The following is a 50,981-nucleotide window of genomic DNA, read 5'->3' on the forward strand; positions in this document are numbered from 1 at the left end:
CCTGTCGCCCGCAGTGCCGGCCACAGGGCGATCGTCATCGCGGCGACACCGGCCGTCGTCCCGATGGCCAGCACGTACTTCTGGGCGGTCGTCGCGAGCTCGGGGGATCCCAACGGCGGGTCGTCCATCGCGGCGAACGCGAGGAACGTCGCGATCACCACCAGGTTGTTGAGGATCGGCGCGAACATCGGCACCGCGAACCGGCGATGCGCCTGAAGCAGGCCGATCGCGATCGCCCCGATCCCGTAGAAGACGACCTGGGGCATGAACCAGCGAAGGAAGAACGTCGAGTATTCGCGGACGATCGCTTGGTCCGTCGACGGCACGCCGATCGTGTACAGGTCGACGATCCACGGTGCGAGCGCGATCGCCACGAGCGCCACTCCCGATAGCACGAGGAACGCGATCGTCAGGAGCCTCCGGACGACGTCCCACGCCTCGTCCCGTCCGCGTTCCTGCAACCACTCGACGACGACGGGGACGACGACGGACGTGAGGATTCCGCCGAGCACGAGCTCGTACACGATGTTCGGGGTGATGTTCGCGACGTTGTACGCGTCGGGGAGACGCGACTCGGCGATCCCGATGGCGAACGCCATCGCCGCGAGACGAAGGAACCCTGTCAAGCGCGAGAGCGCCGTTCCGAGCGACATGACCGCGGTGTTGCGAACGAACGCGGTCCCCGATTCCTCCGCCGGCGGGTCCGTCTCCGGCGGCTGTGGGTTCACGACGTCCGGCGTGGGATGAACCTCCTCGCCCACAACCCCAGCAGCACGAGACCGGCGGCGATCGTGATCAACAACGCGATCCGGTTGTACACCGTCGACCGGATGGTGAGCTGTCGTGTGGCGATGATGCGCCCGGCTGGCGCCAGAACGTTGAGCTCGGCTCGGAAACGTCCTGTGGATCGCGCGTTCACGCGGAATGTGACCGTTCGAGATTCACGCGGCCGGAGCTCGAGATCCTGCTCCGGGGGAGTTCCGAGCAGGAAGTCCGACGTGAGCTGCAGGCGCACACGGAGCGCTGAATCCGCGCCGTTCCGCACGGTGACCGGGATCCCGCTCCCCGTGCTCGACGTCAGCGTGATGTTGTCCACCGTGTCGATCGTCACCGAGCGGAACACGGCGGAAACCGAGTCGTGAACGCCTGCGATGAACGCCAGACCGCCCCCGGGATCCGAGAGGAACTGACGGGACTCCGCCAGCAGGAGCGTGCCCTCCAGCCGATCGGGCTCGTCGCTTTCGCCCACGATGATGTCCCGGAACGTCGAGATGCGACGCCGGGCCTGCCGCAGCTCATTCACGTACGTGAAATCGAACAGGCTCGGCGACGTCGGCGCGAGCACCGACGGTTCCGCCGGAACGAACGTCGTCGTCAACTCCTCGACGTGCATCGGCGTGAGCCATGGTGCACTGGCGATCGCTCGGGTGAAGGGAACGTAGAAGCGGCCGGGAAGGGTCGCGTCCTCAGGCACGACGAGCGCGAGGCCCCGGACCAATCCGGGTTGCTCCTGCCAGATCGACGCGAGCGCGCCGACGACGATCTGCGCGTCGCGAACAGGATCGCCCGTCGCGCCAGAGGATTCGAGCAACCCCGCGACGGCCGGATCGGGGACGACCGCGTGGATCTCGCCGTCGTCGCCCAGCGTCGCCGCGGGCGGGCCCGCGAAGCCTTGCGGATGCGGCTCTGCTTCGACGGTCTCGGGCCCAACGATGACGGTTGAGATGCCGGCCGCCGCGAGCTCGCGGATCGTCGCGTCGTCGATGGCGCTGTCGGGCGGACGAAGGACGCCTGACACGGGTGTCGTCTCGAGAAGTGTCGACACGACGTCTCGTCCGCGCTCCAGTTGCTCGGGCAGGTCCTGACCGAGTCCTCCCGCGAGGAGTGACGGGAGCTCGGGAGCCGAGAACGGCATGGCGCTCACGCGCACGTTCGGCGCGGCGGCGATCTCTTGGAGGTCGGCGAGGGCATCAGCGGCGTCGCGTGCGCCGTCATCGCCCGCATCCACGCGTCGAATCTCGCCCGCGACGATGACCTTGTACCCGTCGCGCATCATCGCCAGCTGACGGAGCAGCATCGGCGACACGGCGACGTCCACGACGGGTTGCGGAGGCCTCGTTGCCAGCGCCCGGAGTGCGCGGATCTGTGACGAGAGCGCTCCGCGGGGAGCGAGTCTTTGCTCGAGCGAAGTCGACGTGAACACGCCGTCCGGTCCGAACTCGATCGGATTATCCAGAACGAACGTCCACGACAGCCCCAGCGGTGTCTCGGGTCGGCGAACCAGGAACACGACCGGCGTCCGGATCGCACCGAGCGACGTCGTCCCGCTGCGCAGCTCGATCTTCAACGGGTAGACGCCGGAATCGTCCGGATTGATGCCACCCGAGTCGAGCGGGAAGGTGAGCTCGAAGTCTCGCGAATCGTTCGAGCCGATGGCGTCCTCGCGCGGGTACGTTTCTGCGGCGAGCGGGAACTGTGGATCGGAGATCAGCGCCTCCTCCAACGCAGTCCTCGATATCAGCCGACCGTAGAGCGTCACGAGGATGGAAAGCTCATCGAGCGGCTCGGCGCCGAAGTTCTCGGCGCGGAACCGGATGAGGAGCTCACGCCCGTCCTCTTCGTACGAGGAGTTCCACGGCGTTTGTGACAGGAGCGTCAGCCGGATCGACGTCGTCTGTTGCGCGGCAACGACCGGCATGTCCAAGACGACGCCGAGCGACAGAAGAGACAGGAGCAGCACGAGCTTGCGCATCGCCGGCCGCATCATCCTATCCACCGTCTCCCACGAGGGAGACGATCTGCTCGATGCCGTAGACGACGGCGATGGCGACGAGGAACGCACCGACGGCGAACCGCAGCGTGCGTTCCCGTGCCCCGAGCGCGATCCGTGATCCAAGCCACGCGCCGGGGATCACGCCCACCACCAGCACGAGGAAGATCGTCCAGTCGATGTGACCGAGCGCGGCGTGGACGAGCGTCCCGGGGACGACGAGCGCGGCGATGAGCACGAGCGATGTCCCGAGCGCGCGTTTGAGCGGCATGCCGATCAACAACGTGAGCGCCGGGACGATGATGATTCCGCCTCCCACGCCGAGCAGGCCCGACGCGAATCCCGCCCCGAACGCGATCGCCCCGTACTTCCACACGGGGGTCTTCCCCTTCTCCCACGGCGTCGTCGGCGTACGCCCCCGGATGACCTGCGTGCCTGAGAGGCCGATCAGCGCCGACGCCACGAGGAGCAGCACGTGCGGGTTCACGAACGTCGTGAGGTAGGCGCCGATCGTCGCGCCGACGACGCCCGGTCCGGCTCCCCACCGCGCGGCGCGATAGCTCACCTCTCCCGCGCGAGCGTATGCGTACGCTGCCATGACCGACGTGGGAAAGATCACGGGCAGCGGCGTCGCCACGGCCTGGATGGGCGAACCACCGAGGAGCGCGTACACCGCCGGTTGCGTGATCACGCCGCCGCCCACACCGAATAGTCCCGACAGCGTCCCGGCCACGAGTCCGACGACCACGCCGAGCGCGATCTGCAGCGAGTTCACGAAAGCATCTCGACCGCACGTTCGACGAGCTCGCGTTCACCGCGGAAGCTCGTGCGCTTGACCGCTCGCTGTGCGGGAAACCAGCGCACGTCCTCCATCTCGTCGTCGTGGTTGGAGACGTCGCCACCGGTGGCGCGCATCAGATAGAACCGAACCTGCTTGCGAACGCGCACGCCCTCCCAAACGTAGAAGTACCGGACGGTCCCCAGATCCTGTTCGATCTCGGCCTGAAGCCCCGTTTCCTCGGCGACCTCTCGAAGCGCGGCTTCCTCGGGCGCCTCTTCGAGTTCGATAAGCCCCTTCGGAAGGCCCCACGCAAGGTCGCCGCGTCGGGTCCGTCGGGCGGCGAGACAGATCTCGACTTCGTCGTGGACGCGCCGATACACGACGCCGCCGGCGGACATCTCGGTGCGCGTCTTCATGTGCGACGGTCGGCGGAATGCCCCTCCCTATACTTGCCGACCGTGCTCGAACGGGTCATCGACTTCCTCCGCCCGTACCTCGACGCGCCGTGGGGATACGTCGTCGTTGGGCTCGCGACGTTTCTGGAGAACTCGATCGGCGCTGGCGTGATCGTCCCCGGCGAGACGCTGGTCCTCCTCGGCGGAGTGTACGCGGCGATCGGCGATCTCTGGCTGCCGCTCGTCATCGTCATCGTCGTCGTCGGCGCGGTGCTCGGCGACAACCTCGGGTACTTGATCGGCCGCCGGTACGGGCGCGGGTTCCTGGAGCGGTACGGCCGCCGACTGTTCGTAACCCCTGAGCGGATTGCCGCCGCCGAACGCTACTACGCGACGCACGGTGGGAAGACGATCTTCTTCGCGCGGTTCATTCCGGTCGTTCGGAGCGTGGGGTTCATCGTCGCGGGCGTCGCTCATATGGAGTGGAAGCGCTTCTTCCTCTATGACGTCGCGGGCTCGCTGGTGTGGGGCATTACGCACTCCTTCATCGGTTACGCGTTGGGGGCCAGCTACGAGCGGTGGGCCAGGTACTCGACCCCCGCCGGTATCGCCATCCTGGCGGTGCTCGTCCTCCTCATCATGGGCTCGAAGTTCCTGGGTGCCCGGCGAACGATCGACCGGGAGCTCGATCGAGCGGACGACGAGCTTCTCGAACACGACTCCGATCGAGTGGAGTGACGTCGTGGACATTGCGGAGCCTTCACTTGCCGGGCTGATTCTCGCCGGCCGCGCGGCGGGCGGCGCGTTCCATCGGATGTCGCCGGTAACCGAACGGGATCGCCAGCGCCAGGTACACCGGAACGAACAGCGGTCCCCATAGCATCGACTGCCGGACGTGGTGTCGCTCGTGCGCGAGCAGACGTCCCTCAACCGGTGCGGCCGAAACGATCACGAACCCGAGCGTCATCGCGGTGCGGTTCATCGCTCGCAGCAGCCGCGTCACGCCGCGAGGCCCACGGTCGAACACGATCGCGCCGCCGTGGATCCGAGGCGTCTGGAACGTGAGCGCGCCGACCACGAGACCGAGCAACGTGTTCGGCATCGCCCACACGAACCCCAGCCCCTCGAGCAGCACGCGCGCACGCTATCCGACGACGGAATCGGGACGGTGAGCAGGGGTATCCTGGCCGCCATGGCCGACCCGTCGCGACCGGGCGGCGCCGTCGTGCAGGTCCCAGCCCTGGCCAAGGAGATGGGCGAGCGCTTTCGGCTCGCCGGGCACGAGCTGTATCTGGTCGGCGGCATCGTCCGGGACCTGTTGCTCGATCGCGTGCGCGAGGACGCGGACCTGGACTTCGCCACCGATGCCTTGCCGCGTGAGACCACTCGACTCCTCCGCGACTGGGCCGAGCGAAACGTTCGCCTCGTCGGCGTCAAGTACGGGACGGTCGCGGCTCGTCGCGGCGATCGCCTCGTCGAGGTGACGACCTTCCGCCAGGAGGTCTACGCGCAGGAACACCGCAAGCCCTCGGTCACGTTCGGCAAGGACATCGAAACGGACCTGTCGCGCCGTGACTTCACCGTGAACGCGATGGCCGTTCGGCTTCCCGACGGCGAGTTCGTCGACCCGTTCGGTGGCGTGAAGGATCTCGCCGCGCACCGGCTCGATACGCCGCTCGACCCCGACATCTCCTTCAGCGACGACCCGCTACGGATGCTTCGGGCGGCGCGGTTCGCCTCGCAGCTCGAGTTCGTCCCGGCGCCGCGCGTGGTCGATTCGGTCTCCCGGCTGCGAACACGGTTGGGGATCGTGTCGGCCGAGCGGATCTCCGACGAACTGTCGAAGCTGTTGCTCGGCGCGAAGCCCTCGAAGGGGCTCGAGCTGATCGTCGACACGGGTCTCGCCGACGAGTTCGTTCCGGAGCTTCCGGCGCTCCGGCTCGAACAAGACCCGGTCCAACGCCACAAGGACGTGCTGCATCACACGTACGCCGTCGTCGAACGCGTCGAGCCGGACCTGACGCTCCGCCTCGCCGCGCTGCTGCACGACGTCGGAAAGCCGAAGACGCGACAGATCACACCCGAAGGCGTCTCGTTCCACCACCACGAGGTGGTCGGCGCTCGCATGGCGCGAGACCGACTTACCACGCTTCGATATCCGACGCACGTCGTCGACGACGTGTCGCGGCTGGTCGAGATGCACCTGCGGTTCCACGGCTACAGCGAATGGACCGACAGCGCGGTTCGCCGATACGTGCGCGACGCAGGTCCGCTCCTCGATCGGCTGAACCAGCTGACACGCGCCGACTGCACGACGCAGAACCGGTTCAAGGCGAAGAAGCTCGAGGCACTGCAGGACGACCTCGAAGACCGCATCGCGCGCCTGGCCGAAGAGGAGAACCTCGAGTCGATGCGCTCACCGCTGAACGGCGACCAGGTCATGAACCATCTCGGCATCGGGCCGGGACCCGCCGTCGGACACGCGCTGGACTTCCTGATGGAGCTGCGGCTCGAACGCGGACCGGTCGACGAGGACGAGGCATACCGGCTTCTCGACGATTGGTGGAGCGAGCAGGGGGACGGCTCGGCTAGCGGGTAACGACGAGACGCCGCAGACATGCGGTGGCCCGCGTTCAGAGCGGGTGCACGTCGACCTCCACGGCCTTGAACGACGCCCACGTCTCGACGCCGTCGCGGAGTCCAAGGCGCTCAACCGATCCTGCGGTGATCTCCGCGGTCAGCTCGGGCGACGTCGCCAACCGCACGCGTGCCCGTTGGCCGTCGATGACGACCGAACGAACCACGCCGCGAAGCACGTTTCGCGCCGAGCCCGTGGGACGCTCGATCGAAAGGGTGACGTCGGGAGGTCGGAGCACGCCGATCACGTCACCGCGCTCGTACCACTCGGGCCAGGGAACGATGATCCGGCCGCCGTCGGTGACGATCGCGCCTGACCCGTCCTCGAGCCTCTCGAGCCCACCCCGGAAGGCGTTGACGCCGACGAGGTCCGCCGCGTACCGGGTTCGCGGCCTGGTCCGGATCGCGTCCGGCGTCCCCACGTCCGTGATCCGTCCGTCTTCGAGGAGGACGAGCCGGTCGGCGAGGATCGTCGCCTCCATGGGGTCGTGCGTCACGATGATCCGGATCCCCGGGAAGCGACGGAGCTCCTCGCGGAGGAGGTCGCGGATCCGTGTTCGCGCCCCGACGTCGAGCGCCGAGAGCGGCTCGTCGAGCAGCAGGAGCTTCGGTTCCGCGACCAGCGCGCGGGCCAGCGCGACGCGCTGCGCTTCGCCGCCGGATAGCTCGGATGGACGTGCGTGCGCACGCTGGTCCACGTCGAGGCGCTCGAGGAGTCCGTGCGCGCGCCGGTGTGCTTCGGAGCGAGCGACCGCTCGGGCGCGAAGGGGGAACGCGACGTTCTCCAGCGCCGACAGGTGCGGGAACAGCAGCAGCTCCTGGAAGACGACGCCGACGGGTCGTCGTTCAGAAGGGACGTGAGTCCCCGATCCCGCGTCGTCGAGCACGCTGCCCTCGAGCTCGATCCGGCCGCGGACCGGCGGCAGGAGGCCGGCGATGGTCGCGACCAGCGTCGACTTGCCGGAACCGTTCGGCCCGAGCAGCGCGACGGTCTCGCCCGCAGCCGCCTCGAACGCAGCCTCGACGTCGAACGAGTCTCGTCGAGCGACCACGTCGACCGCGATGGTCACAGGCCCGCCACGAGGTTCATCGCAGGAACCGTCCGCGTAGCCCGAAGATGACGACGAACGCGACGGTGATGAGCAGGAGTGAGAGTCCGAACGCGGCATCGGGGTCGGTCTGGAGCCGTTCGAATACCGCGAGTGGAAGCGTCTGCGTTCGCCCGCGGAGGTTCCCGGCGAAGGTGATCGTGGCGCCGAACTCGCCGAGCGCCCGCGCCCACGACAACACGGCCGCCGCCGCGATCTGTGGCGCGAGGAGCGGAAGCGTGATGCGGCGAAGCACATATCCGCGCGACGCTCCGAGCGTCGACGCGGCGTCCTCGAGCCGATCGTCCAGGCCGCGCAGCCCGGCTTCGAGCGCGAGCACCGCTAGTGGGAACGAGACGAACCAGGCCGCGAGGACCGCCGCCCCCGACGTGAACGTCAGCTGAAGTTCGAACCACTCGTCGAGGAGCGACCCAACGACACCGCGCCGGCCGAACGCGGCCAGCAGCCCGACGCCGGCGACGACGGGCGGCATGACCAGGGGCATCACGACGAGCGCGCGAACCAGCGTCTTCCCGGCGAACGGCCGGCGGGCGAGCAACCACGCCAGGGGGAACCCGGTGACGAGCGAAAGCATCGAAGCAGTCGTGGCGACGACGAGCGACAGCCGCAGCGCCGTGAGGGCTGCGTCGTCGCCAAGCACCTCGCCAATGCGCGACCACGGTGCTCGGAGCAGCAGGCCGATCATCGGAAGCGCGACGAGGGCGATCCCGATCGCGGTAAGCGGGATCCACGCCGCGGGCGCGCGGCTACTCGGCCGGGAGGAAGCCATGGTCGGCAAGCGCACGTTGCCCCGGCCCCAGCACGAACTCGACGAACTCGCGCGCGACGTCCGGTCGATTGGAGTCGGCGATGACGGCGATCGGATACGTCGCGATCACGTTCACGTCGTCGGGGATCTCGACGACGGAGATCCGGCCGGCAACCTCGGCCGTCACGTCGGTGACGTATGCGATCCCGGCATCGGCCTCGCCGGTCAGCACCTTGGTGACGACGCCCGCGACGTCCTCCTCGTTCGAAACGATGTTCGCCAGCGCCGCATCGGCGATGCTCGCATTTGCCAGGATCTCGCGCGCGTAGTTGCCGGCGGGAACGCCTTCGGCAGCGAGCACGAGCTGCACTCCGTCGGTAGCGAGGTCGTCGATTTCATGGATGTTCGCCGGGTTATCGGCCGGGACGATGACGGCAAGGCGGTTCCGCGCGAAGTTCGTTCGTCTCCTCACCCCGGGGCCGCGTTCGCCGATCGCGTCCATCCACGCCGGGCTCGCCGACGCGAACACGTCGACGGGAGCGCCTTCGACGATCTGGGTGGCGAGTCCGTCGGACGGACCGAACGTGAACGCCACCGCGACGCCGGTCTCTTCCTGGAATTCGGCGCCGATCTGGGTGAACGCCGCGGTGAGCGACGCCGCGGCGGCGACGGTCAGCTCGCGATCGTCGTCGCTCGAGGCGCTTCCTTCGCAGGCCGCGGCGACGAGCGCGGCGGCGAGCGCGATGACCAGCACGCGGCGACTCACTCGTCGATCTCGACCATGACGTTGGTCGCCTTCACCGTCGCCACCGCGCGCATGCCCGGTTCGAGGCCCATCTCGTCGACGGCCTCGCGCGTCACGAACGCGAGGACCCGATGCGGGCCCGCCAGGATCTCCACGGTTGCGGCCAGGCCGTCGCGCTTGACCTCTGTCACGACGCCGGGGAACCGGTTGCGAACGCTCGCCGAGGTGACACGAGGACGTTCCCGCCGGTCCGAAAGGAGTCGGGCAACCTCGCCCGCCGGCACGAGGCGCTGCCCGCCGGCCGAGCGCGCGGTGGTCAGCTTTCCCTCGCGCTCCCACCGCCGCAGCGTCTCGACCCGAACGCCGAGCATGGCCGCCGCCTCGCCGATCCGGTACCCCTCCGCCATGGATCGCCCGACGATAGCACTGTTTACCTTGACACAGTGAGCGGAAAATCTTGCTATGGAGTCTAGACGGCGAAGCGGACGTGGAGGACGTCGCCCTCGCGGACTACGTACTCCTTGCCCTCCACGCGGACGAGGCCCCTCGCTTTCGCGGCGTCCATCGACCCGGCCGCGACCAGGTCGTCGTAGCCGATCACATCGGCGCGGATGAATCCGCGTTCCAGGTCCGTGTGGATCACGCCGGCGGCCTCGGGCGCCTTAGCGCCGCGGCGGACCTCCCAGGCCCGCGTCTCGTCCTCTCCCGTCGTGAGGAACGTGATGAGGTCGAGAGCGCCGTATCCCGCGCGGATGACCTTGTCGAGACCCGGCTCGTGCACACCGAACTCGTCGAGCAGTACTCGCGCCTCATCGGGATCCATCTCCGCCGTCTCGGCCTCGATCGACGCGTACACGCCCACAGCGCCGTCCGGCAGATCGGGCGGGACGTCCGTTCCCTCTTCGAGGTTCGCCACGACCACCTCGGGCTTCAACGTCAGCGGAGCGAGGGCCCTGAGGAGATGAACCTCGTCGGTCGCCAGGCCGCCGGCGCGCAACGGCGTCTCGGCCGCGAGCGCAGCGTTCGCTTTCTCCAACGCGTCGACCTCGGTCGCCTGACGGCGCGCGCTTTTCCTCGCTCGCTCGAGCGCCGATTCGACGACGACTTGGTCGGCGAGCAACAGATCGGCCCGGACCTCCTCGAGCTCAGCCGCGGGCGACGTGTCCGGTCCGAACGAACGGACGACGATGGCGAGCGCGTCCGCTTCACGCAGCTTCGCGATCCCCTGTGCGCTCGACGTTCCACCCGGCACGTCGACGAACGCGACCTGCGCGTGAACGGTCTTTCGCGACCGTTCGATCTCGGTGAGCACGTCGAGACGCGAATCGGGTACCGGAACCACGGCCCGGTTCGCCTGCCCACCGTGTCCGCCTGTTCGAGTGAGCGCGGTGAACAGCGTCGATTTGCCGCTGAACGCCACGCCGACGAGGCCGATGTCCTTCACGAGACGAGGCTAATGACGCACCGGCGCGTTCGTACGCGGCGCTACGAGGTGATGCCCGAGTCGGACTCCGCGGAACGAGCTACGACTTGGTTTCCCAGAAGATCTTGCCGAGCTCGTCGATCGCGTCGAGCAGCTTCTGTCCCTGCGTCGGGTCCTGCGACTTCTTCGACAGACCCGCTTCTTTGGTGGCCTTCCAGAACTTGTCGTGCAGGTCCGGATACTTCTCGATGTGCTCGGGCTTGAAATAGTCGGTCCACAGCACCCACAGGTGATGCTTCACCAGGTCGGCGCGTTCTTCCTTGACGATGAGGCACCGCGACTTGTAGTCCTCCGCTGTCTCGCTCGCCATCTTGAACTTCTCCGCGTCCTGATACCGCGTCTGGATCGCCTTTACCGACTCGGCTTCGATGCGCGCCTGCGCCGGATCGTAGACGCCGCACGGGACGTCGCAATGCGCGTGGACGACGCGGGACGGTCTGAGCAAAGCTTCGAGCATGGACGTTCCCCCTCCTCGAGACGGAGATCCTTCCGACCGAACCTATCATCGGCGTCGCGATCGACGGAAGGCGGCGCGCTCGGCGCAACGGTCAGGTCGACGATCGCTCGGCGTCGCGGTCGCGTTCACCGCGGTGGCGGCGTACACGTTCGCGCGCTGGCGACCGTACCGAGTGGAGATCAGCGGCGGGTCGATGCGACCTGCGCTCGAGCCGGGAGAGTGGGCGCTCGCCACGCCGGCCTCGAGGTTCCGTCGCGGCGACGTGGTGGTCGTCGAGCACCCCGAGCGTGAGTCGTTCGAGATGGTGAAGCGCGTCATCGGTGTTCCCGGCGACCGAGCGCCGAACGGCGGCGTGCTCGGTGAAGGGGAGTTCTGGGTCCAGGGCGACTCGCCGAACGAGTCGACGGACAGCCGTTCGTTCGGATCCGTCCGGCACGAGAACCTGAAGGCCAGAGTGCGGCTCGTGTACTGGCCGCTCGAGCGCCGCCGCCTCGTTCGAAGCGGTTAGGACGGATCCCTACTCCTCCAGGCGCCGACCGGGGGGGCGATTTTCGGTCTGGCCGTGACCCGTCAACGGCGGTAGGATTTGCACCTGCAAATGATCAGGACACGCTGCCGTGGCCTCGTGGGGGCGATGATCCCCGACCGGCGTTGCTGTCCTGCACCGCGCCGCGACGGCCGATAGGCCTCGCGAACCCATCCGGTTCCACCTCTCGAACCCCTCCGGAGGCACCCGATGAAGACCATTTCCATCACCGTCGACGCTCGAGGGCAGTCGTGCCCGGGGCCGCTGGTCACGCTCCACAAGGCGCTGAAGGGCGCGCAGCGTGGCGACCTGCTCGAGCTCCTGGCGACCGATCCCGGAGCGCGATCCGACGTGCCGAGCTGGGCGAAGCTGTCGGGCAACGAGCTCGTCGAGTCGACCGAGTCCGACGGGCTGTTGCGATTCGTGATCAGGAAGGCGTGAGTCCGATGAGTGAAACGACGACGAACGGCACGGACACAGCGAACGGGCTCGACCAGGCCGCGCTCCGGGAGCTGATCGACCGAGCGCTCGACGAGCGCGCCGCGGACGACGGCTACAACAAGAAGAACAAGATCACGATCATCGCGTGGGACGGCCACCTCGATCGGATCTGGCCGACGCTGATCCTGTCGTCGACCGCGGCGGCGTCCGGCATGGAGGTGAGCGTCTTCTTCACGTTCTGGGGCCTGTTCCCGCTCGTGAAGCCGGAGCGCCGACGGAAGACCGGCAAGGATTGGATGACGAAGGCGCTCGGGACGATGAATCCCGGCTCGACCCAGAAGGCGAAGCTCTCCCGGTACAACTTCGCGGGGATGGGGCCGTGGATGCTCGGCAAGGTCGCCGAGAACTACAAGACCCCACACCCCACCGAGCTGCTCGAGCTCAGCCGGGAGATGGGCGTTCGCTTGATCCCCTGCCAGATGACGATGGACCTCATGGGCGTGAAGAAGGAAGACCTGATCGACGGGCTCGAGGAGCCGATCGGCGCGGCAACCGCGCTCCTCGAGATGAAGGAGAGCGCGATCCAACTGTTCATCTGATCGCGTTCGAGTTCCGTCGGCCGAGGGTCAACGGCCGAGCAGCGAGAAGTGCATGTAGTCCTTGCCGCTGCTCCATCGCCCGCCCCACTCCCATCCGATCGCCGCGAACGAACGCACGACGACGTCGCCGTCGTGGATCATGCCGATCAGGTCGCGTGAACGGTCCACGTACGGGCGCGCGAACCGGTTGCGGACCCATCCGTGGGAGCTGACGTACGGGTTCTGAACCGGGTTGACGTCGACGGCCAGGCCGTACGAGTGCTGCGAGAACGTCGTTCCCGCACCGGCGGGCGTAACCACGACCCGACAGTTGAACGACGCGGTGACGCTGCGGCGAGTGTGGGGATCCGTCTCCAGACGAGACTCCTTGAACTCACGCGCCAGGCCGACGCGCTTGAGGGGGAACTCGGCTTCGAAGAGTCGTTCGAACACGCCGAGCACGTCCTCGGCGACGTTGGCGTTGATGACCATCGGTCCCCGCTTGATCTGGCCGTCGAAGCCGACGTAGTTGAAGCGAAGAAGGCGGAGTCCCGACATGGGTACGGGACACCCGGGATGCCACGTCGTTCCGCGCATCTCGCTCGCGAGCGATGGGGGGATTGGCGAGATACGCCCGGCGAAGCGAGCCCGCTCGGCTTCGGCCGGGGAGGCGGACGGGCTCGGGGACGGTGTCTCGTCGACTTCTTCGGCGCCGGCGCTCGGCGTCGCCGTTGGCGAAGGCGGCGACGCTTCGGTCCCAGGCGCGATTCCCGTCGATCCGGTTCGGGTCTCCGGGCCGCGTGAGCACGCCACGGCGACCACGGCGACGAGGAGCAGCGCGAGAACTCGAGCGGAGTGCCTCGGGGCCATCGCCCAGAGTGTGCCATCCACGCTCGGGAGACCCTCACGATCCGGGGCCGGTTCCGAGCGCGGTCCGTGGAAGGAGCCCTCCGGCGGTTCCTACGCGACGCTAATTAGCGTTGCGTAGTATCATGTCACCGTGCCTACCACGACCGACCTCGACATCCCGGCCCTGGCAGCTCGGCTTCGCTTGGGCGTCACCCGCCTCGCCCGACGCCTGCGACAGGAGGCGGGAGCCGGCATCACCCCCTCGATGCTCTCCGCGCTCTCCACGCTGGACCGGCGAGGACCGCTCACCATGCGCGATCTCTGCGCCGCAGAGAAAGTTCAGCCACCGACGATGACGCGGATCGTGGCCGCGCTCGTCGAGGCAGGCCTCGCGGCCCGAAATCCGGATCCGAGTGACGGGCGTGTGGCGTGGGTTCGCCTCACGCCGGCGGGGCGGAAGCTGATCGACCGCGTCCGCCGCCGCAAGGACGAGTACCTCGCGAGGGCGATGCGAGACCTCGAGCCCGACGAGCTTGCGGCGCTGGAGGACGCGGCGGCGATCCTCGAGCGGATCACGGGGGGTCAGGTTTGACCCGAGTCGGCCTGACCGTCCACCGCACGTTCCACTCGATGCGGCACCGGAACTTCCGCATGTTCTTCATCGGGCAGGCGATCTCGGTCACCGGAACGTGGATGCAGATGGTGGCGACCGCGTGGCTCGTGCTGCAACTCACCGGAAGCGGGGTCGCCCTCGGCGTCGAGACGGCACTGGCCTTCGGGCCCATCCTGTTTCTCGGCGCGTGGGGCGGCATGGTCGCCGACCGACACGACAAGCGAAGGATCCTCGTCGTCACGCAGACGGCGTTCGGCCTGCTGGCGCTCACTCTCTTCGTGCTGGTCGCGACCGACGTCGTCGAGCTGTGGCTGGTGTTCGCGGTTGCGCTCGGCCAGGGCATCATCACGTCGATCGACATGCCGACGCGACAGAGCTTTGTCGCCGAGATGGTCGAGCAGCGCGACCTGACGAACGCCGTCAGCCTGAACAGCGCGGTCTTCACCGGCACACGAATCGTGGGACCGGCCCTCGCCGGCGTGCTGATCGCCGGCGTGGGGATGGAGTGGTGCTTCCTGCTGAACGGCGTGTCGTATCTCGGCGCGATCGGCGCGCTCTCGCTGATGCGCCGCGAGGAGCTGCGCCCTCAGCGCGCGCCGCGTGCCGCGCGCGCCATTCGCGACGGACTGCGCTACGTGTGGGGGACGCGCGAGCTGCGACGGCCGCTCGTCCTCATGTCGGTCCTCTATCTCTTCTCGTTCAACTTCTCGGTCCTGTTCCCGCTGTTCGCTGAGCGCTCTCTCGGGGGCGACGCCGGAACGCTCGGCACGCTGTTCTCGTTGATGGGCGTCGGATCGTTCGTGGCCGCGCTCGTGCTCGCCGGACGCGCGAACGCGAACGAGCGCAGGTTGGCCGTCGCCGCGTCGGCCGTCGGTCTGGTCACCCTCGTCGTCGCGTTCGCGCCCACCGCGCAGTCGGCGTTCGTGGCGATGGTCGCCCTCGGCGCAGCAGCGATCGCGTTCCTGATCACGGCGAACTCGACGCTCCAGCTCACCGCGCCACCAGAGATGCGCGGGCGCGTGATGGCCCTCTACGGCATCGTCTTCCTCGGCTCCACGCCGATCGGCGGTCCCATCGCCGGGTGGGTCGGTGAGCATCTCGGGCCGCGCGTTGGTCTCGCCGGCGGCGGCCTCATCGCGGTCGTCACGGGCGTACTCGGGTTGTGGCTCCTCTTTCGGCGCGAGCGCACCTCGCGGCTAGCGGAGGAGATCGATCAGCCGAGCTCGCGGTCGATCCGCCAGCCGGCGTCCTTCGCTCCGCGCGAGACCTCGACGACAGTGCCGTCGGCGAGCGCCAGTCGGTAGCGCATCCGCCGCTCGCCGGCTCGCTCGTCGAGCCACCGGCGTTCGACCGTGACCGGCTCCTCGGCGCCACCCCACTCGACGGCGCGCGGCTCCTCTTCTGCGCGGCCGCCCTCGTAAAAGCGGATCCTGAGCTCGGGGACGCGTCCGATCCACAGCGGCAGCACGGGTGACCACAGGATGAACAGGATGCCGACGATGGCCACCGTCCACGCCTCGCCGAGCGCCGGTAGCAGCGGGATCGCCAGGAACGCGGCGACGACGCGCGATGCGTTGTATGCGACGTCGTACACGGCGAACACGCGCCCGCGGTAGCCGTCTGGGAGCGCCTCCTGCACGAGCGTGTCCACGGGGATCTTCTTCCACGCGAACGTCACGCCAACCGCTGCGCTTGCCAGCAGCACGCTCCACTCGTTGATCGACGTCGAGACGGGGAGGAGCGACACGCCGCCGAGGAGGAACGCGAAGGCGACGATGCGCTCCTTCGTGAAGCGCTCCTCGAGCTTCCCGACCGTGGCGATGCCGATCAGCACGCCGACGCCTCCAGCGCCGACGAGGTTCGAGAACGACGCCACTCCCTGTTCGAACCGGTCGCGGAAGACGAACAGCGACAGCACCAGCACCACTCCTTGGCCCATCTGGTCGAGCGTGATCGACGTGATCGGCCCGAGCGCCCTCGGCGTGTGCGCCAGCCGCCCGATGCCGTCCCTGAACTCCCGCACGACTCGGCGGAGCTCGTCCGGCACCGCCGCCTCCGGCAGCACGTGGGGGCGGAGCGGGGTCGAGATCCGAGTGGCGATCACCGATGCGACAACCCATTCCGCCCCGGCGAGCCCGATCACGACGCCCTGGCCGATGGCGCCTTCGCCGAGGAGGTCGACGACCCAACCGCCGGCGAACACTCCCGCCAGGAGTGCGACGGTTCCCCCGACGATCGAGATCGAGTTCGCGATGAGCAGATCCTCCGTCGGCACGACCCGAGGAATGACTGCCACAGCGGTCGCCAGGTAGAAGCGGTTCACCGAAAGCACCCACAAGACGCCGAGATAGAACGGGAGCGCAGCCGTCTCCGGGTTGAACATCGCGAGCCATACGAGCGCGGTTCGCAGGAGCGGCGCCACGACGAGAATGCGCCGTCTCGACCACCGATCGATGAACACACCGGTGAACGGCCCCACCACGGAGAAAGGCAGCAAGATGACGAGCGTCGCGACGGCGAACCCGACGGTGGTGCTCTGCTCCTCCGGCGAGAAGACGACCGATGCGATGAGCGCGGCCTGAAACAGGCCGTCGGCCGACTGCGAAACCAGACGGATCGCGAAGAGCCGCCGGAAGTCGGCGCTCTGGAGCGCGTCGCGGGCACGCGCGATCGTGCCCATCATGGGAGTACCGACTGAGGCGCTACGCTTCGACGCTCTCGCTGTCGAAGAAGGCCGTCCAGTCGGCCGACGCGCTCTGGCCGTTCCCCAGGATGAACTCCTCGACCATCTCCCGCGCCGCGTCGTCGCTGAACTGGACCGGCGGCGACTTCATGAAGTACGCGCTGGGCCCGATCAGCGGACCGGCGACGCCACGATCGAGCGCGAGCTTCGCGCATCGGACGGCGTCGATCACGATGCCGGCGGAGTTGGGACTGTCCCACACCTCGAGTTTGAGCTCGACGTTCAGCGGCACGTCCCCGAACGCCTGGCCCTCCAGACGGATCTGCGCCCACTTTCTGTCCTCGAGCCACGGCACATGGTCCGACGGGCCGATGTGGATGTCGTGCTTGTCGAGCTGCTTGCGCATCTGCGACTGCACCGACTGCGTCTTCGACAGCTTCTTCGAAACCAGCCGTTCGCGCTCGAGCATGTTCATGAAGTCCATGTTGCCGCCGAAGTTGAGCTGGTAGGTCCGGTTCAGCTTCACGCCGCGGTCCTCGAACAGCTTCGTCAGGACGCGGTGGACGATCGTCGCGCCGACCTGGCTCTTGATGTCGTCGCCGACGATGGGAACGCCTGCGGTCACGAACCGCTGCGCCCATGTCCGGTCGGATGCGATGAACACGGGAAGGCAGTTCACGAAGGCGACGCCTGCGTCGAGCGCGGCCTGCGCGTAGTGCTTCGCCGCCTCCTCGGAGCCGACCGGCAGATAGCACACGACGACGTCGGCCTCGGCGCGGCGGAGCGCGTTCGCGATGTCGACCGGGGTGGCGTCGGACTCCTCGATCGTCTCGCGGTAGTAGTGGCCGAGGCCGTCGAGCGTCGGCCCCCGCTGAACGGTCACGCCCGTGGGCGGAACGTCGGCGAAGCGGATCGTGTTGTTCGGTTCGGAGTAGATCGCCTCGGAGACGTCGCGGCCGACCTTCTTCGCGTCCACGTCGAACGCCGCCACGACCTCCACGCCACCGACGTGGTATCCGCCGAGATCCACGTGCATCAGGCCGGGGACCGCGGAGTCGGGCTCGGCGTCCTTGTAATAGTGGATCCCCTGGACGAGCGACGAGGCGCAGTTGCCCACGCCGACGATGGCCAGCCTGACCGTGCTCATGTCGTGCGCTCCTTCCGTCGAGCTGTGCGGGTGGAACGGCGCTTCGTTCGCCCCGTGGTCGTTTCGGTCGTTCGGCGTTCGGCCGCGATGAGACCGTTCAGCCAGGCGATGTCCTGTTCGGTCGTCTCGCGCCCGTGCTGCACGAGCGAAAGCGTGTACGTGTCCCGCTGCGTCGGGAGCGACGCCGTGATCGCGTCGAGGCGCTCCTCGAGGAACGCGCGGCGCCGTTCGAGCAGCCGGATGCGGGAGTCCGGAGCGAGGTACTTGAAGAACGCGAGGCGTACCCGGAACCGGTTGTCCTCCCCGGTCGCGTCCGAGCCGGCCTCCTCGAGGAGCCGGCGGAACATCGTCTCGCCGAGTTGGGTGATGCGGTAGACGTTCTTCCGGCGCCCGACCTCCTGCACGTCGAAGACCTGCTCGACGGCGCCCTGGCGCTCGAGGCGCTTGAGCGAGGGGTACAGCGAGCCGTACGAGACACGCCAGAATCCCCCGAGCGTGTCGGTGAGGCGTTTCGAGAGCTGGTAGCCGTGCATCGACCGCTCCTTGAGGAGTCCTAGGATCGCCAGCTCCAGCACGTCGGATGACCTCCCTGTCGACGGTGGGCCGTCGACGTTGCGCTTCGATATATCGGTTCTCTATATCGAACCGATACATCTACCCTTGATCCTCAGGTTCGTCAACTCGCTAGGCGACCGGCACGCCGGTCGTTCCCCGTGTGACCGGGGCGGGATGACGGCCGGCGGCGATGGAGAACGCGGCGGCCGAAATCCCGAGCGCACCGCACGCTGCCCACAGGATCGCCTCGTTCACCGAGTAGGCGTACGTGCCGAGCACCGGCCCGACGATCCACGCGAGACCGAACATCGAGCCGAACGCGGATTGATACCGGCCCCGTGCATGTATGGGCGCGCGGTCGGCGACGATGGCCGATGCGACCGGTGACTCGATCATCTCGCCCACGGTCCACACCACGACCATGGCGACGAGCAGCGGCAGCGTGTCCGCGAACAGGAGCGTGGCGAATGCCACGCCGATCAGCAGCTCGCCGAGGGCCACGACCCGGAACCGATCGTGCCGTTGTGTCCACGAGATGACCGGTAGCTCGAACAGGACGATGATGACCCCGTTCAGCGACTGCAACAGCCCGTAGGTCGACGGCGAGAACCCGGCCGCGCGGATGTGGAGCGGCAGCGTCGACACGTTCTGCGAGTACACGGCCGCGGTGACGAGCACGGCAGCGAGGAACAGCAGGAACCCTCGGTCCGCGAGGATCGATGCGCGAGCACTCGTCAGGTGCGTCTCCTCGTGCCGTTTCGTTCGAATTCCGTGCGGCAGCAGGGCGAGCGAGATCGCGCCGAAGGCGATCGACGTCGCCGCGTCGCCGATGAACACGAGGTCGAACGAACGCTCCGCGAGAAGACCGCCCAGGGCGAGCCCGCCGGCCCAGCCGACGTTGATCGCCAGCCGAAAGAAGGTGAACGCCGTCACGCGCTGTTCGCTCGGCACGAGATCGGCGATCAGCGCACCGGCCGCGGGGCGATGCAGTTCGCCCATCGTGCCGATGGCGCCCATCAACACGACGATCAGCGCGAGCGACTCCGCCTGCCACAGCGCGAGCGTCAGCGCCCCCGTCGAGAACATCGACAGCGCGATGGCGTTCCGACGACCGATCCGATCGGCGAGCAGACCGCCGACGATCTGCGAGATGAGCCCGCCGAACCCGTACGCGCCGATCGCAAGACCGGCCTGTGGCGCGGAGAACCCGTTCTCCGTCAGGTACAGCGTGATGAACGGAAGGACGAACGTCCCGAGCCGGTTGACGAGCGTCCCGGCGAACAGCACCCACGCCGAGCGCGGCAACGCCCGGATGTTTCGACGCAGGCTCGGGCGCGGCGCTTCGGGGTCGATCACTCAGCCGAGCGGAGGCTGACCGGCCCCGCCGTCGCGCTGCTGCAGGAACCGCTCGATCTCACTCACCAGCTCGTCACCGGTCGGCAGCTCCTCGTTGTCGACGACGCTCTCGAGCCGAGCGACGTACGTCGTGGAGTCCTCGTCGGCCGCGACGGCCTGGTCGAGACGCTGTCGCTGCGCGAGCGCCTCGTCGGTGAGGCCGCCGAGCGGAACGGCCACCCCGAGGTGACGCTGGGCGTACTCCAGGATCGCGATCGTTGCAGCTGGATAGGCTCCGCCAACGTAGTGGGGGACCTGCGCGTAGAACCCGACTGCCGGGATTCCCCCGCCGGTCACCGCCATCTCGATCGTCGACAGCGCCGCTGACGGGACGCGAAGGAGGCCGTCGGGGCCCTGCCGTTCGTTGTCACGCAGAAGTCCGGGCTTGGACGCCGTAGCCAGGATGGGGACGGGACGGGTGTGCGGAACCGCCGCTGGGATCGCGCCGATGCTCACCCACTCCACGACACCGAGCGTCGTTGCGACTTCGAGGATGTCCGCACCGAGCTCGCGCCACCGGAAATCGGGCTCGGGTCCGGTGAGGATCAACACGTCGCGCTCGTCGACATGCACGCGCTTCATCGTCAGGTCCGGCCAGGTGAGCTCGGTGAGCGTCCCGTCCACGATGTCGAGGACGGGCCGTCGGGAGCGGTAGTCGTAGAGAAGATCGGACGAGAACGTCACGATCGGTTCGTTCTTTCCCGCGATGTGGTCCGCCGCCGCCGTCGATGCGCCGCCGGCGTCGATCCAGCCGTCGAACGCCGCCACGATCACCGGAGATTCGAGGGGCTCATCGACGTCGCGGAGCCGGTACAGGGGCATGGGGGCGAGGATAGCGAACGGCCCCTCGCTACCTGCTCGCCGGCCTGGTACTCCGACGATCGAGGCGGCGAAGGGCCGCTCGGTTATCGATCAGGATCGCTACGGGGTCGAGGCGCTCGTCTCGGTCGCGGTCGGGTACGTGGTCGTTCCGCTCCACTCGCCGGTGCTGCTGCCGGTCGCGCGCATGCGCATCCACGCGTATGCGCCGCCGCCGAGGGTGACGAGGAACAAGAACCACCGGCCCTTGTGCGACTTCTTCTTCTTTTCGACCTCGACGTCTTCGAGCACGTCGAGCCTCCGATCGAGCAGGTCGAACATCTTCTTGTGCTCGGTCCGGGACTCCGCGACCTCGTCGCGAAGCATGTCGTTCTCGCGGCGGAGTCGCTCGGCTTCTTCGTGCGAGCGCTCCAGCCGCTTCTCGAGCGCGCGATCCTTCAGCTGATGACCAACGACCTCTGCTCGATCGCGGGCGCTCCTGCCTACCCACTTCACAGTTGTGCCCACACTCATGATCGGGCCTCCTCTCCTGAACAACGACCGCTAGAGAGCCTACCCGTCGGGTCCGCGTCCGAACCGGCGTGCGCACGGAGCGCACTGACAGTGGTCTACGGCGTGGGCTTGGTGACCATCAGGAAGACGATGACGACCACGTCCACGGCGATCGCGACCCCGACGGCGGTCCCGCGAGCGGACAGCCGCTGCAGCTCCGCCGCATCCCCGGTTTGGATCGCCTGGATCTGTCGCCTCAGCGTCGGGGTATACACGAACAAACCGAGCACGACGGCCACTACGTAGAGCGTCAGACCGCCCGCGAGCCAGAACTGCGTCAGCTCGAGATCGCCCACCCATACCATCACCAACCCGGTCACGAGCAGGAGCGCATACGCGGGGTTTTGCGAACCGGTCGTCGAGCACCTTGATCCCGCGCAGGACGTGCAGCTGATGCTCCGGTTCTCCCGCGGCGCGCGCGAGCCAGATCCCGTAGGTCGCGTTGAACCCGACGGCGACGATCGCCATGAGCACGTGCAGGAACTTGAAGAACGTGTAGGTCGTGAGTGCGAGCAACCGCCCCTCCCTCGTCGGCGCGACGGGGCCATGCTATGGGCATTCGCTTCAGGAGGTGTTCCATGACCGGTGCCGGAACCACTTCGATCCCAGCAGTGGCCGCGGCCACGGCTCGACCGTTCGAACCGCGGGACATCGCAACGCTGAACGACTCGGTCGTTCGACTCGCAGTCATCGACGGGGAGACGCCGTGGCACCATCACCGGGACGACGAGCTGTTCCTGTGCTGGGAGGGAAGGTTCCGCATCGAGATCGAAGGTGGCCAAGTTGTCGAAATGCGCGCTGGTGACCTGTTCGTCGTGCTCCGCGGAGCGGAACACAAAGTGGCGGCGGACGAACGCGCCGTGACGATCCTCGTCGAGGCGCCGGAGACGAAACGGTTCGGCGACGACTGACGCTATGGACGAACGCGAAGGCCGGCGAGCCCGCGGATGATGTAGTTCGGCTTCCACGCCGGTTCCTCGACGAGTTCGAGGTCGGGGAACCGATCCATCAGCGTGGCGAACGAGACCTGAAGCTCCAGCCGCCCGAGCGGCGCTCCGAGGCAGAAGTGGATGCCGTTGCCGAACGTGACGTGCGGGTTCGGCTCGCGCGCCAGGTCGAGCTCGTCGGGCTGGCCGAACACGCTCGGATCCCGGTTCGCCGACCCGAACAGCAGGCCGAGCTCCGCACCGCGGGGGATCTCGTAGCCGTGGAGCTCGAACGGTTCGAGCACCCACCGCTCGAACATCTGCAGCGGCGTGTCGAACCGTAGGAGCTCCTCGACCGCGGTGGGGAGCAACGAGCGGTCCTCGCGGAGCTCCTTCAACCGTTCGGGATGACGGAACAGCGTCCACCAGCCGATCAACGTCGAGTTGACGGTGGCCTCGTGCCCGGCGTTGAGGATGAGGACGCACGTCCCGATCAGCTCGTCCTCGGTGAGCTTCTCGCCCTCGTCGACGACCTGCGTCAACGCGGAGATGAGATCGTCGCGCGGTTCGCGCCGTCGGACACGTGACAGGTCGCGGAGGTAGTCGGAGAACTCCGTGCTCGCCCGCACCGCATCGCGTTGTGACTCGAGCGGCGGATTGAGCTCGTACATCTTGCAGATGTCCGCCGACCACGGGCGAAGGTGGTGCCGATCCGCCTCGGGCACGCCGAGCATCTCCGCGATGACCGTCACCGGCAGCGGCTCGGCGACGGTCGGCAGCATGTCGAACTCGTCCATGCCGTCGACGCCGTCGACGAGCGCGTCCATCACGCGTTGCACCATCGGACGGAGCCCCTCGACGTAGCGAGGCGTGAACGCTTTGGCGACCAGGCGCCGAACCCGTGTGTGGTCGGGCGGCTCCATGTCGAGGATGCCCGCGCGGATCAGGTTCCAGAACGGCCCGTGCCATTCGGGTTCGTCGGGACGCCCCATCTCGGTATGCGTGGCGATGTGGTGGTAGGTGCGGCCGAATCGCCGGTCGCGGAGAAGCGAGTTGACGTCCTCGTACCGCGAGACGAGCCAGTGGTCGGTCGCCTCGTCGTACAGGACCGGCGCGGTGTCTCGGAGCTCGGCGTACGCGGGGTACGGATCGGCGATGAACGCGAGGTCGTTCGGAGCGAACGTCACGGCTCAAGCGTAACGAGGACGTCTCCGAGCGGCGTTGCCGTCTAGGTTCGCGAGAGGGGAGGGCGCATGGAGGGCTGCGTGTGAAGCCAGCACGAGGTGGCGGTGTTGTACACCGACAGGATCGTCGTGCACCCCTCGTGGGCGCACGCACGCCCCCGTCCGCCTTGGGCGGGAGAGTCCCTGGTTCCGGTCGGCGGTCCAAAGCTCGTGCGGGACGATTGCCTCACCATGATGCCGTGCTGCCGCGACTCGTCATGCGTCCCCTTTTTCAGTCGTCGAGAGCGAGAACAGAGTGAAGGGTCCGGCGCTTCGCGCCGGACCCTTCATGTATTCATCGGTGAAGATTTCAGACGGCTCGGACGTTTGCGGCCTGCGGGCCCTTCTGCCCTGCAGTCACGTCGTACTCGACCCGCTGGTTCTCCTCGAGGTTTCGGTAGCCCTCTCCGGTGATCGCGCTGAAATGAACGAACACATCCGCGCTGCCATCTTCCGGAGTGATGAAGCCGAACCCCTTCTCGGGGCTGAACCACTTCACGGTACCTGTTGCCACGTGCGATCCCTCCTTCCTTTCGCCGTCCGGGCCTTCGTCCTGCCCTTCGCGGCACCGGCGTGACGGCCGGCTGAGGGACTGCTCGTAGCTGGAAAACCGCGATTGGTGCCCTCAGTCGTAACGGTAGCAGGTGAGGCTCGCCGTCCGCGTGATGAGGAACACCGGACGACTGCGCTAGGTTCGAAGGAGCATGGGCCGAGATCACGAGCACCACCCGGCGCCGGATCACTCGACGGACCACGACGACCACGCTGCGCACGTGCCCACAACCGCCCCTGTCGAGCACGCGGGTCACGACAAGCACGCCGGCCACGAGATGCACGCCGGCCACGAGATGCACGCCGGCCACGAGACGCACGCCGGCCAGGATGCCGAGCACGCGATGGAGGAGGGCCCGCACGCTGGCCACGGCGGGCACGACCGTCACGCCGGTCACTCCATCGAGATGTTCCGGACCCGGTTCTGGGTCTGCCTCGTCCTGACGATCCCGGTCCTTCTGTATGCGGAGGGCCTGTGGGACCTGTTCGGCCTGACGGCGCCGGACCTTCCCGGCGGCGAGGCCGTGTCGTTCGTTCTGGCGACGGCGATCTACCTCTACGGCGGCTCGGTCTTCCTCCGCTCCGCAACGCACGAGATCAAGGCGCGGCTTCCCGGCATGATGACGCTCGTCTCGGTGGGCATCACCGCGGCCTACCTCTACAGCGTCGCGACGACCTTCTGGGTCGAGGGCGAGGGCTTCTACTGGGAGCTCGCGACGCTCGTGGACATCATGCTGCTCGGTCACTGGATCGAGATGCGCGCCGTCGGGCGGGCGGAGGGCGCGCTGTCGGAGCTGGCGAAGCTCCTGCCCGACACAGCCGAACGCATCAACGGTGACCGAACCGAGGAGGTCGCCGTCTCCGAGCTCCGACAGGGCGATGTCGTGCTCGTGCGACCGGGCGGCCGCATCCCCGCGGACGGTGAGGTCGTCGACGGCGAGTCCGACGTGGACGAGTCCTCGTTCACGGGAGAGTCGAGGCCCGTGGGCAAGCGTCCGGGTGCCCACGCGATCGCCGGCACGGTCAACGGTTCGGGAGCGCTCCGGATCCGCGTCACGCGCATCGGCGAGGAGACGGCGCTCGCCGGCATCGTGAGGCTCGTCGAGGAGGCGCAGGCATCGAAGTCGCGAGCGCAGGACATCGCCGATCGCGCCGCGATGGTCCTCACGTTCGTGGCCATCGCCGCCGGTCTCATCACGACCGTTGCGTGGCTGCTTGCCGACCGAAGCGGCGATTTCGTCGCAGAGCGCGCCGTCACCGTCGTCGTCATCGCGTGTCCGCACGCGCTCGGTCTGGCCGTTCCCCTCGTCATCGCCATCTCCACGACGCTCGCCGCGCGGAGCGGGCTGCTCGTTCGAAACCGCCTGGCCCTCGAGAACGCGCGCGAGCTCGACGTCATGGTGTTCGACAAGACGGGAACGCTCACGCGCGGCGAGATCGGCGTCGTCGGCATTGCGTCGGACGGCGCGAGCTCCGACGAGAGCGTCCTCGCCTTGGCGGCCGGTCTGGAGCAAGGGAGCGAGCATCCGCTGGGGCGAGCGATCATCGAGGAGGCCTCGAGCCGCGGCGTGAAGCCGACGACGGTCTCGAACTTCGAGGCGCTGAAGGGACGAGGAGTGCGTGCCATCGTCGACGGCCACGACGCGTACGCCGGCGGCCCCAGCCTGCTCGACGGCCTCGGCATCACGGTCGACGGCGATCTCGACGCGCGCGCCGGGAAGTGGGCCTCGGAAGGAAGGACCGTCGTGCACGTCATCGAGGATGGCCGGGTGATCGGGGCCATCGCGCTGGCGGACGTGATCCGCCCGGAGTCTCGCGAGGCTGTTCGACGCCTGAAGGACGTGGGGATCCGCGTCGCCATGATCACGGGAGACTCCGAGGACGTCGCGAACAGCGTCGCGGGCGAGCTCGGCCTGGACGAGTACTTCGCGCAGGTGTTGCCCGAGCACAAGGCCGAGCGCGTGAAGGAGCTGCAGCGCAAGGGCCTCCGCGTGGCGATGGTCGGCGACGGCGTGAACGACGCCCCGGCGCTCGCTCAGGCGGACGTGGGGATCGCGATCGGCGCGGGAACGGACGTGGCCATCGAGACTGCGGACGTCGTGCTCGTCCGAAGCGACCCGCGCGACGCGACGCGGGTCGTCGGCCTGTCGAAGACGAGCTACCGCAAGATCCTTCAGAACCTCGCCTGGGCCACTGGCTACAACGTCGTCGCCATCCCGCTCGCCGCGGGGGTGCTCGCCCCATTCGGGATCCTGCTCGCGCCGGCGGTCGGAGCGCTGTTGATGTCGGTGAGCACGGTGGTCGTGGCCCTCAACGCACAGCTCCTCCGGAGCGACCCGAACCTCGCCGGCTGACCACGCGGCCTATGCGTGCAGAGGCCTAGTCCCAGACGGTCACGATCACCGAGACGAGCAGGTACGCGATCACGTTGAAGATGCCGCTGATGGCGAACCACACGCCGGGCTCGGGCTTGCGCTCGTAGAGGGCTCCTCCCGCGAAGATCATCAGCGCGAGACCGACGCCGGTCACGACCCCCAGCACTATGCCTTCGCCGACGGTCTCGGATCCCGTGGCGCGAGCGAGCGCCGCAAGGGCAACGGCCGTCACGAAGTAGAAGACGAAGGTCACGACGAAGATCAGTGGGTTCGGTCGGAACCCCTCGGGCATCTCGATGCCGAGCGAGCGCTGCCACGGCCGGCCGAGGACGGGTGGGGCGTACCAGATCGCCCCGAGCACGAACCAAGCGATCGTAGCGACGAGAACCGCCAGGTAGTTGACGTCGCCGAGCACGTCGAACGACATGAGGACCTCCCTTCCCTGCCTTGGATACGGCGGAGGGCCGTTCACGGGATGTTCATAGGAGCGGAATGCCCTTCGGCAGGCGCCGACGACGTGGCGGCGATCCCCGGTGTCGAGGGAGGGCGCCACTTCGGCGCGATAGGGTGAGCGCTCCCAGACTCGGAGGAGGGGCCGCCGTGTCGACGCTCGCCCGTTCGCTGATCCTCAGCTTCATCTGCGCATTCGTTCTTCTCGTATTCGGCGCGCCGGCGCTCGCGCAGGAAGACGACGGGAAGGATCACGTGGTGATCACTGGTGGTCTCGTCGTTCCGGCCGGAGAGACCGTGACGACGGCCGTCGTGTTCAACGGGCCGGTGTCGATCGAGGGCACGGTCTCCGAGTCCCTCGTCGTCTTCAACGGGCGAACCGAGATCTCCGGAACCGTGAACGAGGACGTGGTCGTGTTCAACGGGCGCGTCACCGTCCGATCCGGCGCGGAGGTGGGTGGCGACCTCTTCAGCCGCAGTGACGCCGTGGTCGAAGACGGTGCCACGGTTCGCGGAGAGGTCGGCGCCGTGCCCACGAAGTTCGACTTCGAGGACACCTGGTTCCCCGGCCGGATCGCGTGGTGGATCGGATACACGGTCTCGACGCTCGTCCTCGGGTTGATCCTGTTCCTGTTCGCGCCCCGTCTCGACGACGCGATCGCCGGAGCGTTCAAGAACCGCCGGGGTGCTTCGATCGGTTTCGGGATCGCTTTGTTCTTCCTCATCCCGATCGTCGCGGTGCTGTTGCTCGTGACGATCGTCGGGATCCCACTCGGGTTGTTCGTGCTGCTCGCGCTGGCGCTCCTCTATACCGTTGGCTACGTCGCGGGGGCCCAGGCGCTCGGGCGGATGCTCGTGAAGCGGTCGAAGTCGGCGCTTCCGGCGTTCCTGGCGGGACTGGGGATCCTTCGATTGATCGCGCTCGTTCCGATCCTCGGTGGGGTGACGTGGCTCGTCGCTTCGGTCGTGGGACTTGGCATCCTGGCCGTCGCGGCACGCAGCAGATCGTCGACGGCCATGGCGTACGAACCCGCGGCCCCGCCGCCTCCGCCGCCGTCGCCGATCATGCAGAGCTAGTCGTCGGGGCGGTCCGACCGCTCTCGCGGACCGCGCCGGCCACGGCAGCGACGATGACGCACGCGAACACCGGGATGACGAACGCGGCCCGATAGCCGACCCGGTCCGCGGTGAACCCGACGACGATCGGTCCGAGGATGGAGCCGAGGTACCCGGCGGTCAGAACGATGCCGAGCCCGCTTCGAGCGCCGTCGAGCCTCAGACGCCCGGCGGCGCGAAAGGCCAGCGGTACCGCAGGCCCGATGCCGAGCCCGAGCAGGAAGAACGCGGGGATCGACACCCAGGCAGTGTTCACGACCAGAGCCGTTCCGAGTGCGGTGGCGCCGACGCCCTCGCCGAGGCGAACCACCACCGACGCCTCGAACCGATCCAGGGCTCGGTCGATGACGAACCGAGAAATCGCCATTCCAGCGGCGAACGAGACCACGCCGAGTCCGGCCGTCCCCACGGTGGTGCCGACTGACTCGTTCAGGTAAACGGCGCTCCACTCGGCAGCGATGCCCTCGGTCATGAACGCGACGAACGCGATCAAGCACAGCAGCACGACGCGCGGGACGCGCCCGCCTCGATCGGGGGTGACCTCGTCACCGGTGAACTCATCACGCACCTCGAGCGGCGACAGGAGCCATTGAAGGATCGGGAGGCTTGCCCCAGCGAGGAGGGCGGCCACGGCCGCGAAGTACACGACGATGTCGAGTCCGGCGGCGACGGACACCGAGGCCAACGCGGCGCCGCCGAGCATCGACACGCTCCACGTGCCGTGCATCGCCGACATCACGCGTCGTCCGTACCGACGCTCGACGTCGACGGCCTCCGCGTTCATGGCCACATCGAGCAGGCCGCTGACGAGCCCGAGCGCCGAGAACGCGGCGAACAGCGAGGGGAGGCCCCGCGCAAGGGGAAGCAGCGCGAACGCGGCCGCAAGCAACGGAACGCCGACGCGAACGGTAGTCCTGCCGCCGGCGCGGCGCATCGCGGGCGCGGCCAACCGCGTTCCGACAACAAGTCCGGCGGCGAACCCGGTGAGGGCGAGGCCGAGGCCGGCCGCGTCGAGATCGGATCGCGCCTTCAGCCGCGGGATCCACGGCCCGAGGCTGCCGGCGACGACGGCGTGCACCGCGAACGTCGTCGTGACGGCCACTCGGGCGCGACGGAACGGTGCTCGAACCGGGTCGGCGCGCATGGAGAAGGGCATGATGCACAGGTGGAGGAACGAGCAGGCCGGCTCGAGGTGATCGCCGGCCCGATGTTCGCCGGCAAGACGGAGGAGCTGCTCCGTCGCGTTCGCCGCGCCGTGATCGCCGGTCGCCGGGTCGAGGTGTTCACTCATGAGCTGGATACACGTGGACAGGGACGGATCGCGTCGCACGCGGGCCTCGACTTCCCGTCGCGAGCGGTCTCTTCGGCGTCTGCGATCGCTCGCGACGCCGACGCCCTCGTCGACCTCGTCGCGATCGACGAGGCGCACTTCTTCGGAGCCGAGCTGGTTCCCGTCGCGGAGGAGCTCGCTCGACGGGGCATCGTCGTGGTGATCGCGGGCCTTGATGTGACGTTCGCCGGCCAGCCGTTCGAGCCGCTGCCGTCGCTCATGGCCGTGGCGGAGAGCGTCGACAAGCTTACGGCGATCTGCACCGTGTGCGGAGCCGACGCCGTGTTCCATCAACGCGTCGGGGGCGCCGTCGCGGGCGACACCGATCTCGTCGCCGAGCACGTCGGCGGGAGCGAGAAGTACCAGGCACGGTGCCGGCGCCACTTCGCGCCGACCGACTAGTCATATCCGTCCGGAACCATCGGCGGCTCGGTCCGGTCATCTCCTCGGAAGGTCATCTCCTCGGTACGGAAGAGGGAGGTTGCCCATGCGAGCGCGCACGTTCCGCCGAACGGTGTCCTTGGTGTTCGCGTTCGGCGTCGTCGCGGGATTCGCGCTCGTGCCGGGTGTCGCCGGTGCGAGCGGCGGTGGCGGCTGCGGCGGACCGGTCACAGACGAGTCGGGCACCGAGGTCGAGATCAGCGACTACTGCTTCACGCCGACGATCCTTCGCGCGGAGCCGGGCGACACGATCACGTTCACGAATCTCGACCGGTCGCCACACACCGTGCTCGGAGCGAACGGGATCTGGGGGAGCTACGACACCTTGAAGCGGAACGTCGAGGCGACGTACGAGTTCGCCGAGCCCGGCGTGTACCCGTACGTGTGCACGTGGCACGTGGGGATGGTCGGCGTGGTCGTCGTCGGCGAGGGCACAGGTGGGGCAGTCGAGACGACGACGGCCGATGGGCCGGTGATCTCCGCGGAGCTGGCCGGCGGAGGGTCGGACACCGCTTCGAGCGGGGCGGGCCCGTGGATCGCCTCGGCCGCCGCGGTGGGGGTCGTCGTGGGCCTGTTGGTGTTCGCCGTGGCGAACGGGATCCGTCGCGCGCGGGAGGACCAGTAGCGCCCTCCGGCTGCCGATAGCCTCGTCGTGTGCGAAGTGCCCGCGCCGTCCTCTTCGTAACGACCTGTCTGCTGGCCGCGGCATGCGCTTCCGAAACGGAAACTCCGCGCGACGCCCGCGTCGAGCTCGAGCAGGTCGCCGTGCTGGCGCAGCCGCTCGCGCTTGCGTTCCGCGAGGAAGATCCGGCGCTCTACATCGCCCAGAAGATCGGGCGGGTCGTCGCGCTCGACGCCGACGGCGCCGAGCCGCGCGTCGTCCTGGACATCACCGGCGAGGTATCGCTGGGGGGCGAGCAAGGGCTCCTCGGCATCGCATTCTCGCCGGACGGCGAGTTCCTGTACATCAACTACACAGACACCGCGGGCCACACGCACGTGACGGAGTTCGCGTTCGACGAGGACGGCGCCGACGAGGGCTCGCGACGAGAGGTGCTGTTCGTGGAGCAACCGTTCTCGAACCACAACGGCGGCAACCTGGCGTTCGGTCCGGACGGCCACCTGTACATCGGACTCGGCGACGGCGGGAGCGGGGGAGACCCGCTCGGCAACGGCCAGTCGCTCTCGACGCTGCTCGGCAAGATGCTCCGGATCTCTCCGAGCCCATCCGGCGACGCACCGTACGGCGTGCCGCGTGACAATCCGTTCGTCGGCCGGGACGACGCGCGCCCGGAGATCTGGGCATACGGACTTCGGAACCCCTGGAGGTACTCGTTCGACCGCGAAACCGGCGACCTGTGGATCGGCGACGTCGGACAGGGATCGCGTGAGGAGATCGATCTCGAACCCGCGGGGTCGCCCGGCGGATTGAACTTCGGATGGAACCGACTGGAGGGCACACTCGCGTTCGAGGGCGCCGAGCCGCCCGACGACACCGTTCCGCCGATCTTCGAGTACCCGACGTCGGATGGCTGCGCGGTGACCGGTGGCTACGTCTACCGCGGCACCGACATCCCCGAGCTCGCCGGCGCATATGTGTTCGGCGACTTCTGCAACGGTCGTCTCCAAGCCTTTACCGTGCGAAACGGCCGAGCCGTGGAGCACCGAGATCTCGGCCCGGTCGTTCAGAACCTCTCGTCGTTCGGTGAGGACGCCGACGGCGAGCTCTACGTCCTCTCGTTGTCCGGCCAGGTCTACCGGCTCGTTCGGGCATAGGCCCCGGAGCGGCTAGCCTGGCGCCATGTCGAACGAACCTGGTGTGAAGGAGCTCGGTCACGTCGTCCTGTACGTGCGTGATCTCGAGCGATCGATCCGCTTCTACCGCGACGCTCTCGGCTGGCGGCAAATCTTCGCTGAACAGACAGGCGCCATCGGTTTCCCCGGGGCGATGTTCTCTGGCGGCAGGACGCACCACGAGCTGTTGCTGATCGAGGTCGGAGCCGACGCGGCGCCGATCCCGCCGGGACGACGCGTCGGGCTGTACCACTTCGGCCTCAAGGTCGGCGACAGCGACGAGGACCTCGTCGCCATGCTTCGAAAGCTCGAGGGCGCCGGCGTTGCCGTCGGCGGGAGCGCTGACCACGGCATGACCCACAGCGTGTACATCGCGGATCCCGACGGGAACGAGATCGAGCTGTACGTCGACGTTCCCGGCGCAGACTGGACCGACCCGGACGTCGTGATGGCGCGCCCCAAGCCGCTTCGGATCTAGCGGACCCGACGCGGGCGTTTCAGCCGTTCGCGCTGCGGGTACGCCCCACCGGCAGAGGGAGGTGCGTTCATGGGTCTCGTATTCGTTCTGATTGGCTTGCTCATCACGGGTGTGGTCGTCGACTTCGCCATCGAGAACGACGTCGTCGGCTCGCCGGAACGCACGTTCGAGCTGTTTGGCGGGACGTTCACGCTCGGGGAGACACAGCTCGTGGTCGCGGCCGCCGTCATCGGCGCGCTCGCGATCGCGTTCGTATTCCTTGGTTTCGCCATTGCGCGAGGGAGCCACGACCGTCGCCGCACGCTTCGTCGTCGGGTACGGACGCTCGAACGCGAGAACCAGGGCCTCCGCGAGGGGCCGCGCGACGAGGCGCCCGACCGGGTCGACGTGCGAGAGGACGAACGCGAGCGCCACGAAGCGCTCGGCTGATCGTCACGCCTCGAGCTTCAACAGGACCTCGTCGTCGTCCCCGTCTTCGATCGGTGCGGGGGTGAACCCGCACTTCTCGAGGACGCGGATCGACGCTACGTTGCGTTTCGCCGCGTACGCGTACAGCGGCCGCGTCGTGACGAGGTCGAGGAACAGGCGCAACGCCGCCGTGGCTACGCCCCGGCCCCAGAACTCCTTGCCGATCCAGTAGCCGACCTCGCGGCGGTCGTGTTCCTCCCAGCTCCCGATGTTGCCTGCGACGCGGCCGTCGGCCAACACGGTCTTCGTGATCTTGGTGTCATCCGGAAGGATCTTGTCCCAGTGCGCCGTGAACGCGTCGCGCTCGCGTGGCGGGAACGCGGCCATCTCGTTCGCCTCCGGCTCGCGCTGATGCTCGAAGAAGACCGGCAGGTCGTCCGGGATCACGTCCCGCAGCGCGATGTGGATGGATTCGTCCACGTGGGTAGCATCGCAGACACCACCTGGCCCGAGGAGACTCCGTGGCGATGGTCACAGATCCCGTGTGCGGGATGCGAATCGACGAGGACGACGCTGCGGCGACCGCCGAGTACGAGGGACGGACGTACTTCTTCTGCTCGGAGGCGTGCCGCGACTCGTTCGTCTCGGACCCTGCTTCGTACGCGGCCTGAGGATCGTTGAGCGCCGGACGCGACTCCATCACGGAGGACGAGCTGGCCGAGCGCGCCGGCGCGAGCATCGAGACGATCCGGCGGCTCGTTGGCCTCGGGATCCTCTCGCTCGAGGATGGAGCGTTCCGAAGGCGAGACGTCATGCGCGTTCGAGTGGTCCGCGACCTCGAAGCCAAAGGCATCGACCCCGAGACCCTCGCGGCGGCGCTCGGGTCTGGTCATCTCACGCTCGGCTACCTCGAGAGCGCGGGCAGGAGGTTTCCCCGCTCGGACGTCAGGTTCGAGCGACTCGCCATCGATACAGGGATCGCCGTGGAGACGATCCAGCGGATCTATGTCGCGTTCGGACTCCCGCGACCCGAGCCGGACGAACGCGTCCGGGAAGAAGATCTCCCGATGCTGAAGGCGATCCCCGTGCTCTTCGGCGCGGGACTCGACGAGGGGGAGGTCCTTCGCGCGGTCCGCGTGTGGGGCGACAGCGCCAGGCGGGTGGCACAGTTCCAAGACCACTACTTCCACAACACGGTCGAGGAGCGGTTCAGGCGTCGCGGCCTGCGCGACAACGAGGCGTTCGAGGCGGCCATCCGCGACGTCGGGTTGCGCATGGGCCACTCCGGTGAACAGATGCTCGGCTGGCTTACCCGGCGCCACGCCGAGGTCTTCCTCACGGAGCATCAGTTCGAGCACGTCGAGGCCGCCCTCGACGAGGCCGGCGTACGCGTGCGACCCCCACGCGGCGACGAGGCCGCGGCGTTCGCCGATCTCACGGGCTACACGCGACTGACCGAGGAGGCGGGCGACGAACGGGCCGCCGCCGTGTCGCTCGAGCTCGCCCAGTTCGTCAACGAGGTGGCGGCCGCTCACCGCGGCGACGTGGTCAAGATGCTCGGCGACGGCGTGCACTTCCACTTCCGCGATCCGGCCGACGCGGTGCGCGCGTCCCTCGACATCGTGGGCGGCGTCCAGCCGCGTGGCCTTCCGCCCGCGCACATCGGCGTGAACGCCGGGCCGATGATCTACGACGAAGGTGACTACTTCGGCCGCACGGTGAACATCGCCGCGCGTATCGCCGCGAAAGCGAATGCCGGCGACGTCTTCGTCGGCGAGGATCTGGCCCGGAACGTCGAGTCGGACGGGTTCGCGCTGCACGAGGTGGGTGAGTTCGACCTCAAGGGCATCGCAAGACCCGTGACGATCTTCCGTGCGGTCGGCACATGACCCCTTAAACGAGTAGACATTCCCTCCATGGCCTTCGTCGCTCGTGTGCTGCGCGTCCGACCCGGCGAGGGCCGAATCACCGCATTGATGGTCGGACTGGCGTTCGTGTCGACGGCGTCGCTCTCGATCGGCGAGAGCGGGATCAGCGCATTGTTCTTCGAACATGTCGGCGCAGATTCGCTGCCCTACGTCTACCTGCTCCAAGGGGGCACGACGTTCGTCGTCATGCTGGCCCTCACCGGCACGCTGGCGCGGATCGGGCATCGCCGTGCCTACCTCGCGGCGCCGCTCTCGCTCGCCGCGGTCTTGGGAGCCGAGCGGGCCGCGCTGGCGTCAGGCGCCGACTGGATCTACACGGCTCTGTGGATCACGGTCGCGATCGCGACGCTCGTCGTCAGCATCGCGGTCTGGGGAATCGCCGGCATGGTCGTCGATACGCGTCAGGCGAAGCGGCTGTTCCCGATCTTCGCGGCCGGCGGGATCCTCGGGTCGGTGATCGGGGGTTTGGTGACGAAGCCGATCGCCGCCGCGCTCGGCGCCACGAACCTGCCACTCGTGTGGACCGGAGGACTCGTCGTCGCGTTCCTGGTGTCCCGTTCGATACTGGGCCCGCCCCCGGCCGGACCTCCGAGACGCCGGACCGAACGCCGGCGATCTGCCTTGGGGGACCTGACGTCTGCGTTCGTATTCGTCCGTCGATCTCGCCTGCTCGTGTGGATGACGGTTGCCGCGGTGCTGTTCTCGGTCCTGTACTACTCCCTGTATCTGCCGTACGCCCGCGCTGCGGCGGAGCGGTTCCGCGACGCCGACGACCTCGCCGGCTTCTTCGGGCTGTTCTGGGCGGGGGTCACGGGCGCTGCGTTCGTCGCGTCGATGTTTGGGGCCAACCGTCTGATCGCTTGGTTCGGCGTGGCCGCGATGGTGATCGTGTTGCCGGTGCTGTACACGGGCGCCTTCGGCGTACTGCTGATCTCGTCCGGGTTCGTGACCCTCGTTGCGCTGCGGTTCGTGATTGGTTTGTGGTTGCAGGGCGTCGCCTCGCCGGCCTGGGAGACGCTGAACAACGTCATCCCCGAGTCCACTCGCGACCAGACGCGGGCGTTCCTCAACGGCGGACCGACGCAGGTGGGGACGGTGATCGCGGGCGTCGTGGCGCTCGTCGGCGAGAACGCGCTCACGCCTCGGCAGTTCGCGCTGATCGGACTCATCGCCGCGATCGCCACGACGATCGCTACCGTCGCCATCCGCCGGTCGTATGCGGGCGCGCTCGGCGACGCGCTCCGCGCGGGTCGTCCTCAGGTGTTCGAACCGTCAGCGCGCAGCGGGCCGGTCCCGCTCGACGTGGACGCCGACGCGGCGCGGGTGCTGGAGGGCGCGCTGCACTCGGCGGATATGCGCGAACGCCGGCTCGCCTATCAAGCCATCGCGGATCTCCCCGTGGACGTCCGCCACGACGCCGTCCTCGACGGCGTTGGGGACGACGACCCCATCGTTCGCCTCGCCGCGGTACGTGCGCTCGAGTCTTCGACTTCTTCTGGCCGGGAAGCGCTCGTCTCGATGATCGGCGACGCCGACGCGGCGGTGGCGGCCGCGGCGGCCGTGCGCGCGCTCGACCTCCGCGACGAGCCGCGTTCCGAGACGCGCCTGGCCGAACTGCTCTCCAATCCGGATGCCGCCACTCGTCATGCCGCCACCGAGCAGCTAGCTCTCGCGCCGGCCGACCGCGCCGCGACGCTCGCGGTGGAGCGCCTGTCCGACCCGGACGAGGAGGTACGTGCCGCCGCGCTCGACGTGCTGGCCGATGCAGCGCCGTCCCTCGTAGTCGATCACGCTCTCGCAGCGATCGGCGACCCGAGCCCGATCGTTCGACGCGCAGCGGGGCGGGCGCTCGGGTCGGCGGAAGGTCCCGCGTTCGACCGGGTCCTCGCAGCGCTCGAGGATCAGCGAACGGCTGATGGAGCCATCGAGGCCGTTCGTGCGATGCCGAAGGGCGACGATCGAACGCAGGAGTTCGTCCGTCGGCTCGCGGCGCACTCGTCCGCGGACCGCGAGCTCGCCGCCTCCATCTCCGACGCGGACGAGGCCGGTCGACTCCTACGCGACGCCGTGCTCGACCGTGGCAGGCGTGTCGCACGCGCGGGACTGTGGGGGGCGACGCTCGTCGCACGCAGCCGCGCCGAGATGGAGACGGCGATCGAGAATCTCGACGGCAGGCCGGGCCAGGTGGCGAACGCGCTCGAGACCCTCGAGAGCGCCGCGGCCGATCCGGCGCTGGTCCGACCACTGATCGCCCTGTGGGAATCGCCCGGTACCGGTCACCGGAGCAGTGGCGGGCTTTCACGTGCGCTCGACGACGAGGACGAGTTCATCAGACGATGCGCCGAGCACGTCCGTGTCGCGCGCGAAGGAGGTCGAACGATGCCGGAGCCCGTTGCCGCGATCTCGATCATCGAGCGCGTCCTGTTCCTGCGCAAGGTGACGCTCTTCGCGGACCTCGCTCCTTCGGATCTCGAACGCGTCGCGCGGCTGGCTGAAGAACGGGGCTACGCCGACAGCGAGGTTATTGCGGCCGAGGGAGAGCTCGGCGAGGACCTCTACATCATCGTCGACGGCACGATCCGTGTAGTCAAGGACCGCGAAGGATCCGAGCGCGAGCTCGCGCGGCGGATGGCCGGCGATGTGGTCGGCGAGATGTCCATCATCACGCAGACGCCGCGAGTGGCGACGCTCGTCGCAGACGGACCCGTCCGAACGATCCGCCTGCGACACCGGGAGTTCGAGAGCATGCTCAGGGAGCGTCCGACCGTCGCGATGGGCGTGATGCGCGTCCTCGCGTACCGCCTTGCCGAACGCGGTCTGGAGTCCGGCGAGTGAGCTACGGCACTTCGGCGGTCGGACCAACGACGAGCGCGTCCATCGGGTGACCCTTCAGCAAAACGCTCCGGCGCTCGAATCCATCGCCGGGAAGTGATGCCGCCGCGGCCGCTTCCGTCGTGATGAGGATCTCTCCGATCGCCGCCTGCGATGCCAGGTGTGCGGCGATGTTCACCGGGTCGCCGAGCGCCGTGAAGTCGCTCGCGTTTGCGGAGCCGACGATCCCCACGAAGGCCGTCCCAGTGTGGACGCCGGCTCCGAGCGGGACCCACGGCGCATCGGCCGAGCCGTGTCCGGTCGCCCGAAGCAGCGCATCGGCGGCTTCGAACGCCTTCCGTGCGTGGTCACCACCGGCGAGGAACGGCACGAACAAGCCGACGACCGCATCGCCCACGAACTTCTCGATGATCGCGTCGTGCTCGACGAGCACTTCCCGCGACACCTTGTAGAAGCGATTCATCAGACGTGTGAACTCGAACACGGGCATCTCTCGCGCGAGCTTGCTCGACCCGCGGACGTCGGCGAACAACATCGACACCTCGACGTCTGCGCCCCGGACGTCGCTCGCGTCGTCTGGGGCCGGACACGCCTTCGCCTGAGTCGCGATACCGCGGAAACACCGGCCGCAGATGTTCGGGTTCTTCTCCCACGGGGTGAAGCCGTACCGGCGAAGGATGAGCGCGCCCGGCGCGCTGAACGGCGCCTTGCAGAGCTTGCATCGGGGATTCGACGGCATGAATCGAAGAGGACTTTTGTGCTGGAGGTGCGGATGGGTTCCTCGAAGGAACTCCCGCCATTCGTCCTCGGGCGTTGCGAAGCTCGTCACGGCCCGGAGCTTACGAGTGTTGTGACGGCCCCGCCCGCGGAAGGTCTTAAGTCAACCGCCTCTACCACGTCTCCTTGTGCACGACGTCAACGGTGGCGCGCCGGTTCGGCCGAGAGATCGGGCTGAGCGGCCGGTCGTCCGGGTAGCCCAGCGCCACGAGCACCGGGCACTCCCGATCGGCCGGAAGGTCGAGGATCCGCCGGGCCAGGTCCTGATCGCCGACGGACGCGTGGCCGCTCCCGATCCCCAGATCAGCCGCGGCGAGCATGATCGACATCGTCGCCTGGCCGAGGTCGTAGTTGATGAGGTCGCGGTCCTCGCCCGGCTCGGTCACCGGCACGACGAGCGCCACGGTCGCCGCCGAGTAAGCGACGTGCGATGCGTACTTCCAGATGTCGGCAAGTTGCTGCAGCCGCTCGCGGTCGGTGACGACGACGAAGTCCCACGGCTGTCCGTTCATCGACGACGGCGCTCGGCGCGCTGCCTCGAGGATGCGGTCGAGGTCCTTCTCCTCGATCGCGCGGTCCGCGTACCGTCGCACGTTCCGGCGTGCTCGAAGAGCATCCCAGGTTTCCATGACGGAGCACGATAGCCGGAGCCGCTAGGCCGGCGCAGCGATGCGAACGTCATGCGTCCGCTGGCCGTCGGTGAGGAACCCCGCGAGCCGGTCGCCCTCGTCCGCGACCTCGGCGCGTTCACCGCGTGTGAGCCGGCGGAACGGCTCGATGCGAAGCGTCGCCGCATCGCGTTCCCGCTCGAGGATCCATCGCGCTGAGGTGAGCCCGCCGACGAGGACGATGCCCCATCCGACCTCCGTCCAGCGGGCGGTTCCCGGCCCGACGATCCGGGTCCGGTCCTTGTGGCCGATCACCACGTTGTCGTATTCGGGGAGGAACCGCACGGGAGCCGGTGTGTCGACGTTCGGTCGCCGAGCGCTCGGAAGGTCGAACAGCTCACGGCCGTTCTCGTCGACGAAGGTCCGAAGCGACGACCGCATCTGCTCGAACGCGACGCCGAGTCGGGTCAATCCGGACCAGTACTGCGCATCCGCCACGGTGGCGGGCCCGAATGCCGCCAGATACCGCCGGATCAACGCGTCGAGGTCGCTGCGCTCGTCGACCGGACGACCCAACCAGGCCTCGACCGTCGTGAACCTCGATGCGCCGCTCCGGTTCCACAGTCCCCGCGGTGTCGTCTGAACCGTGGGGATGACGTACATCGCGTAGCCGAGCGAATCTGAGTCGACGTCCGGCCACCGCTCCGCGATCGCTTGCACGAGCTCGGCCCGCGTCTTCGGTGACTCCTGGAGCAGCGTGTTCATGAACCCGACGCCCTCGTCGAGATCCATCCCTGCCCGGAGGAGCGTTCTCAGTGGGCTCGAGCCGAAGACGACCTTCTCGATCGCCGGCTGGATGAGCGATCGAAGCGCCAGCGCATCTCGCGCGGTGACGGTGTGCAGCGTCCCCCGGAGCAGCGTCATCCGCACGGCGCGACGATCCGCCATTGCGTCCGACAGGGTTTCGGCGCGGAAGCCGTCGACGCGCGTCCACAACGCGACGTAGGGGTCTCGAGGAACCTGCGCCTGCAACGCAACGAGACGTTCGACGGCGTCGAGCGACCGGATCCGACGGCGGCGCAACAGCATCTGCCGGTCGAGCAGCGCGCGGTTCAGCGCGCGCGGGCCGAGCACGTCGCCCGGCCCGCGACCTCGAGGCAACTGAACTAGACGCGCCGGCGGTACCGGAGGATGGCCAGCGGCGCGAACACCGCCGTGAGCGCGGCCATCCACAACACCGCCTGGATCACCGGCCGCGCCACGGGGAGACCGCCGAGCATGAGGCCCCGTACCGCGTCGATCACCGACGTCAGCGGGTTGGCCTTCACGAACGCCTGGAGCCACCCCGGCATCGTCTCGACGCGCACGAATGCAGTGCTGGCGAACGAGAGAGGCAGGATGATCATGAAGCCCCACGTGTTCACCGACTCGGTCGTCCGGGCGGTGATCCCGATGAACGCCATCGGCCAGCACATCGTGATCCCGAACGCGATGGCCAGGGCGAATGCACCCACCGCGCCGGCGAACCCGCCTCCGAACCGGAACCCGAGCAGCGTCGCGAACGCCGTGATGATCACGACGCTCCACACGATGCGGGCACTGTCCGCGAGGATCCGCCCCCCGATGACGGCCGACCGGCTGATGGGGAGCGACCGGAACCGGTCGATGACGCCACGCTGGAAGTCCACGTTCAGAGCGATCGCCGTGGTGAACGGGAGGAAGGCGAGACCCTGGACGATGATCCCCGGGAGCGCAAACTGCAGGTACTCGCGACTCGAGCTGGCGATCGCGCCGCCGAACACGTAGACGAACAGCGCCAGGAACATCAGCGGCTGGATGGTCATCTCGACGAGCTGCTCGGGCGTGGCCTTGATGTGCAGGAGGTTGCGGCGAGCAATCGTCAGCGTGTTGCGAAGCGCGCTCGTCCGCCCGGTCGACGGGAGGGCAACGGAAACGGCGCTCATGTCGTGCTCCTTTCGTGGTCGTCATCGCGCGGATCGCGCTCGTCCTCGGCCAGGTGTCCGGTGATGGCCAGGAACACCTCGTCAAGGCTGGGACGTCGCAGCGACAGGTCCTCCACGACGATGCCCTCCTCGTCGAGCCGCCGAACGGCTTGCCCGAGCGCGGAGCGCTCCGCGATCGACACCGTCACCAGCTGTCCGTCGTTGTACGCGGCTTCGTCACCCACGGCGAACGACGACAGGATCTTCTCCACGGCGGCGAGGTCGGCCGGATCGACCGGGCGCGCTTCGAGTACCTGCCCGGCGATGCGCATCTTCAGCTGCGCCGGCGTTCCGGCAGCGATCACGCGGCCCTTGTCGATGACGACGATCTCGTCCGCGAGCCGGTCCGCCTCCTCGAGGTACTGCGTGGTGAGGAGCACGGTCGTCCCTTGGGCGACGAGCGTGCGGATCATCCCCCACAGCTCCAGCCGGCTCCGCGGATCGAGTCCCGTCGTCGGCTCGTCCAGGTACAGGAAATGGGGACGCCCGACGAGGCTTGCCGCCAGGTCGAGCCGACGCCGCATGCCACCCGAGTACTGCTTCACGTACTTGCCGGCCGCGTCGGACAGATCGAACGCATCGAGCAGCTCCTTCCCGCGCGCTCGAGCGTCTCGCGTCGACAGTCCGAGCAGCCGCCCGATCATGTACAGGTTCTCTTGGCCGGACAGCAGCTCATCGACCGCCGCGTACTGACCGGTGAGCCCGATCAGCCTCCGCACCTCGCGCGGTTGACGCACCACGTCGTAACCGCCGACCGAGGCCCGTCCGGCCGTCGGTTGGAGCAGCGTCGACAGCACCCTGATCGCGGTGGTCTTGCCGGCTCCGTTCGGACCGAGCAGACCGAACACGCTTCCCTCGCGGGCGACCATGTCGATCCCGTCGAGTGCGCGAACCTTTCCGAAGTCCTTGACCAGACCTTCGGCTTCGATGGCTGATGTCACGGAACCCCTCCTTCGCTCTCTTCGGTTGCAACGCCGCGCGCGACGCCGCTTAGTCCCTCAGACAGGGATCCGTCCCGGAACTCACCGGACCGAAAAGGATCCCGCCACATCGGCACGGACCGTAGAAGGGAATGTGGACGCTTTCGGTCCTGATCCCGAGATATCTTCCCAACGTTCATGACGCGCACGAGAGGATCAAACGTGACGGTGTACGGCGGCTCGCGCCCGGCCACCCGGCTGCTCGCGATGCTGGAGCTGCTCGAGGCCCGCGGACGTGTGAGCGGCCGCGAGCTCGCCGACCGGCTCGAGGTGGATCCGCGGACGGTGCGGCGCTACGCCGTGAAGCTCGTGGAGCTGGGCATCCCGGTGGAAGCCGAGCGCGGCCCATACGGTGGATACCGGCTTCGTCCGGGGTTCAAGCTCCCGCCGCTGATGCTCACCGACGCCGAGGCCACCGCCGTGGTCCTCGGGCTGGTTCTCAGCAAGCGAACGGGCATCTCGATCGACGAGCCGGCCAATGACGAAGCGCTCGCCAAGATCCTCCGCGTCCTTCCGACCGAGCTCCGCGATCGCGTCGGCGCCCTGGAGGGAAGTCTCGGACTCACCTGGAAACCGCGCGAACCACAACCGCCGGCCACGGAAGTTGTCCTGACGCTGGCGTCGTCGATCCGAGCGCGGCGGAAGGTGCTGATCCGTTACGCGACGCCGGGACGTGAGGAGTCGGACCGAACCGTCGCCGCCTACGGCATCGTCTTCCACTTCGCCCGCTGGTACGTGGTCGGCCACGACGACCGGTCGGGCGAGATCCGAACGTTCCGTATCGATCGGATCGTCCGCGCGGAGATGCGTCGGGAGCGGGCGGTGGTCCCGGAGGGATTCGACGCGCCGGACCACGTCGCGAGGTCGATCGCGCAGATCCCGTGGGGGCAGGAGGTCGAAGTGGTGTTCGACACGACGATCCAGGAGGCGAGGCAACGGATCCCGCGCACCGTCGGCGACCCTCAGGAGACCGAGGGCGGTGTGTTGTTGCGGATCCGTTCGGACGACCTCGATGCGGCCGCGCGCTGGCTTGCGGTGTTCGGCTGGCGGTTCACGGTCCGAAAGCCTGCGGAGTTCAAGGTATCGGTCCGGAAGGTCGCCGAGCTGCTCGCAGCGGCGGCGGAATAGGCGGCCTTCAAGGGCCGCCGCTCGGCGAGCCGTTCGACCGCCCGACGCGAGGGATGTATCATCTTGATGTATTCTATGCATTGCATGATACGACATGTGCATCGGATTGGTTGGCTGTGACGGGTGGACAGTTCGTGCTGCAGGCGAGGAGGAGGGCAGGGCTGACGCAGCGTCAGCTGGCGACCAGGGCCGGCCTGAGCCAGCCGCAGATCGCGAGAATCGAGGTCGGGGCCACGGCGCCGTCGTTCGAGCGGGTCGTCGACCTCGTTCGAGCGTGCGATCTGGACCTCGTCGCCTCGATCACGCCAGCGGACGACTCCGACTGGCATGGAGCGCTCGCAAACCTTGCGCTCGACGTTGACGCCCGCGTCCGCCAGCACCAAGCAGCGCTCCGGTTCGCGCGGGCAGGTCGTGCTGCGCTGGAGCGGGCCCGTGCCGGAGCCTGAGCTCGCCCCCGAACGCATGTTGTCGGTCCTCCGGGACCACGGCGTTCGGTACGTTGTCGTCGGGGGGTTTGCCGCGGTGATCCATGGCTCGCCCTACGTCACGGTGGATGTCGACGTCGTGCCGGATCGCTCCGAGGAGAACGTGCGCCGTCTCTCGGACGCGTTGCGCGCGATGAACGCGAAGATCTGGACCGTCAGTGAACCCGAGGGCGTCCCGTTCGGCCACGACAGGAGATCGCTGACCGAGAACAACGTCTGGAACCTGGTGACCGACCACGGCCGGCTCGACATCACGTTCGTCCCCGCGGGCACGACGGGCTACGACGACCTGTCACGTGATGCTGTGCACCTCACGATCCTCGGTGTCGAGACCGCTATCGCTTCGCTCGCCGATGTCATCCGTTCGAAGGAGGCGGCTGATCGCGAGAAAGATCGGCTCGTGCTGCCGGTCCTTCGGCGGATCCTCGAGGAAGGTCCAACGTGACTGCCGAACCCGTGCGTGTGACGCTCGTTCCGCACACGCACTGGGACCGGGAGTGGTACGAGCCGTTCGCGGTTTTCTCGGAGCGGCTCGAGCAGATGATGGACACGTTGCTCGACCTCGCCGCCGACGGGTTCCCGCACTTCCACCTCGACGGACAGACGGCGATGATCGACGACTATCTGGAACGTCGTCCGGAGCGCACCGACGAGCTCGCTGCGCACGTTCGCGACGGTCGCTTGTCGGCGGGACCGTGGGTCGCGCAGATGGATGAGTTCCTCACCTCGGGCGAGTCGCACATCCGCAACCTGGAGATGGGACTCGAACGCGCTCGCGAGCTCGGTCGGGCGCTCGAGGTCGGCTACATGCCCGATCAGTTCGGCCACATCGGGCAGATGCCGCAGATCCTGCGATTGGCGGGCGTCGACCGCGCGATGGTGTGGCGAGGCGTGCCGAGCTCCATCCCGACGTCGACGTTCCGGTGGCAGTCGCCGGACGGAAGCGAGGTCCTGACCGAGTCGCTGCCGGTCGGGTACTCGAGCGGGTGGAAGCTGATGCGCGACGAGGAGCCCCTCGCCAACGTCATGCGCGGCGAGGTCGAACGGCTGTTGCCGTACTCGCGCGATCGGCGCGTCGTGCTGATGGTCGGCTACGACCACTCGGGTCCGGACCCCACGATGCCGGATCGGCTCGCGACCGCCGAGCTACCCGGCGAGCTCGACGTGGCGATCGCCGGCATCGCTGAGCACGTCGGCGCGCTGACGTGGACCGACGAGCTCCCCGTCTGGCGAGGTGAGCTCCGCTCGAGCGCTCGGGCGCACCTGCTGCCGAACGTGTACTCCGCCCGCGTGCAGCAGAAGCGTGAGCGCGGACGCGTCGAAGCACTGATCGAGCGCTACGCCGAGCCGCTGGCGGCGCTCGTTCCCGGTTTCGAGTGGCCCGAGGACGAGCTGCGACGAGCGTGGACGCTCCTGCTGTGGAACGGCGCGCACGACTCGGCGTGCGGGTGCTCGCACGATCAGGTGGCAATCGACGTCGACGCGAGGTTCGCCGAAGCGCGTGAGATCGGGGAGTCGATCGTCGAACGAGCGCTCTCCGCGCTGGGCAAGGAGGTGAGCGGTTCCGGCGTGATCCGGTTCAACCCGTCGCCGTTCGAGCGGGACGGCGTACCGCCGTTCGGGTACGCGGTCACAGATCGCGCCCCCGGGTTGCCGTTCGCGGGCATCTCCCTCGAACCGCTCGCGGACGGCTCCGGAGTGTCCGTGGACGGAACGCCGGTGCGGTTGTTCGACGAGCCGGACGTCGGAGACCTCTACAACTGGTGTCCCGCCGAAAGGGATCATCGTCGGTCACCGCCGACCAGCGTCGTGGTCGAGGGCCGGGCGTTCGAGGCCGAATGGGACGGGCTCCGCGTCGACGTGCGTGTCTCGCGACGCGCTGATGAGCCGTTCTTCCGGCTCGAGGGCGTCATCCAGAACGAACGGGAGGACCATCGGCTGCGTCTTCACATCGAACTGCCAGACACGACCGATCGCGCCGTCGCCGGTGCTCCATTCGAGCTCGTCGACCGTCCGCTCGTCGGCGAGGGGAGCTCGATCGAGACGGCCTCGCCCACGTGGCCGGCGCGGCACGTGGTCATGGCTTCGCAGACGGCCGTGTTCGGCGAGGGCGTGTTCGAGTACGAGGTCGTCGACGGGCGAGAGCTCGCCGTCACGCTCCTCCGATGCGTCGGCGCGATCAGCAAGGAGAAGCTCGCCACGCGACCGTGGCCGGCCGGCCCGGGAACGCCCACGCCGAACGCGCAGATGATCGGGAAGACGGAGTTCGTCCTCGGCGTCTGGCCTGACGCCGAGCACGACGGACTGTTGCGCAACTGGGAGCGGTTCGCGCTGGCCCTTGTTGTTGCGCCTGCGCGCGCCGATGGTGATCGACCGCAGTCCGGTTCGCTCCTGCCCATCGACGGCGACATCGAGCTGTCGAACGTTCGCCGTCGAGAGGGTCAGCTCATTTTGACTGTGTGGAACCGTCGCCTGGACCGCTCCGTCGATGTCGTCGTCGGAGACGACCGACACGAGATCGGGCCGGCCAAGATCGCCTTGGTCCCGTTCTAGCGCTGGCCAGCCCTTGCTGGGCCGCAGACCGTGCTCGGTAGTGTCTGCTGTATGCGACACGGACCGAAACCCCCCGATGGCTTCACGGTGCGCGCTCCCACACCGGACGACGCGGCGGCCATCGCCGAGATCATCAACGAGGTCACGACAGCCGAAGCGGGATTCCCCTGGACCACGACGGAGGAGACGCGCGACGAGCTGACAATGCCGCGCGACGATGCAACGCCGCTGGATGTGATCCTCGTCGAGGGTGCCGGTTCGTTCGCCGGCTACCTGCAAGTAGAGAAGTGGGACACGAGCGAGTTCCAACTCACCGCTTTCGTGCGACCTCGTTTCTGGGGGCAGGGCATGAGCGCGTGGCTCATCCAGCGCGGCGAGATAGATGTCTTCGCGCGAGCAGGCGGGCCAGGGTCGGGCGTCGTTACGTGGGTCGCGCGCTTCGCCGGCAATGAGCCCGCCGCGCGACTCTTTCGGGCGCTCGGCTACATGTACGAGCGAACGTTCTGGAAGATGCGCATCGAGCTTTCCGCTGCCTTCGGGAGCAGCACGACGCCCGACGGGATCCAGATCCGAACGTTCGAGCGCGCCGCGGATGAACGCCGCGTTTACGACGCGATCGCGGAGGCCTTCGCCGATCACTGGGGTTCGTGGTCGGAGACGTTCGACCATTTCCAACGGTCTCGCATCGACGGGGAAGGCGCCCGGTTCGACGCCACGCTGTGGTTCGTCGCCGTCGGCGGTGACGAAATAGTCGGTGCCGCATGCTGCTCAGCGTCTACGCCGCGAGCGGAAGACACGGGGGAGGTGAACCTCCTCGGTGTGCGGAGGCCGTGGCGCCGACGAGGCATCGGCCTCGCGCTCCTCCGAGCTGCCTTCGCCGAGATTCGGCGACGCGGCATCGCGCGATGCGAGCTTGGCGTCGACGCCGAGAACCCAACCGGTGCGACGCGCTTGTACGAACGCGCAGGGATGCACGTGGCGTACAGCTGGGACCTATGGAAGAAGGGCTCGTGACCGCGAGCAGGTCGTTCGGGGACTAGGAAAGCCGCGCCGCGCGCAGCGCGAGGTACCGCTGTTCTGGAACGCTTGCGGTCATCCTCGCTGCGCCCAGATACGACTCGCGCGCCGCAGCGACGTCGCCGGCGATCTCCAGCAGATGCGCTCGCACGGCCTCGAGTCGATGCGTGTGGGCCATGCGGTCGTCCGAGTCGAGCGTTCCCAGCAGCGCGAGTCCGGCGCGTGGTCCGTGCACCATGGCCAGGGCGACGGCGCGATTCAGCGTGACGATCGGCCCCGGCGAAACGCGTTCGAGTACTTCGTACAGGGCCAGGATCTGCGGCCAGTTGGTCTCCTCGGCCGCTGCCGCTTCGTCGTGCACAGCTGCGATCGCCGCTTGAACCTGGTACGGCCCGAGCGGCGCCGTTCCGAGCGTTCGGCTGAGGAGCGCCACGCCCTCGTCGATCTGCGTTCGATCCCAACGGTCGCGGCGCTGCTCGGCGAGCGGCACGATCATGCCGTCCTGGTCCGTTCGCGCGTCTCGCCTCGCGTCGGTGAGCGACATGAGCGCGAGCAGCCCCGACACCTCGGCCTCGCCTGGAACGAGACGGTGGAGCATCCGCGTCAGCCGGATCGCTTCGGCGGTGAGGTCGCCGCGTTGCAGCTCCGGACCGCCGCTCGTCGTGTAGCCCTCGTTGAAGATCAGGTAGAGCACCTGCATGACCACGCGGAGCCGCTCGGCCCGTTCGCTCTCCGGCGGAAGGTCGAACCGCAAGCCCGCGTCCCTGATGCTCTGCTTCGCGCGGCTGATCCGCCGCGCCATCGTCGCCTCGGGGACGAGGAACGCGTTTGCGATCTCGGCGGTGGTGAGCCCGCCGACCGCGCGCAACGTCAGCGCGAGCTGTGACGGCGCGGAGAGCGATGGGTGGCAGCACATGAACAGCAACGTGAGCGTCTCGTCCTCGGCGGGGGCGTCGGATAGGGCCACGGGAAGCTCGAGCGTCGCGACGTTCTGCTCGCGACGCCGTCGCGCGCTCTCGCTCCGCCACTCGTCGACCAAACGCCGAGAGGCGACGGTGGAGAGCCACGCTCGCGGGTCATCGGGAACGCCGTTCGTCGGCCAGCGCTGCGCCGCCGCGACGAGTGCTTCCTGCACGGCGTCCTCGGCCGCGTCGAACTGACCGTACCGGCGTACCAACGCGCCGAGGACCTGCGGCGCGAGATCACGCAGCAGGTCCTCGAAGCCGTTCATCGATCGCACGCTTAGGCGGCGTCCGCGGCACGCTCCAGCGTTGCGATGTGGATCTTCTGCATCTTGAGCATCGCCTCCATCGCTCGCTGCGAGCGCCCAGGGTCTGGGTCTCCGAGCAGTTCCATCAAGCGGTTCGGGATGATCTGCCACGAGAGTCCGTACTTGTCCTCCAGCCATCCGCACTGACTCTCCTCGCCGCCGTCCTTCGTGAACGTGTCCCACAGGTGATCGACTTCCGCTTGCGTTTCGCACGGGACGAGGAAGGAGATCGCCTCGGTGAACGCGAACTGCGGCCCGCCGTTCAGCGCGACGAACTCGAGCCCGTCGAGCTCGAAGTTCACGGTCATCGCGGTTCCGGGCTTGCCCGGTCCCGCCTCGCCGTAGCGTGCAACGTTCAATACCTTCGACGCCGCGTGCGTTCCGGGGCGGTTGTTGAACACCTCGACGTAGAAGTTGGCGGCCTCCTCGGCCTGGTCGTTGAACCACAGGTATGGGTTGATCCTCTGCATCGGACTCCTCCTCAGCTCGTGTAGTCCTCTGGGGGTGCGTCGGCGACCCGACGCACCTCGATCGGCTCCTCGATGGTGGCGACGATCCGCGAGGCGATCTCCATCGCCCGCTCGTCGGTCGCGTCGACGATGAAGTAGCCCGCGAGCGACTCCTTCGCCTCGGCGAACGGCCCGTCGGTCGGGATCGGAGCACCTTCCTGGAACCTGACCGTCGTCGCCTGGCTCGGGTCGACGAGCCCCTGGCTGTCCACGAGCTCCCCGGACTCCTCGAGCTCGCGGTTGAGGTCCTTCATGAACGCGATCATGTTGCGGATCCACTCAGGGGTCTTCGTCTCCACCATGTTGTTCTGGTCGCCGAACATCATGATCATGTACTTCACGGCGTCTCCCTCCGTCGTTTGGGACCGCCCGCAGGCTCCCCCTTTCGCGCCAGTCGCTCCGATGTCGCCCTTCCGCTATGTGGTCGGAGCCGGGGTACCCGGTTCGACATGCCGCCGGGGAAAACTAGAGCTCTGGGTGAGCGGCCGTTCCCTGTCAGCGTTCAGCTGAGCTGCTGGCCAGTGCGACGATGATCCCCTCGGGGCCGCGGACGTAACAGAGCCGATATTGGTCGTCGTACTGCACCACCTCGCCAATGAGCTCGGCGCCGTGGTTGCGCAGGCGGCCGAGGACGTCATCGATGTCGTCGACGGCGAACATGATGCGACGGATGCCCAGCGTGTTCACCGGCGCGTCTTCTGGCTCGGCCCTGACCGCCGTCGGCGTGTGGAACTTGTCAAGCTCGAGCCGCCCGTGACCGTCGGGGGTCCGCATCATAGCTATGTCGCTTCTGACGCCGTCGAGCCCGACGACGCGGTCGACCGACCGTCCCTCGACGGTCGCCTCGCCCTCGAGCTCCATACCAAGTTCGACGAAGAACGCGATCGCGGCCTCGAGGTCGTCGACAACGAGGAGGACGTTGTCCATCCGCTGAAGCGTCATGTCCCCGAGTCTAGGGTCGGATGCGCGATGTCAGTCGGGGGACACCCGCCCTTGCTCTTGCGACCGCGCGGACTCCGCGGAAGGATGCGGCCGTGAACCGCCCAGATCCGCCCGTGGAACGGCGAAATCGCGCGGTATCGGCGATCGTGATCCTTGCCGTTATCGGCACCGGCGCGAGCGTCTACGGGTTGTCCAGAGTGTTCGCGCCCGCGGCAGCGACGGGGCTCGCGGAGGAGGGCGTCACGCCGACTCCCGCTCCAACGCCGGCGGTCTGGTGCGAGCGCACGAGCGTCGAGGCCGACCTGAATGGCGACGGCGCCCTCGACTTGATCACGGTCTACGGCACACAGAACTGCGACCGCAAGGACGTCGCGCCGGGCATGTATGAGGTTCGCGTCGACATGGGAGCCGGGTTCGACGGGGCACCGACGATCTCACGCGATCTTCCGGAGTGCAGCCATGAATGGCTCTGCCGGGTCTTCTCGGCCCCCGACGTGAACGGCGACGGCCGCTCGGAGGTGGCGATCCAAAGCCGGGCGGGCGTGTCGACCGTGATCTTCTCGCTCTACCGGTTCGACCAAACCACCGGCCTCGAGCGGCTCGTCGTCGCCGCGCCTGGAGACCCGTGGCACGACGAGTTCGGAATCGCGGCTGGCGCGGACGATTTCGTGTGGTACGGGTCGGTCACGCACCTCCACTGGATGTCGTGCGACGAGGACCCCGACCACGGGCTCGCGGTGATGACAGCGGTACGGCCCGAGGATGACCCATCCCGCTACGACGTGCACGGCACGGTGTTGCGCCTCGAACGTTCGATGCTCGTGCCCGAGTTCAGCTGGGACGAGTCGGTGGACGAGCGTGACTTCGAGATGTCCGAGGGCTTTTGCGGAGCTCGAATCGGAACCGCGCTATCGGGTTAGGCCGCGTCCGGTCCTCGATTAGTGCGGGGAGTCATCCTTCATTCGACGATCGTCCACCTTGCGAACGTCGGCTCTTGCTCGCATCGTGGATACAGTGCGTCAACGAAGGTCTTGACCGCATCACTCGACGAGTGGAGCTCCTCTGCGGCCTCGTCGGCGAACGACATGATGTGCATGAACTCGGTCGGGCGGTCCACCGAACGCCACGCCTCGTAACGGTTGGTTCCGGGCTCCGTCCTGGTGTGCGCCACGAACGTTCGGATGGCCCGGAGCGCTCCGTCGAGCTCATCCTTTCGAACGGTGAAGGTCGCTGTTCCATGGATCGTCATCGAGACTTGTCCTTCTCCACGATGTCCTTCAAGCGCCCCAGATCCGCCTGCACGTTCTTCTTCACCTGTCGCGACAACAGCGGACCGGCCAGGCGGTAGAAGGTGCTCGTGCCGCCCTGAACCCGAACGCTCGTTTGCGTCCCGCCCAGCGCGTCTTGGAACGCGTACGTGATGTGCATCGGGAACGGGCTCTTCACCGAGCGCATCTCGAGCACCGAACCGGGATCGAGCCGCGTCACCTCGTTCACGTACTCGATCCGCCTGCCCATGAAGGAAGCGACCCGTCGCACGTGCGAGCCGACGCCGATCGGCGGGTCTCCGAGC

The 50,981-nt window shown here is 68.0% G+C and carries 59 protein-coding genes (1 of these 59 running past the window's edge); 24 read left to right on the plus strand and 35 right to left on the minus strand.

Translation table 11 applies throughout. The features are described from left to right. The 4 genes in view from murJ to VFA08_10055 are tightly spaced (at most 16 nt apart) and all read right to left on the minus strand, a layout consistent with a single transcriptional unit that may run on beyond the window. A protein-coding gene (murJ, locus tag VFA08_10040; protein HYZ13929.1) for a murein biosynthesis integral membrane protein MurJ crosses the window boundary here: on the minus strand, window positions 1-761 show its beginning. The gene continues 925 nt to the left of window position 1, outside the view; only the first 761 of its 1,686 coding nucleotides appear in the window; its start codon is at window positions 759-761; its stop codon lies beyond the left edge, outside the window. After that, window positions 725-2,752 (minus strand): DUF6049 family protein, encoded by a 2,028-nt coding sequence (locus VFA08_10045; protein HYZ13930.1) that lies wholly within the window; start codon window positions 2,750-2,752, stop codon window positions 725-727. The genes murJ and VFA08_10045 overlap by 37 nt, the downstream gene beginning before the upstream one ends. A gap of 16 nt (window positions 2,753-2,768) precedes the next feature. Then, window positions 2,769-3,545 carry a sulfite exporter TauE/SafE family protein gene (locus tag VFA08_10050; GenBank protein HYZ13931.1) on the minus strand — a complete coding sequence of 259 codons (777 nt, stop codon included), beginning with the start codon at window positions 3,543-3,545 and terminating at the stop codon, window positions 2,769-2,771. Beyond that, window positions 3,542-3,967, minus strand: a complete 426-nt coding sequence (locus VFA08_10055) for an NUDIX domain-containing protein (GenBank protein HYZ13932.1) — start codon at window positions 3,965-3,967, stop codon at window positions 3,542-3,544. The genes VFA08_10050 and VFA08_10055 overlap by 4 nt, the downstream gene beginning before the upstream one ends. 42 nt (window positions 3,968-4,009) lie before the next feature. On the opposite strand from VFA08_10055, the gene VFA08_10060 reads away from it, so the two are divergent. After that, the gene (locus VFA08_10060) at window positions 4,010-4,684 is read left to right on the plus strand and encodes a DedA family protein (protein HYZ13933.1); all 675 of its coding nucleotides are present in this window, start codon (window positions 4,010-4,012) and stop codon (window positions 4,682-4,684) included. Between the two features lie 22 nt (window positions 4,685-4,706). Here the strand turns inward: VFA08_10060 and VFA08_10065 are convergent, their stop codons facing one another. Next, complete coding sequence (locus VFA08_10065; GenBank protein HYZ13934.1) at window positions 4,707-5,081, minus strand: hypothetical protein; 375 nt, start codon at window positions 5,079-5,081, stop codon at window positions 4,707-4,709. A gap of 33 nt (window positions 5,082-5,114) precedes the next feature. On the opposite strand from VFA08_10065, the gene VFA08_10070 reads away from it, so the two are divergent. Beyond that, complete coding sequence (locus VFA08_10070) at window positions 5,115-6,545, plus strand: CCA tRNA nucleotidyltransferase (protein ID HYZ13935.1); 1,431 nt, start codon at window positions 5,115-5,117, stop codon at window positions 6,543-6,545. A 34-nt stretch (window positions 6,546-6,579) separates the two neighbouring features. On the opposite strand, the gene VFA08_10075 is transcribed toward VFA08_10070, so the two are convergent. The 6 genes from VFA08_10075 to sodN all read right to left on the minus strand — a co-directional run bounded on the left by VFA08_10075 (window position 6,580) and on the right by sodN (window position 11,125). Continuing rightward, complete coding sequence (locus VFA08_10075) at window positions 6,580-7,653, minus strand: ABC transporter ATP-binding protein (GenBank protein HYZ13936.1); 1,074 nt, start codon at window positions 7,651-7,653, stop codon at window positions 6,580-6,582. Between the two features lie 16 nt (window positions 7,654-7,669). After that, window positions 7,670-8,461, minus strand: a complete 792-nt coding sequence (locus VFA08_10080; protein ID HYZ13937.1) for an ABC transporter permease — start codon at window positions 8,459-8,461, stop codon at window positions 7,670-7,672. Continuing rightward, a complete protein-coding gene (gene modA / locus VFA08_10085) occupies window positions 8,439-9,206 on the minus strand; it encodes a molybdate ABC transporter substrate-binding protein (protein HYZ13938.1) in 768 nt (255 codons plus the stop codon). Before modA ends, VFA08_10080 begins: the two co-directional genes overlap by 23 nt. Next, a complete protein-coding gene (locus VFA08_10090; GenBank protein HYZ13939.1) occupies window positions 9,203-9,592 on the minus strand; it encodes a TOBE domain-containing protein in 390 nt (129 codons plus the stop codon). The genes modA and VFA08_10090 overlap by 4 nt, the downstream gene beginning before the upstream one ends. Before the next feature lie 62 nt (window positions 9,593-9,654). Beyond that, window positions 9,655-10,629 carry a DUF933 domain-containing protein gene (locus VFA08_10095; protein ID HYZ13940.1) on the minus strand — a complete coding sequence of 325 codons (975 nt, stop codon included), beginning with the start codon at window positions 10,627-10,629 and terminating at the stop codon, window positions 9,655-9,657. Between the two features lie 79 nt (window positions 10,630-10,708). Then, window positions 10,709-11,125 (minus strand): superoxide dismutase, Ni, encoded by a 417-nt coding sequence (sodN, locus tag VFA08_10100; protein ID HYZ13941.1) that lies wholly within the window; start codon window positions 11,123-11,125, stop codon window positions 10,709-10,711. Here sodN and lepB point away from each other — a divergent pair. The 3 genes from lepB (at window position 11,124) to VFA08_10115 (ending at window position 12,691) form a co-directional block, all read left to right on the plus strand. Next, window positions 11,124-11,633 (plus strand): signal peptidase I, encoded by a 510-nt coding sequence (gene lepB / locus VFA08_10105; GenBank protein ID HYZ13942.1) that lies wholly within the window; start codon window positions 11,124-11,126, stop codon window positions 11,631-11,633. The genes sodN and lepB overlap by 2 nt on opposite strands. Before the next feature lie 228 nt (window positions 11,634-11,861). Next, entirely contained in the window at window positions 11,862-12,092 is a 231-nt protein-coding gene (locus tag VFA08_10110; GenBank protein ID HYZ13943.1) for a sulfurtransferase TusA family protein, read from the plus strand. A 5-nt stretch (window positions 12,093-12,097) separates the two neighbouring features. After that, complete coding sequence (locus VFA08_10115; GenBank protein HYZ13944.1) at window positions 12,098-12,691, plus strand: DsrE/DsrF/DrsH-like family protein; 594 nt, start codon at window positions 12,098-12,100, stop codon at window positions 12,689-12,691. A 27-nt stretch (window positions 12,692-12,718) separates the two neighbouring features. On the opposite strand, the gene VFA08_10120 is transcribed toward VFA08_10115, so the two are convergent. After that, window positions 12,719-13,561 carry a M15 family metallopeptidase gene (locus tag VFA08_10120; protein HYZ13945.1) on the minus strand — a complete coding sequence of 281 codons (843 nt, stop codon included), beginning with the start codon at window positions 13,559-13,561 and terminating at the stop codon, window positions 12,719-12,721. Window positions 13,562-13,670: 109 nt separating this feature from the next. Between VFA08_10120 and VFA08_10125 the strand changes: the two genes are divergently transcribed. Both VFA08_10125 and VFA08_10130 read left to right on the plus strand, forming a co-directional pair. Next, entirely contained in the window at window positions 13,671-14,111 is a 441-nt protein-coding gene (locus VFA08_10125) for a MarR family transcriptional regulator (protein ID HYZ13946.1), read from the plus strand. Beyond that, on the plus strand, window positions 14,108-15,436 hold the full coding sequence (locus VFA08_10130) for an MFS transporter (GenBank protein HYZ13947.1): 1,329 nt from the start codon (window positions 14,108-14,110) through the stop codon (window positions 15,434-15,436). Before VFA08_10125 ends, VFA08_10130 begins: the two co-directional genes overlap by 4 nt. On the opposite strand, the gene VFA08_10135 is transcribed toward VFA08_10130, so the two are convergent. The 7 genes from VFA08_10135 to VFA08_10165 form a co-directional block, all read right to left on the minus strand. After that, the gene (locus tag VFA08_10135; protein HYZ13948.1) at window positions 15,346-16,812 is read right to left on the minus strand and encodes an MFS transporter; all 1,467 of its coding nucleotides are present in this window, start codon (window positions 16,810-16,812) and stop codon (window positions 15,346-15,348) included. The two genes, VFA08_10130 and VFA08_10135, sit on opposite strands and share 91 nt — an antisense overlap. Before the next feature lie 22 nt (window positions 16,813-16,834). Continuing rightward, window positions 16,835-17,962 (minus strand): inositol-3-phosphate synthase, encoded by a 1,128-nt coding sequence (locus tag VFA08_10140; GenBank protein HYZ13949.1) that lies wholly within the window; start codon window positions 17,960-17,962, stop codon window positions 16,835-16,837. Further along, window positions 17,959-18,537, minus strand: a complete 579-nt coding sequence (locus VFA08_10145) for a PadR family transcriptional regulator (protein ID HYZ13950.1) — start codon at window positions 18,535-18,537, stop codon at window positions 17,959-17,961. Before VFA08_10145 ends, VFA08_10140 begins: the two co-directional genes overlap by 4 nt. A gap of 109 nt (window positions 18,538-18,646) precedes the next feature. Beyond that, entirely contained in the window at window positions 18,647-19,873 is a 1,227-nt protein-coding gene (locus VFA08_10150; GenBank protein HYZ13951.1) for an MFS transporter, read from the minus strand. Further along, window positions 19,874-20,734, minus strand: coding sequence for a PAC2 family protein (locus VFA08_10155; protein ID HYZ13952.1), 861 nt, complete (start codon window positions 20,732-20,734; stop codon window positions 19,874-19,876). It lies immediately after the preceding gene. 99 nt (window positions 20,735-20,833) lie between these two features. Beyond that, a complete protein-coding gene (locus VFA08_10160; protein HYZ13953.1) occupies window positions 20,834-21,244 on the minus strand; it encodes a hypothetical protein in 411 nt (136 codons plus the stop codon). 95 nt (window positions 21,245-21,339) lie between these two features. Beyond that, window positions 21,340-21,831, minus strand: coding sequence for a DUF2269 family protein (locus VFA08_10165; GenBank protein HYZ13954.1), 492 nt, complete (start codon window positions 21,829-21,831; stop codon window positions 21,340-21,342). A 30-nt stretch (window positions 21,832-21,861) separates the two neighbouring features. On the opposite strand from VFA08_10165, the gene VFA08_10170 reads away from it, so the two are divergent. Beyond that, window positions 21,862-22,194: a cupin domain-containing protein gene (locus VFA08_10170; protein ID HYZ13955.1), complete on the plus strand. Its 333-nt coding sequence runs from the start codon at window positions 21,862-21,864 to the stop codon at window positions 22,192-22,194. Window positions 22,195-22,196: 2 nt separating this feature from the next. Here the strand turns inward: VFA08_10170 and VFA08_10175 are convergent, their stop codons facing one another. Both VFA08_10175 and VFA08_10180 read right to left on the minus strand, forming a co-directional pair. Further along, the gene (locus tag VFA08_10175; GenBank protein ID HYZ13956.1) at window positions 22,197-23,396 is read right to left on the minus strand and encodes a cytochrome P450; all 1,200 of its coding nucleotides are present in this window, start codon (window positions 23,394-23,396) and stop codon (window positions 22,197-22,199) included. Between the two features lie 346 nt (window positions 23,397-23,742). Further along, window positions 23,743-23,946, minus strand: coding sequence for a cold-shock protein (locus VFA08_10180; protein ID HYZ13957.1), 204 nt, complete (start codon window positions 23,944-23,946; stop codon window positions 23,743-23,745). Between the two features lie 190 nt (window positions 23,947-24,136). Between VFA08_10180 and VFA08_10185 the strand changes: the two genes are divergently transcribed. After that, window positions 24,137-26,338, plus strand: coding sequence for a heavy metal translocating P-type ATPase (locus VFA08_10185; GenBank protein HYZ13958.1), 2,202 nt, complete (start codon window positions 24,137-24,139; stop codon window positions 26,336-26,338). 25 nt (window positions 26,339-26,363) lie between these two features. Here the strand turns inward: VFA08_10185 and VFA08_10190 are convergent, their stop codons facing one another. After that, complete coding sequence (locus tag VFA08_10190) at window positions 26,364-26,786, minus strand: DUF1761 domain-containing protein (protein HYZ13959.1); 423 nt, start codon at window positions 26,784-26,786, stop codon at window positions 26,364-26,366. A gap of 173 nt (window positions 26,787-26,959) precedes the next feature. On the opposite strand from VFA08_10190, the gene VFA08_10195 reads away from it, so the two are divergent. Beyond that, window positions 26,960-27,886: a polymer-forming cytoskeletal protein gene (locus VFA08_10195; protein HYZ13960.1), complete on the plus strand. Its 927-nt coding sequence runs from the start codon at window positions 26,960-26,962 to the stop codon at window positions 27,884-27,886. On the opposite strand, the gene VFA08_10200 is transcribed toward VFA08_10195, so the two are convergent. Continuing rightward, the gene (locus VFA08_10200) at window positions 27,873-29,081 is read right to left on the minus strand and encodes an MFS transporter (protein HYZ13961.1); all 1,209 of its coding nucleotides are present in this window, start codon (window positions 29,079-29,081) and stop codon (window positions 27,873-27,875) included. The two genes, VFA08_10195 and VFA08_10200, sit on opposite strands and share 14 nt — an antisense overlap. Before the next feature lie 9 nt (window positions 29,082-29,090). Between VFA08_10200 and VFA08_10205 the strand changes: the two genes are divergently transcribed. The 5 genes from VFA08_10205 (at window position 29,091) to VFA08_10225 (ending at window position 32,397) form a co-directional block, all read left to right on the plus strand. After that, window positions 29,091-29,657, plus strand: a complete 567-nt coding sequence (locus VFA08_10205) for a thymidine kinase (protein ID HYZ13962.1) — start codon at window positions 29,091-29,093, stop codon at window positions 29,655-29,657. 85 nt (window positions 29,658-29,742) lie between these two features. Then, window positions 29,743-30,321, plus strand: a complete 579-nt coding sequence (locus VFA08_10210) for a plastocyanin/azurin family copper-binding protein (protein HYZ13963.1) — start codon at window positions 29,743-29,745, stop codon at window positions 30,319-30,321. A 29-nt stretch (window positions 30,322-30,350) separates the two neighbouring features. Further along, complete coding sequence (locus tag VFA08_10215) at window positions 30,351-31,472, plus strand: PQQ-dependent sugar dehydrogenase (protein ID HYZ13964.1); 1,122 nt, start codon at window positions 30,351-30,353, stop codon at window positions 31,470-31,472. A 25-nt stretch (window positions 31,473-31,497) separates the two neighbouring features. Continuing rightward, window positions 31,498-31,968: a VOC family protein gene (locus tag VFA08_10220; protein HYZ13965.1), complete on the plus strand. Its 471-nt coding sequence runs from the start codon at window positions 31,498-31,500 to the stop codon at window positions 31,966-31,968. 69 nt (window positions 31,969-32,037) lie between these two features. Continuing rightward, window positions 32,038-32,397, plus strand: coding sequence for a hypothetical protein (locus VFA08_10225; GenBank protein ID HYZ13966.1), 360 nt, complete (start codon window positions 32,038-32,040; stop codon window positions 32,395-32,397). Between the two features lie 3 nt (window positions 32,398-32,400). Here VFA08_10225 and VFA08_10230 read toward each other — a convergent pair whose 3' ends face one another. Next, the gene (locus VFA08_10230) at window positions 32,401-32,856 is read right to left on the minus strand and encodes a GNAT family N-acetyltransferase (protein ID HYZ13967.1); all 456 of its coding nucleotides are present in this window, start codon (window positions 32,854-32,856) and stop codon (window positions 32,401-32,403) included. A 47-nt stretch (window positions 32,857-32,903) separates the two neighbouring features. On the opposite strand from VFA08_10230, the gene VFA08_10235 reads away from it, so the two are divergent. Genes VFA08_10235 through VFA08_10245 form a run of 3 tightly spaced genes read left to right on the plus strand, consistent with a single transcriptional unit; the run spans window position 32,904 to window position 37,139 of the window. Next, on the plus strand, window positions 32,904-33,047 hold the full coding sequence (locus VFA08_10235) for a YHS domain-containing protein (protein HYZ13968.1): 144 nt from the start codon (window positions 32,904-32,906) through the stop codon (window positions 33,045-33,047). A gap of 6 nt (window positions 33,048-33,053) precedes the next feature. After that, a complete protein-coding gene (locus VFA08_10240; protein ID HYZ13969.1) occupies window positions 33,054-34,265 on the plus strand; it encodes an adenylate/guanylate cyclase domain-containing protein in 1,212 nt (403 codons plus the stop codon). Between the two features lie 27 nt (window positions 34,266-34,292). Then, window positions 34,293-37,139, plus strand: coding sequence for an Npt1/Npt2 family nucleotide transporter (locus VFA08_10245; protein ID HYZ13970.1), 2,847 nt, complete (start codon window positions 34,293-34,295; stop codon window positions 37,137-37,139). Window position 37,140: 1 nt separating this feature from the next. Here VFA08_10245 and VFA08_10250 read toward each other — a convergent pair whose 3' ends face one another. The 5 genes from VFA08_10250 to VFA08_10270 form a co-directional block, all read right to left on the minus strand. Beyond that, the gene (locus VFA08_10250; protein HYZ13971.1) at window positions 37,141-37,875 is read right to left on the minus strand and encodes an adenylate/guanylate cyclase domain-containing protein; all 735 of its coding nucleotides are present in this window, start codon (window positions 37,873-37,875) and stop codon (window positions 37,141-37,143) included. Window positions 37,876-38,026: 151 nt separating this feature from the next. After that, the gene (locus VFA08_10255) at window positions 38,027-38,542 is read right to left on the minus strand and encodes a nitroreductase family protein (GenBank protein ID HYZ13972.1); all 516 of its coding nucleotides are present in this window, start codon (window positions 38,540-38,542) and stop codon (window positions 38,027-38,029) included. A gap of 24 nt (window positions 38,543-38,566) precedes the next feature. After that, entirely contained in the window at window positions 38,567-39,655 is a 1,089-nt protein-coding gene (locus VFA08_10260) for a winged helix DNA-binding domain-containing protein (protein HYZ13973.1), read from the minus strand. A 32-nt stretch (window positions 39,656-39,687) separates the two neighbouring features. After that, on the minus strand, window positions 39,688-40,485 hold the full coding sequence (locus tag VFA08_10265) for an ABC transporter permease (GenBank protein HYZ13974.1): 798 nt from the start codon (window positions 40,483-40,485) through the stop codon (window positions 39,688-39,690). Next, a complete protein-coding gene (locus VFA08_10270) occupies window positions 40,482-41,465 on the minus strand; it encodes an ATP-binding cassette domain-containing protein (protein HYZ13975.1) in 984 nt (327 codons plus the stop codon). The genes VFA08_10265 and VFA08_10270 overlap by 4 nt, the downstream gene beginning before the upstream one ends. 201 nt (window positions 41,466-41,666) lie before the next feature. Between VFA08_10270 and VFA08_10275 the strand changes: the two genes are divergently transcribed. From VFA08_10275 to VFA08_10295, 5 genes are all read left to right on the plus strand, one after another. After that, window positions 41,667-42,632: a YafY family protein gene (locus VFA08_10275; protein ID HYZ13976.1), complete on the plus strand. Its 966-nt coding sequence runs from the start codon at window positions 41,667-41,669 to the stop codon at window positions 42,630-42,632. A 116-nt stretch (window positions 42,633-42,748) separates the two neighbouring features. Beyond that, the gene (locus tag VFA08_10280) at window positions 42,749-43,078 is read left to right on the plus strand and encodes a helix-turn-helix domain-containing protein (GenBank protein HYZ13977.1); all 330 of its coding nucleotides are present in this window, start codon (window positions 42,749-42,751) and stop codon (window positions 43,076-43,078) included. Next, on the plus strand, window positions 43,065-43,562 hold the full coding sequence (locus VFA08_10285; protein HYZ13978.1) for a hypothetical protein: 498 nt from the start codon (window positions 43,065-43,067) through the stop codon (window positions 43,560-43,562). The genes VFA08_10280 and VFA08_10285 overlap by 14 nt, the downstream gene beginning before the upstream one ends. Beyond that, the gene (locus VFA08_10290) at window positions 43,559-45,670 is read left to right on the plus strand and encodes a hypothetical protein (protein ID HYZ13979.1); all 2,112 of its coding nucleotides are present in this window, start codon (window positions 43,559-43,561) and stop codon (window positions 45,668-45,670) included. Before VFA08_10285 ends, VFA08_10290 begins: the two co-directional genes overlap by 4 nt. Before the next feature lie 87 nt (window positions 45,671-45,757). Further along, window positions 45,758-46,684: a GNAT family N-acetyltransferase gene (locus VFA08_10295; protein ID HYZ13980.1), complete on the plus strand. Its 927-nt coding sequence runs from the start codon at window positions 45,758-45,760 to the stop codon at window positions 46,682-46,684. Between the two features lie 22 nt (window positions 46,685-46,706). On the opposite strand, the gene VFA08_10300 is transcribed toward VFA08_10295, so the two are convergent. The 4 genes from VFA08_10300 to VFA08_10315 form a co-directional block, all read right to left on the minus strand. Then, entirely contained in the window at window positions 46,707-47,918 is a 1,212-nt protein-coding gene (locus VFA08_10300; protein HYZ13981.1) for a sigma-70 family RNA polymerase sigma factor, read from the minus strand. A gap of 11 nt (window positions 47,919-47,929) precedes the next feature. Then, window positions 47,930-48,427 (minus strand): VOC family protein, encoded by a 498-nt coding sequence (locus VFA08_10305; protein ID HYZ13982.1) that lies wholly within the window; start codon window positions 48,425-48,427, stop codon window positions 47,930-47,932. An 11-nt stretch (window positions 48,428-48,438) separates the two neighbouring features. After that, the gene (locus tag VFA08_10310; GenBank protein ID HYZ13983.1) at window positions 48,439-48,798 is read right to left on the minus strand and encodes a YciI family protein; all 360 of its coding nucleotides are present in this window, start codon (window positions 48,796-48,798) and stop codon (window positions 48,439-48,441) included. A 163-nt stretch (window positions 48,799-48,961) separates the two neighbouring features. Next, window positions 48,962-49,408, minus strand: coding sequence for a VOC family protein (locus VFA08_10315; GenBank protein ID HYZ13984.1), 447 nt, complete (start codon window positions 49,406-49,408; stop codon window positions 48,962-48,964). A 92-nt stretch (window positions 49,409-49,500) separates the two neighbouring features. Here VFA08_10315 and VFA08_10320 point away from each other — a divergent pair, with 92 nt between their 5' ends. Then, window positions 49,501-50,328 (plus strand): hypothetical protein, encoded by an 828-nt coding sequence (locus VFA08_10320; protein ID HYZ13985.1) that lies wholly within the window; start codon window positions 49,501-49,503, stop codon window positions 50,326-50,328. Window positions 50,329-50,366: 38 nt separating this feature from the next. Here the strand turns inward: VFA08_10320 and VFA08_10325 are convergent, their stop codons facing one another. Both VFA08_10325 and VFA08_10330 read right to left on the minus strand, forming a co-directional pair. Further along, window positions 50,367-50,657: a putative quinol monooxygenase gene (locus VFA08_10325; GenBank protein HYZ13986.1), complete on the minus strand. Its 291-nt coding sequence runs from the start codon at window positions 50,655-50,657 to the stop codon at window positions 50,367-50,369. Further along, window positions 50,654-50,981: SRPBCC family protein (locus tag VFA08_10330; protein ID HYZ13987.1), on the minus strand; the 328-nt coding region annotated here is incomplete at its 5' end. The genes VFA08_10330 and VFA08_10325, both read right to left, overlap by 4 nt.

The sequence above is a fragment of the Actinomycetota bacterium genome (genome assembly GCA_035640355.1).
Taxonomy (GTDB): domain Bacteria; phylum Actinomycetota; class UBA4738; order UBA4738; family HRBIN12; genus CALGFI01.

Bases quoted from the DNA above. Each gene is read 5' to 3' on its own strand.
- VFA08_10110 (HYZ13943.1), top strand. From the start codon at position 11,862: ATGAAGACCATTTCCATCACCGTCGACGCTCGAGGGCAGTCGTGCCCG.
- sodN (HYZ13941.1), bottom strand. From the start codon at position 11,125: ATGCTCGAAGCTTTGCTCAGACCGTCCCGCGTCGTCCACGCGCATTGC.
- VFA08_10160 (HYZ13953.1), bottom strand. From the start codon at position 21,244: ATGAGTGTGGGCACAACTGTGAAGTGGGTAGGCAGGAGCGCCCGCGAT.
- VFA08_10165 (HYZ13954.1), bottom strand. From the start codon at position 21,831: ATGGCCCCGTCGCGCCGACGAGGGAGGGGCGGTTGCTCGCACTCACGA.
- VFA08_10315 (HYZ13984.1), bottom strand. From the start codon at position 49,408: ATGACGCTTCAGCGGATGGACAACGTCCTCCTCGTTGTCGACGACCTC.
- VFA08_10300 (HYZ13981.1), bottom strand. From the start codon at position 47,918: ATGAACGGCTTCGAGGACCTGCTGCGTGATCTCGCGCCGCAGGTCCTC.
- VFA08_10080 (HYZ13937.1), bottom strand. From the start codon at position 8,461: ATGGCTTCCTCCCGGCCGAGTAGCCGCGCGCCCGCGGCGTGGATCCCG.
- VFA08_10325 (HYZ13986.1), bottom strand. From the start codon at position 50,657: ATGACGATCCATGGAACAGCGACCTTCACCGTTCGAAAGGATGAGCTC.
- VFA08_10305 (HYZ13982.1), bottom strand. From the start codon at position 48,427: ATGCAGAGGATCAACCCATACCTGTGGTTCAACGACCAGGCCGAGGAG.
- VFA08_10140 (HYZ13949.1), bottom strand. From the start codon at position 17,962: ATGAGCACGGTCAGGCTGGCCATCGTCGGCGTGGGCAACTGCGCCTCG.
- VFA08_10255 (HYZ13972.1), bottom strand. From the start codon at position 38,542: ATGGAAACCTGGGATGCTCTTCGAGCACGCCGGAACGTGCGACGGTAC.
- VFA08_10170 (HYZ13955.1), top strand. From the start codon at position 21,862: ATGACCGGTGCCGGAACCACTTCGATCCCAGCAGTGGCCGCGGCCACG.
- VFA08_10090 (HYZ13939.1), bottom strand. From the start codon at position 9,592: ATGGCGGAGGGGTACCGGATCGGCGAGGCGGCGGCCATGCTCGGCGTT.
- VFA08_10265 (HYZ13974.1), bottom strand. From the start codon at position 40,485: ATGAGCGCCGTTTCCGTTGCCCTCCCGTCGACCGGGCGGACGAGCGCG.
- VFA08_10190 (HYZ13959.1), bottom strand. From the start codon at position 26,786: ATGTCGTTCGACGTGCTCGGCGACGTCAACTACCTGGCGGTTCTCGTC.
- VFA08_10235 (HYZ13968.1), top strand. From the start codon at position 32,904: ATGGTCACAGATCCCGTGTGCGGGATGCGAATCGACGAGGACGACGCT.
- VFA08_10115 (HYZ13944.1), top strand. From the start codon at position 12,098: ATGAGTGAAACGACGACGAACGGCACGGACACAGCGAACGGGCTCGAC.
- VFA08_10250 (HYZ13971.1), bottom strand. From the start codon at position 37,875: ATGCCGTCGAATCCCCGATGCAAGCTCTGCAAGGCGCCGTTCAGCGCG.
- VFA08_10055 (HYZ13932.1), bottom strand. From the start codon at position 3,967: ATGAAGACGCGCACCGAGATGTCCGCCGGCGGCGTCGTGTATCGGCGC.
- VFA08_10220 (HYZ13965.1), top strand. From the start codon at position 31,498: ATGTCGAACGAACCTGGTGTGAAGGAGCTCGGTCACGTCGTCCTGTAC.
- VFA08_10245 (HYZ13970.1), top strand. From the start codon at position 34,293: ATGGCCTTCGTCGCTCGTGTGCTGCGCGTCCGACCCGGCGAGGGCCGA.
- VFA08_10185 (HYZ13958.1), top strand. From the start codon at position 24,137: ATGGGCCGAGATCACGAGCACCACCCGGCGCCGGATCACTCGACGGAC.
- VFA08_10310 (HYZ13983.1), bottom strand. From the start codon at position 48,798: ATGATCATGATGTTCGGCGACCAGAACAACATGGTGGAGACGAAGACC.
- VFA08_10045 (HYZ13930.1), bottom strand. From the start codon at position 2,752: ATGCGCAAGCTCGTGCTGCTCCTGTCTCTTCTGTCGCTCGGCGTCGTC.
- VFA08_10135 (HYZ13948.1), bottom strand. From the start codon at position 16,812: ATGGGCACGATCGCGCGTGCCCGCGACGCGCTCCAGAGCGCCGACTTC.
- VFA08_10210 (HYZ13963.1), top strand. From the start codon at position 29,743: ATGCGAGCGCGCACGTTCCGCCGAACGGTGTCCTTGGTGTTCGCGTTC.
- lepB (HYZ13942.1), top strand. From the start codon at position 11,124: ATGGACGTTCCCCCTCCTCGAGACGGAGATCCTTCCGACCGAACCTAT.
- VFA08_10155 (HYZ13952.1), bottom strand. From the start codon at position 20,734: ATGCCCCTGTACCGGCTCCGCGACGTCGATGAGCCCCTCGAATCTCCG.
- VFA08_10200 (HYZ13961.1), bottom strand. From the start codon at position 29,081: ATGCCCTTCTCCATGCGCGCCGACCCGGTTCGAGCACCGTTCCGTCGC.
- VFA08_10225 (HYZ13966.1), top strand. From the start codon at position 32,038: ATGGGTCTCGTATTCGTTCTGATTGGCTTGCTCATCACGGGTGTGGTC.